The sequence below is a fragment of the Devosia elaeis genome (assembly GCF_001650025.1).
Lineage (GTDB): Bacteria > Pseudomonadota > Alphaproteobacteria > Rhizobiales > Devosiaceae > Devosia > Devosia elaeis.
Map to the genome: position 1 here is coordinate 1 of NZ_LVVY01000062.1, position 55,298 is coordinate 55,298.

General features: G+C 64.1%; 58 protein-coding genes and 1 tRNA gene (1 of these 59 running past the window's edge). 28 read left to right on the top strand and 31 right to left on the bottom strand.

Features of this window, described 5'->3' with window-relative positions; all coding sequences use genetic code 11:
- Positions 1 to 279 precede the first annotated feature (279 nt).
- The 6 genes from A3840_RS02585 to A3840_RS02610 all read right to left on the bottom strand — a co-directional run bounded on the left by A3840_RS02585 (position 280) and on the right by A3840_RS02610 (position 2,711).
- On the bottom strand, positions 280 to 702 hold the full coding sequence (locus A3840_RS02585) for an SRPBCC family protein (RefSeq protein ID WP_067451405.1): 423 nt from the start codon (positions 700 to 702) through the stop codon (positions 280 to 282).
- A complete protein-coding gene (locus A3840_RS02590; RefSeq protein WP_067451407.1) occupies positions 699 to 1,097 on the bottom strand; it encodes a DUF1801 domain-containing protein in 399 nt (132 codons plus the stop codon). The genes A3840_RS02585 and A3840_RS02590 overlap by 4 nt, the downstream gene beginning before the upstream one ends.
- Before the next feature lie 7 nt (positions 1,098 to 1,104).
- Positions 1,105 to 1,527, bottom strand: a complete 423-nt coding sequence (locus A3840_RS02595; protein WP_067451410.1) for a DUF1801 domain-containing protein — start codon at positions 1,525 to 1,527, stop codon at positions 1,105 to 1,107.
- A gap of 8 nt (positions 1,528 to 1,535) precedes the next feature.
- Positions 1,536 to 1,745 (bottom strand): hypothetical protein, encoded by a 210-nt coding sequence (locus tag A3840_RS02600; RefSeq protein ID WP_067451412.1) that lies wholly within the window; start codon positions 1,743 to 1,745, stop codon positions 1,536 to 1,538.
- On the bottom strand, positions 1,742 to 2,065 hold the full coding sequence (locus tag A3840_RS02605; RefSeq protein WP_067451415.1) for an ArsR/SmtB family transcription factor: 324 nt from the start codon (positions 2,063 to 2,065) through the stop codon (positions 1,742 to 1,744). The genes A3840_RS02600 and A3840_RS02605 overlap by 4 nt, the downstream gene beginning before the upstream one ends.
- A gap of 73 nt (positions 2,066 to 2,138) precedes the next feature.
- A complete protein-coding gene (locus A3840_RS02610; protein ID WP_067451417.1) occupies positions 2,139 to 2,711 on the bottom strand; it encodes an NUDIX domain-containing protein in 573 nt (190 codons plus the stop codon).
- 425 nt (positions 2,712 to 3,136) lie between these two features.
- Here A3840_RS02610 and sdhC point away from each other — a divergent pair, with 425 nt between their 5' ends.
- From sdhC to A3840_RS02635, 5 genes are all read left to right on the top strand, one after another.
- Entirely contained in the window at positions 3,137 to 3,523 is a 387-nt protein-coding gene (gene sdhC / locus A3840_RS02615; protein WP_067451420.1) for a succinate dehydrogenase, cytochrome b556 subunit, read from the top strand.
- A 1-nt stretch (position 3,524) separates the two neighbouring features.
- Positions 3,525 to 3,917 (top strand): succinate dehydrogenase, hydrophobic membrane anchor protein, encoded by a 393-nt coding sequence (gene sdhD, locus A3840_RS02620; protein WP_067451423.1) that lies wholly within the window; start codon positions 3,525 to 3,527, stop codon positions 3,915 to 3,917.
- Positions 3,918 to 3,921: 4 nt separating this feature from the next.
- Positions 3,922 to 5,733, top strand: coding sequence for a succinate dehydrogenase flavoprotein subunit (sdhA, locus tag A3840_RS02625; protein WP_067451426.1), 1,812 nt, complete (start codon positions 3,922 to 3,924; stop codon positions 5,731 to 5,733).
- An 80-nt stretch (positions 5,734 to 5,813) separates the two neighbouring features.
- Positions 5,814 to 6,125 (top strand): hypothetical protein, encoded by a 312-nt coding sequence (locus A3840_RS02630; RefSeq protein ID WP_131798230.1) that lies wholly within the window; start codon positions 5,814 to 5,816, stop codon positions 6,123 to 6,125.
- Between the two features lie 148 nt (positions 6,126 to 6,273).
- Entirely contained in the window at positions 6,274 to 7,059 is a 786-nt protein-coding gene (locus tag A3840_RS02635) for a succinate dehydrogenase iron-sulfur subunit (RefSeq protein ID WP_067451432.1), read from the top strand.
- A 34-nt stretch (positions 7,060 to 7,093) separates the two neighbouring features.
- Here the strand turns inward: A3840_RS02635 and A3840_RS19560 are convergent, their stop codons facing one another.
- The 5 genes from A3840_RS19560 to A3840_RS02655 all read right to left on the bottom strand — a co-directional run bounded on the left by A3840_RS19560 (position 7,094) and on the right by A3840_RS02655 (position 11,057).
- Entirely contained in the window at positions 7,094 to 7,264 is a 171-nt protein-coding gene (locus tag A3840_RS19560; RefSeq protein WP_165603106.1) for a hypothetical protein, read from the bottom strand.
- Positions 7,265 to 7,333: 69 nt separating this feature from the next.
- Entirely contained in the window at positions 7,334 to 8,650 is a 1,317-nt protein-coding gene (locus tag A3840_RS19825; RefSeq protein WP_205633329.1) for a hypothetical protein, read from the bottom strand.
- A gap of 130 nt (positions 8,651 to 8,780) precedes the next feature.
- The gene (locus A3840_RS02645; RefSeq protein ID WP_067451435.1) at positions 8,781 to 9,728 is read right to left on the bottom strand and encodes a DMT family transporter; all 948 of its coding nucleotides are present in this window, start codon (positions 9,726 to 9,728) and stop codon (positions 8,781 to 8,783) included.
- 177 nt (positions 9,729 to 9,905) lie between these two features.
- Positions 9,906 to 10,835 carry a tyrosine recombinase XerC gene (locus A3840_RS02650; protein ID WP_067451438.1) on the bottom strand — a complete coding sequence of 310 codons (930 nt, stop codon included), beginning with the start codon at positions 10,833 to 10,835 and terminating at the stop codon, positions 9,906 to 9,908.
- A gap of 33 nt (positions 10,836 to 10,868) precedes the next feature.
- Entirely contained in the window at positions 10,869 to 11,057 is a 189-nt protein-coding gene (locus A3840_RS02655) for a hypothetical protein (RefSeq protein ID WP_067451441.1), read from the bottom strand.
- Positions 11,058 to 11,183: 126 nt separating this feature from the next.
- Between A3840_RS02655 and A3840_RS02660 the strand changes: the two genes are divergently transcribed.
- The 7 genes from A3840_RS02660 to A3840_RS02690 all read left to right on the top strand — a co-directional run bounded on the left by A3840_RS02660 (position 11,184) and on the right by A3840_RS02690 (position 21,242).
- Positions 11,184 to 13,352, top strand: a complete 2,169-nt coding sequence (locus A3840_RS02660; RefSeq protein ID WP_067451445.1) for a primosomal protein N' — start codon at positions 11,184 to 11,186, stop codon at positions 13,350 to 13,352.
- A 550-nt stretch (positions 13,353 to 13,902) separates the two neighbouring features.
- Positions 13,903 to 14,463 (top strand): F0F1 ATP synthase subunit delta, encoded by a 561-nt coding sequence (locus A3840_RS02665; RefSeq protein ID WP_067451448.1) that lies wholly within the window; start codon positions 13,903 to 13,905, stop codon positions 14,461 to 14,463.
- Positions 14,464 to 15,999 (top strand): F0F1 ATP synthase subunit alpha, encoded by a 1,536-nt coding sequence (atpA, locus tag A3840_RS02670; protein ID WP_067451451.1) that lies wholly within the window; start codon positions 14,464 to 14,466, stop codon positions 15,997 to 15,999. It abuts the gene before it with no gap.
- A gap of 22 nt (positions 16,000 to 16,021) precedes the next feature.
- A complete protein-coding gene (locus A3840_RS02675) occupies positions 16,022 to 16,909 on the top strand; it encodes a F0F1 ATP synthase subunit gamma (RefSeq protein WP_067451454.1) in 888 nt (295 codons plus the stop codon).
- Positions 16,910 to 16,930: 21 nt separating this feature from the next.
- Positions 16,931 to 18,370: a F0F1 ATP synthase subunit beta gene (gene atpD, locus A3840_RS02680; protein ID WP_067451459.1), complete on the top strand. Its 1,440-nt coding sequence runs from the start codon at positions 16,931 to 16,933 to the stop codon at positions 18,368 to 18,370.
- Between the two features lie 83 nt (positions 18,371 to 18,453).
- Positions 18,454 to 18,876 (top strand): F0F1 ATP synthase subunit epsilon, encoded by a 423-nt coding sequence (locus A3840_RS02685; protein ID WP_067451462.1) that lies wholly within the window; start codon positions 18,454 to 18,456, stop codon positions 18,874 to 18,876.
- Positions 18,877 to 19,082: 206 nt separating this feature from the next.
- A complete protein-coding gene (locus A3840_RS02690) occupies positions 19,083 to 21,242 on the top strand; it encodes a methyl-accepting chemotaxis protein (protein WP_067451465.1) in 2,160 nt (719 codons plus the stop codon).
- Positions 21,243 to 21,448: 206 nt separating this feature from the next.
- On the opposite strand, the gene A3840_RS02695 is transcribed toward A3840_RS02690, so the two are convergent.
- The 17 genes from A3840_RS02695 to A3840_RS02775 all read right to left on the bottom strand — a co-directional run bounded on the left by A3840_RS02695 (position 21,449) and on the right by A3840_RS02775 (position 36,329).
- Positions 21,449 to 22,150, bottom strand: a complete 702-nt coding sequence (locus tag A3840_RS02695) for an aspartate/glutamate racemase family protein (RefSeq protein WP_281180533.1) — start codon at positions 22,148 to 22,150, stop codon at positions 21,449 to 21,451.
- Positions 22,143 to 22,679: an RNA pyrophosphohydrolase gene (locus A3840_RS02700; RefSeq protein ID WP_067451470.1), complete on the bottom strand. Its 537-nt coding sequence runs from the start codon at positions 22,677 to 22,679 to the stop codon at positions 22,143 to 22,145. Before A3840_RS02700 ends, A3840_RS02695 begins: the two co-directional genes overlap by 8 nt.
- Positions 22,680 to 22,689: 10 nt before the next feature.
- Complete coding sequence (locus A3840_RS02705; protein WP_067451473.1) at positions 22,690 to 23,814, bottom strand: divergent polysaccharide deacetylase family protein; 1,125 nt, start codon at positions 23,812 to 23,814, stop codon at positions 22,690 to 22,692.
- 85 nt (positions 23,815 to 23,899) lie between these two features.
- Positions 23,900 to 25,330 (bottom strand): S41 family peptidase, encoded by a 1,431-nt coding sequence (locus tag A3840_RS02710; RefSeq protein ID WP_245676536.1) that lies wholly within the window; start codon positions 25,328 to 25,330, stop codon positions 23,900 to 23,902.
- A gap of 7 nt (positions 25,331 to 25,337) precedes the next feature.
- A complete protein-coding gene (locus tag A3840_RS02715) occupies positions 25,338 to 26,732 on the bottom strand; it encodes a murein hydrolase activator EnvC family protein (protein ID WP_067451478.1) in 1,395 nt (464 codons plus the stop codon).
- 146 nt (positions 26,733 to 26,878) lie between these two features.
- Positions 26,879 to 27,361, bottom strand: a complete 483-nt coding sequence (gene rlmH, locus A3840_RS02720; protein WP_067451481.1) for a 23S rRNA (pseudouridine(1915)-N(3))-methyltransferase RlmH — start codon at positions 27,359 to 27,361, stop codon at positions 26,879 to 26,881.
- A 154-nt stretch (positions 27,362 to 27,515) separates the two neighbouring features.
- Positions 27,516 to 27,908 carry a ribosome silencing factor gene (gene rsfS, locus A3840_RS02725; RefSeq protein ID WP_067451488.1) on the bottom strand — a complete coding sequence of 131 codons (393 nt, stop codon included), beginning with the start codon at positions 27,906 to 27,908 and terminating at the stop codon, positions 27,516 to 27,518.
- A 183-nt stretch (positions 27,909 to 28,091) separates the two neighbouring features.
- On the bottom strand, positions 28,092 to 28,730 hold the full coding sequence (locus tag A3840_RS02730; RefSeq protein ID WP_067451491.1) for a nicotinate-nucleotide adenylyltransferase: 639 nt from the start codon (positions 28,728 to 28,730) through the stop codon (positions 28,092 to 28,094).
- A 376-nt stretch (positions 28,731 to 29,106) separates the two neighbouring features.
- Positions 29,107 to 30,387 (bottom strand): glutamate-5-semialdehyde dehydrogenase, encoded by a 1,281-nt coding sequence (locus tag A3840_RS02735; RefSeq protein WP_067451494.1) that lies wholly within the window; start codon positions 30,385 to 30,387, stop codon positions 29,107 to 29,109.
- Positions 30,384 to 31,517 carry a glutamate 5-kinase gene (proB, locus tag A3840_RS02740; RefSeq protein ID WP_067451496.1) on the bottom strand — a complete coding sequence of 378 codons (1,134 nt, stop codon included), beginning with the start codon at positions 31,515 to 31,517 and terminating at the stop codon, positions 30,384 to 30,386. Before proB ends, A3840_RS02735 begins: the two co-directional genes overlap by 4 nt.
- Positions 31,518 to 31,686: 169 nt before the next feature.
- Positions 31,687 to 32,730 carry a GTPase ObgE gene (gene obgE, locus A3840_RS02745; RefSeq protein ID WP_067451499.1) on the bottom strand — a complete coding sequence of 348 codons (1,044 nt, stop codon included), beginning with the start codon at positions 32,728 to 32,730 and terminating at the stop codon, positions 31,687 to 31,689.
- Positions 32,727 to 33,323: a GNAT family N-acetyltransferase gene (locus A3840_RS02750; RefSeq protein WP_067451502.1), complete on the bottom strand. Its 597-nt coding sequence runs from the start codon at positions 33,321 to 33,323 to the stop codon at positions 32,727 to 32,729. The genes obgE and A3840_RS02750 overlap by 4 nt, the downstream gene beginning before the upstream one ends.
- Complete coding sequence (locus A3840_RS02755) at positions 33,314 to 33,841, bottom strand: GNAT family N-acetyltransferase (protein WP_067451505.1); 528 nt, start codon at positions 33,839 to 33,841, stop codon at positions 33,314 to 33,316. Before A3840_RS02755 ends, A3840_RS02750 begins: the two co-directional genes overlap by 10 nt.
- On the bottom strand, positions 33,838 to 34,365 hold the full coding sequence (locus tag A3840_RS02760; RefSeq protein ID WP_082903599.1) for a GNAT family N-acetyltransferase: 528 nt from the start codon (positions 34,363 to 34,365) through the stop codon (positions 33,838 to 33,840). Before A3840_RS02760 ends, A3840_RS02755 begins: the two co-directional genes overlap by 4 nt.
- A 120-nt stretch (positions 34,366 to 34,485) precedes the next feature.
- On the bottom strand, positions 34,486 to 34,752 hold the full coding sequence (rpmA, locus tag A3840_RS02765; RefSeq protein WP_067451508.1) for a 50S ribosomal protein L27: 267 nt from the start codon (positions 34,750 to 34,752) through the stop codon (positions 34,486 to 34,488).
- A gap of 12 nt (positions 34,753 to 34,764) precedes the next feature.
- A complete protein-coding gene (gene rplU / locus A3840_RS02770; protein WP_067451510.1) occupies positions 34,765 to 35,304 on the bottom strand; it encodes a 50S ribosomal protein L21 in 540 nt (179 codons plus the stop codon).
- 248 nt (positions 35,305 to 35,552) lie between these two features.
- Positions 35,553 to 36,329, bottom strand: a complete 777-nt coding sequence (locus tag A3840_RS02775; RefSeq protein WP_067451513.1) for an MBL fold metallo-hydrolase — start codon at positions 36,327 to 36,329, stop codon at positions 35,553 to 35,555.
- A gap of 357 nt (positions 36,330 to 36,686) precedes the next feature.
- Between A3840_RS02775 and A3840_RS02780 the strand changes: the two genes are divergently transcribed.
- A tRNA-Ser gene (locus tag A3840_RS02780) sits at positions 36,687 to 36,776 on the top strand.
- 78 nt (positions 36,777 to 36,854) lie between these two features.
- Positions 36,855 to 38,447 (top strand): tyrosine-type recombinase/integrase, encoded by a 1,593-nt coding sequence (locus A3840_RS02785; protein WP_082903600.1) that lies wholly within the window; start codon positions 36,855 to 36,857, stop codon positions 38,445 to 38,447.
- Between the two features lie 45 nt (positions 38,448 to 38,492).
- On the opposite strand, the gene A3840_RS02790 is transcribed toward A3840_RS02785, so the two are convergent.
- Positions 38,493 to 39,236 (bottom strand): hypothetical protein, encoded by a 744-nt coding sequence (locus A3840_RS02790; protein WP_131798231.1) that lies wholly within the window; start codon positions 39,234 to 39,236, stop codon positions 38,493 to 38,495.
- Between the two features lie 356 nt (positions 39,237 to 39,592).
- Here A3840_RS02790 and A3840_RS20235 point away from each other — a divergent pair, with 356 nt between their 5' ends.
- From A3840_RS20235 to A3840_RS02845, 9 genes are all read left to right on the top strand, one after another.
- On the top strand, positions 39,593 to 39,859 hold the full coding sequence (locus A3840_RS20235) for a ribbon-helix-helix domain-containing protein (protein ID WP_067451522.1): 267 nt from the start codon (positions 39,593 to 39,595) through the stop codon (positions 39,857 to 39,859).
- A gap of 200 nt (positions 39,860 to 40,059) precedes the next feature.
- Entirely contained in the window at positions 40,060 to 41,634 is a 1,575-nt protein-coding gene (locus A3840_RS20240; protein WP_425388832.1) for a relaxase/mobilization nuclease domain-containing protein, read from the top strand.
- A gap of 95 nt (positions 41,635 to 41,729) precedes the next feature.
- Positions 41,730 to 42,398 carry a hypothetical protein gene (locus A3840_RS02815; protein WP_067451534.1) on the top strand — a complete coding sequence of 223 codons (669 nt, stop codon included), beginning with the start codon at positions 41,730 to 41,732 and terminating at the stop codon, positions 42,396 to 42,398.
- Between the two features lie 412 nt (positions 42,399 to 42,810).
- The gene (locus A3840_RS02820) at positions 42,811 to 44,553 is read left to right on the top strand and encodes a hypothetical protein (RefSeq protein ID WP_067451537.1); all 1,743 of its coding nucleotides are present in this window, start codon (positions 42,811 to 42,813) and stop codon (positions 44,551 to 44,553) included.
- 28 nt (positions 44,554 to 44,581) lie between these two features.
- Entirely contained in the window at positions 44,582 to 45,160 is a 579-nt protein-coding gene (locus tag A3840_RS02825) for a recombinase family protein (protein ID WP_067451540.1), read from the top strand.
- A 6-nt stretch (positions 45,161 to 45,166) separates the two neighbouring features.
- Positions 45,167 to 45,523, top strand: a complete 357-nt coding sequence (locus A3840_RS02830; RefSeq protein ID WP_131798233.1) for a Rap1a family protein — start codon at positions 45,167 to 45,169, stop codon at positions 45,521 to 45,523.
- Positions 45,517 to 45,972, top strand: a complete 456-nt coding sequence (locus A3840_RS02835; protein WP_067451546.1) for a hypothetical protein — start codon at positions 45,517 to 45,519, stop codon at positions 45,970 to 45,972. Before A3840_RS02830 ends, A3840_RS02835 begins: the two co-directional genes overlap by 7 nt.
- A gap of 644 nt (positions 45,973 to 46,616) precedes the next feature.
- Positions 46,617 to 47,774: a M20 aminoacylase family protein gene (locus A3840_RS02840; RefSeq protein ID WP_067451549.1), complete on the top strand. Its 1,158-nt coding sequence runs from the start codon at positions 46,617 to 46,619 to the stop codon at positions 47,772 to 47,774.
- A gap of 330 nt (positions 47,775 to 48,104) precedes the next feature.
- Positions 48,105 to 49,034, top strand: a complete 930-nt coding sequence (locus A3840_RS02845; protein WP_067451553.1) for a hypothetical protein — start codon at positions 48,105 to 48,107, stop codon at positions 49,032 to 49,034.
- A gap of 167 nt (positions 49,035 to 49,201) precedes the next feature.
- Here the strand turns inward: A3840_RS02845 and A3840_RS02850 are convergent, their stop codons facing one another.
- Together A3840_RS02850 and A3840_RS02855 are read right to left on the bottom strand one after the other, a co-directional pair.
- Positions 49,202 to 50,155: a cupin domain-containing protein gene (locus tag A3840_RS02850; protein WP_165603107.1), complete on the bottom strand. Its 954-nt coding sequence runs from the start codon at positions 50,153 to 50,155 to the stop codon at positions 49,202 to 49,204.
- Between the two features lie 439 nt (positions 50,156 to 50,594).
- A complete protein-coding gene (locus A3840_RS02855) occupies positions 50,595 to 51,419 on the bottom strand; it encodes an IclR family transcriptional regulator (RefSeq protein ID WP_082903602.1) in 825 nt (274 codons plus the stop codon).
- A 201-nt stretch (positions 51,420 to 51,620) separates the two neighbouring features.
- Between A3840_RS02855 and A3840_RS02860 the strand changes: the two genes are divergently transcribed.
- From A3840_RS02860 to araD1, 5 genes are all read left to right on the top strand, one after another.
- Complete coding sequence (locus A3840_RS02860; RefSeq protein ID WP_067451714.1) at positions 51,621 to 51,911, top strand: DUF1330 domain-containing protein; 291 nt, start codon at positions 51,621 to 51,623, stop codon at positions 51,909 to 51,911.
- A gap of 105 nt (positions 51,912 to 52,016) precedes the next feature.
- Entirely contained in the window at positions 52,017 to 52,568 is a 552-nt protein-coding gene (locus A3840_RS02865) for a TRAP transporter small permease (RefSeq protein WP_067451563.1), read from the top strand.
- Positions 52,565 to 53,842, top strand: a complete 1,278-nt coding sequence (locus A3840_RS02870; protein WP_067451566.1) for a TRAP transporter large permease — start codon at positions 52,565 to 52,567, stop codon at positions 53,840 to 53,842. Before A3840_RS02865 ends, A3840_RS02870 begins: the two co-directional genes overlap by 4 nt.
- A gap of 17 nt (positions 53,843 to 53,859) precedes the next feature.
- Positions 53,860 to 54,852, top strand: a complete 993-nt coding sequence (locus tag A3840_RS02875) for a TRAP transporter substrate-binding protein (RefSeq protein WP_067451569.1) — start codon at positions 53,860 to 53,862, stop codon at positions 54,850 to 54,852.
- 61 nt (positions 54,853 to 54,913) lie between these two features.
- A protein-coding gene (araD1, locus tag A3840_RS02880; RefSeq protein ID WP_067451572.1) for an AraD1 family protein crosses the window boundary here: on the top strand, positions 54,914 to 55,298 show its 5' portion. Its footprint extends 614 nt past the window's final position; only the first 385 of its 999 coding nucleotides appear in the window; it begins with the start codon at positions 54,914 to 54,916; its stop codon lies beyond the right edge, outside the window.

Sequence of the window (55,298 nt, forward strand, 5' to 3'; positions counted from 1 at the left end):
CGCCTAACCATCCACGGTTGCTCGACCCGAGGGTTCTTCCTTGCCGGCCTTTCCGCCCGCCGCGTTGCTCTCGGGCCTGACCCAAGGACCGGTGAACACAGGCATCATGGCATCGGCTCAAGCCCTTTGAACGCCCTCGGGTGGAGCCCGAGGGTGACGAGCGGCGAATGGGGTGACGAGGGTGACGCGCGGTGGGGTGGGGGCGGCCCGAGGATGACGAGCAGTGGTGGGTGACGAGCGGTGCGTGGGGTGCCGGAGCGCGTTGTCGGCGGCGTCGGTTCAGAGGTTGGTGAGGAGGGTGTCGAGTTTGCCCAGAAATTCCTTCCAGCCGGCATGGGCGCCGCCATAGGCCTGTTTCTGATCGGGGCGGAAGCCGGATTGCTCGACGCGCAGGCGGGTGCCGGTCGCACTGGGGGTCAGGGTGAAGGTGACGACGCTGTCGAGGGCATAGGCCGGGTCGTCATTGGCGAAGGTCCAGGTATAGGAGAGGCGGCGCTGGGGCTCGATGGCGCGCACTTCGCAATCGAGCACGCCGCCCCATTCGCCGCGCAGCTGGAACTTGTGGCCAAGGGCCGGCACGAAATCGTTCTGCATCAGCCAGTCGGCGATGAGATGGGGCTGGGTCAGGGCGCGCCAGAGCTTTTCGGGCTGGTGGGCAAAGTCGCGCTCGATGGTCATGGTGCGCAGGTCGGTGTCGGTCATTTGGCTTTCCCGGCGCTGTTGGCGGCGATGGCGGCGCGGATCAGCGCGACGAAGGCCGCCTCATCGATGTTTTCGCCCTCGCGGAAATCGATGGCGCGGCGGGCATTGCCCTCGAGGCTGGAATTGAACAGCCCGGCGGGGTCGGGCAGCGCGGCGCCCTTGGGAAAGGTGGTCTTGATGGCGGCCTTATAGGCCTCGCCGGTGCAGATGATGCCGTCGCGCGACCAGACGGGCTGGTTCCACTTGAATTCCTCGACGATGTCCGGATCGGCCGAGAGGATCAGCCGGCGGAGGCGGGCCAGCATGTCGCCGCGCCAGCCGCCCAGCTCGGCGATGCGCTGGTCGATCATGGCGGGTGCCTGGGACTGGTCGAGATGGGCTGTGGCTTTGGGCATGGGGACCTCAGAATTTCTCGGGCGGCAGGAGACTGGCCTGCTTCACCCAATCGGCGAACTGGATGGGGTCGAAGCCCTTGTCCTCGTAGACGTCGAGATAGCGGACATTGGGCTGCTTGGAGGTGCCGGGGGGCAGGGGCTCCATCAGGGCGCCGGAGGGGAAGGCGACCTTGATATATCTGGTCATGCAATGGAAGGAGACGAACCAGTCCTTGTAGGAATGGCCATAAAAGGGGCTGTTCCACTTCACCATCTTGCAGAGGCCGGGGACGGCCTCGGTGATGACGGCATCGAGGCGGCGGCCCATATCCTGTTTCCAGCCGGGCATGGCGGAAAGATAAAGCTCCACCACTTCGGGGCCATCGCCCTTGGCGATCTGGGGATTGCCGCCCGAAAGCAGGACGACGTCCTTTTGCTGCTTCTCTGCCATGAGGCGCCTCAACCTGCTGTGCGGCGGCGTGAAAAATAGGGCCGGAAGAACATATAAAGCCCGGTGAACATCAAAAGAAAGAGCGGCGGCAGGGGCAGGTAATAGAGCCATTCCACCGCAAGGCCCATGAAGATGGCCGCGAAATTGGCGATGACGGTGAGGGTGAAGACGAGCGAGAGCCAGCGGTGGCTCTGGCGCAGGAAAGCGTTCCAGTTCATTGGTCCATCCTTGTGAGCAGGTCGTCGAGCTGGTCCAGGCGCCGGTCCCAGAAGGCGCGCATGTCCTGGGTCCAGTCATCGAGCGGGGCGAGCGCCGCGAGATCGGCGCGATAATGGGTCTGGCGGCCGGCGGGGCGATCGCGCACGAGACCGGCCCGCCGCAGCACGGCCAGGTGCTTGGAGACGACGGGCTGGGAAACGCCCGAGCCGGCCGTGAGCGCGCCCACGCTGTGCTCGCCCTCCCGGCAGAGCCGTTCGAACAGGGCGCGCCGCGTGGGATCGGCCAGGGCGCGGAACAGAAGATCGGGCGCGGATTGCATTGCGAAAACCCATAGCTGTTTGGCTATGGGTTGACTTATAGCTATCGAGCTATGAATGAGTCAAGCGCAACGTTCAGCGGCGGCTGAGGGCCAGATGCTGGAGCAGGATGATGGTCTTGGCGTCGATGATGCGGCCGGTGGCGATCATGTCGAGGGCCTCGGCCAGGGGCAGTTCGACCAGCTCGATCTCTTCGCCCTCCTCGACCAGGCCGCCGCCGGCATGGCGCAGGGTGCCGGCATTGTAATGGCCGAGAAAGAGGCTGACTTTTTCGGTCAGCGAGCCGGGGCTGGCATAGCAATTGCAGACATGGGTGACGGAGACGGGCGCGTGCCCGGTTTCCTCCAGCGCCTCGCGGGCGGCGGCGATTTCGGGGGCCTCGCCATCGAGCAGGCCGGCGCAGACCTCGAGCAGGTCGGGATCGTCGCCATTGAGATGGACGGGCACGCGGAACTGGCGGACCAGCAGCACCGTCTCGCGGGCCGGATCGAAGAGCAGCATGGCCGCAGCGCTGCCATGGTCGTAAATCTCGCGCTGCAGGCGCTGCACCTGGCCGTCGCGGCGGCGGTAATCCAGGGTGAAATTGGTGAGGCTGCCCCAGTTCTTGGCCAGGGTGTCGGCGGCGATGATGGTGATACGTTCGGTCATGGCGGTGCAATAGCGAGCGGCGGGGCCGGGGGGAAGGGGGAAGGCCGGGGCGTGGCGCTTGGTCCGTGACTTTTCACGATGTCATCCCCGCGAAAGCGGGGACCTCCGTTATTCATACAGTCGCAAACAGAGGTTCCCGCTTTCGCGGGAATGACGCCGTGGGTAAGAGGCGAGAATGACGCCGTGGGTGAGCCGCGGGAACGACGCCGTGGGTGAGGAAAGCGCGCCCAAGGCGAACATTCCGCCCGCAGCAAGCCGCAATCCGAACAGGTCGTGCGCTATGCGAACAAAGTGCGGAATGCGCCGAAAGTTGCAATTCGTGGCGGTTTCGGGGCTTTGATTTCGGACGGATTGGGCGTTAGAAACCTCGAACCATTCCAAACTGAGCGCGGTCTCATGTCGCGCCCGAGGCCCCGGATCGCCCCATGTCTGTCAGAGCCCGCCCCACATCCCCGCATTTGCAGATCTACCGCTGGACCATCACCATGGCCATGTCGATCCTCCATCGCGCCACCGGCATCGCCAATTATGCCGGCATGGCGCTGTTCGCGATCTGGCTGGTCGCGGCGGCGATGGGGCAGGAGGCGCTGACCGCCGTCAATTTCATCTATGGCAGCTGGCTGGGCCAGGTGGCGCTGTTCGGCTTCACCTGGAGCCTGGTGCATCACATGCTGGGGGGCTTGCGCCACTGGGTCTGGGATTTCGCGGTGATGATGGAGCCGGGGCAGCGCGAGGCCCTGGCCTGGGCGACGCTGGCCGGCTCGGTGATCCTCACCCTCCTCATCTGGACCGTTTTCGTGTGGGCTGCCTGATATGCGTGAAACCCCGATCACCAAGACCATCATCGCCGATCCGCGCAGCCATTACGGCAATGGCCCGGCCTCGACGCGCCATTTCATCACCCAGCGGGTCACCGGGCTGGTCAATGTCGTCTTCCTGGGGCTCCTGCTGTTCCTGGTGGTGCGGCTGGCCGGGCAGGACCGGACCGATCTCGTGGCCGTCATCGGCAATATGGTCGTGGGCCTGCCGCTGATGGTGCTGATCGCCATCGTGGCGGTGCATATGCGCAATGGCATGCGCGATACGCTCGAGGATTATTTCGCCGGCCGCATGTATCGGCTGGTGATGGGCCTCAACACTTTCTTCTGTCTTGTCGTGGCGCTGGCCGGTATCGGCGCCGTCGCGAAAATCGTCTTCTGGGGTTGATCTCATGGCCGCTTACGAATTGATCGACCACGAATTCGACGTGGTGGTGGTCGGCGCCGGCGGCGCGGGTCTGCGCGCCACGCTCGGCATGGCCGAGCAGGGTTTCAATACCGCCTGCATCACCAAGGTGTTCCCGACGCGCTCGCATACGGTGGCGGCGCAGGGCGGCATCGCGGCCTCGCTGCAGAATATGGGCCCTGATAGCTGGCAATGGCACATGTACGACACCGTCAAGGGGTCGGACTGGCTGGGCGACAACGACGCCATGGAATATCTGGCGCGCGAGGCCCCGGCGGCGATCTATGAGCTGGAGCATTACGGCGTGCCCTTTTCGCGCACGACCGAGGGTAAGATCTACCAGCGGCCTTTCGGCGGGCACATGACCGAATTCGGCGACGGCCCGCCGGTGCAGCGCACCTGCGCCGCCGCCGACCGCACCGGGCACGCGATCCTCCACACGCTCTATGGGCAATCGCTGCGCAATGACGCGCAATTCTTCATCGAATATTTCGCGCTCGACCTGATCATGGGCGATGACGGCTCCTGCCAGGGCGTGATCGCCTGGAAGCTGGACGACGGCACGCTGCATCGCTTCCGCGCCAAGCTGGTCGTCTTGGCCACTGGCGGCTATGGCCGCTCCTATTTCTCGGCCACCTCGGCCCATACCTGCACCGGCGACGGCAATGGCATGGTGGCGCGGGCCGGGCTTCCCTTGCAGGATATGGAATTCGTGCAATTCCACCCGACCGGCATTTATGGCGCGGGCGTTCTGATCACCGAAGGCGCGCGGGGCGAGGGCGGATATCTCACCAATTCGGAAGGCGAGCGCTTCATGGAGCGCTATGCGCCCAATGCCAAGGACCTGGCCAGCCGCGACGTGGTCTCGCGCTGCATGACGCTCGAAATCCGTGAAGGTCGTGGCGTGGGTCCGAAGAAGGACCACATTTACCTCCATCTCGACCATCTCGATCCCAAGGTGCTGCATGAGCGGCTGCCGGGCATTACCGAGAGCGCCAAAATCTTCGCGGGTGTCGACCTGACGCGCGAGCCGATCCCGGTGCTGCCGACGGTGCATTACAATATGGGCGGCATCCCGGCCAATTATCACGGCGAAGTGCTGAACCCGACGGCGGACGATCCCAACCGCATCGTACCAGGCCTGATGGCGGTGGGCGAAGCGGCCTGTGCCTCGGTCCACGGGGCGAACCGGCTGGGCTCGAATTCGCTGACCGACCTCGTGGTGTTCGGCCGCGCGGCGGCCTTGCGCGCCGGCAAGGTGCTGGACAAGGCGGCGCCGGTGCCCGGCATCAACAAGGCGCAGGACGAAAAAATCCTCGCCCGCTTCGACCGGTTGCGCCATGCCGATGGCAGCCAGCCGACGGCCAAGCTGCGCGACGAGATGCAGCAGACCATGCAGAAGGATGCGGCGGTGTTCCGCACCGACGCCTCGCTGAAGCAGGGCGTGGCCGCGATGAGCGAAATCTACAAGCGCCTGCCGGACGTGAAGGTTTCGGACCGCTCGCTGATCTGGAATTCGGACCTGGTGGAAACGCTGGAACTCGAAAACCTGATGACCTGCGCCATCGCCACGGTGGTGTCGGCCGAGGCGCGGCACGAAAGCCGCGGCGCCCATGCGCATGAGGATTTCCCCAATCGCGACGACGTGGAATGGCGCAAGCATACGCTGGCCCATGTCGATGTCGAGAGCGGGGCGGTGACGCTGGGCTATCGGCCGGTGATCACCGAGCCGCTGACGCCAGAGGACCAGGGCGGGATCGATCTCAAGAAGATCGCCCCCAAGGCGCGGGTCTATTGATTTGTGCCATCTGTGCGAAGAGCGCAGCTATGACGATTTCCGGCCGGCGCCCTGCGCGGCGCCCGGCCAGGACAGGCAAGATGAACGGAAAGTCGGAGCCGACGATGCGGAAAATTCTCCTGGCGCTGCCCCTGCTGGCACTGAGCAGCCTGCCGGTCCTGGCGGCCCCGACCGCCGCGCAGAAGGATGAATTCTATTCGGTCTGCATGGGCATTTCGCAGGATGCGGCCCTGTGTGGCTGCAAGGCCGATGCGGCGATGAGCCTGATCGACGAGCGCTTCATGGGCGTGGTGATCGCCTCGATGAAGGGCGGATCGCCGGCGGCCGAGGATTTCCGGGCCTATAATGCCTATGTCGCCAAGTCGAACCAGGTGTGCAAGCCGAATTACTAGGCGGCGCCGACGATATTCGGAGTGATTCCTGCGAAAGGGAATCTCCGGTCAAAGAACAACAGGGGTTCCCGCCTGCGCGGGAATGACCCGGATGAAGAGACGAAATTCCTGAGCCGGCCCCGGCTTGTTGAGAAGGAAGAGCGAGAAAATGGCCGAACTGACGTTGCGCAAGGCCGATCAGCCGCAAAAGGGCAAGACCTGGCCCAAGCCGGAGGGCGCGACGCGCCTGCGCGAATTCCATATCTATCGCTACGATCCGGACAAGGCGGACAACCCGCGCATCGATACCTATTTCGTCGACCTGGACGATTGCGGCCCGATGATCCTGGACGCGCTGCTCTATATCAAGAACAGAACCGACCCGACGCTGACGCTGCGCCGTTCCTGCCGCGAGGGCATTTGCGGCTCCTGCTCGATGAATATCAACGGGCTCAATACCCTGGCCTGTACCAAGGGCATGGATGACAGCTCGGGGCCGATCAAGATCTATCCCCTGCCGCATATGCCGGTGGTCAAGGACCTGGTGCCGGACCTCTCCAATTTCTACGCCCAGCACCGCGCCATCGAGCCCTGGCTCAAGACCACCTCGCCGACGCCGGAAAAGGAATGGACGCAATCGGTGGAGAATCGCGCCAAGCTGGACGGGCTCTATGAATGCATCCTGTGCGCCTGCTGCTCGACCTCCTGCCCGTCCTATTGGTGGAATGGCGAGAAATATCTGGGCCCGGCGGCCCTGCTGCAGGCCTATCGCTGGCTGATCGACAGCCGTGACGAGACCCAGCCCGAGCGGCTCGACAATCTCGAAGACCCGTTCAAGCTCTATCGCTGCCACACGATCATGAACTGCGCCCAGGTCTGCCCCAAGGGGCTGAACCCGGCCAAGGCCATCGCGCAGATCAAGAAGATGATGGTGGATCGCAAGGTCGCGGCGTGAGTTCGCTTTTGAGCTGAAACGCCTTTAGAGCGCTTCAGTCCATTGGCTGAAACAGCGGCCGCTCACGCTCGACGTTGTCGTCATTGCCGGGCTTGTCCCGGCAATCCATCTTGCCGCGAGCATGGACCACCGGGACAAGCCCGGTGGTGACGATGGCGGGGTGGATTTTGGCATTCCCGGCCTCGTGGTTCGACAGGCTCACCATGAGGTCTTCAAGAATAGGGAAACGGCGGGGTCTGGCCCCGCCGTTCTGCATTTGGCGCTGTGGCCGGGCTCAGCTTTCGCCGTCGCGCAGGGTGATGGTGCCGGCCTCGAAGGCGGCGCGGCAATCGCTGGCATCTGCGCGGCGATCGCTTTCGAGCAGGGTCATGGCGACGCCGGGGCCTTCGAAGCGCGGATCGTCGCACTGATTGTCATTGGCATAGGTGGACGAATCGTCGCCGAAATCGATGGCCGAGCTGTCATAGGGCGCGCCCAGGACGTAATCGGGCGTATAGACCGGCCGGATCGAAATCTCGCCGGCTTCCTCGAGGGTCCGGCAATCGGTGGCGTCGGCGCGCATGTCGTCGTAATCGAGCTTCTTGGCCATGCCGGCGCCGGTGAAGCGCATGTCGTCGCATTGGCCGTCATTGGCCCAGCGCGAGGTGTCGTTGCCGTAATCGAAGCCGCCGGGACTGGTGCCGTCGGGGGCGCGCAGGGTGACGGTGCCGGCGATGAAGGCGGCGCGGCAATCGGTGGCGTCGCCCAGGCGATTGGCATCATAGGGATCGGTCACGGCGCCGGGGCCGACGAAATCGGGATCGTCGCATTCCCCGTCCTTGGGCCAGTCGCCGCTGTCGTCGCCGAAATCGATGCGATTGGCGAGCACGGCCAGCCAGGCCGTCGAGGTGCTGGAGCCGGCCGGGGCATCCGCGCTGGCCAGGGTGATGGTGCCGTCCTCATAGGCATTGCGGCAATCGGTGGCATCGCGGCGGATATCGCTGTCGCTGGGATTGGAGGCCATGCCCGGGCCGACGAAGCGCGGATCGTCGCATTCCTGGTCATTGGCCCATTCGCTGCTGTCGTCGCCGAAATCGATGGCGTCGCTATCGGCATCACCGGTGTCGGCCAGGGTGATGGTGCCGGCCTCGAAGGCGGTGCGGCAATCGGTGGCGTCGCGGCCGATATCGGCGTCTTCGAGCGTGGTGGCCATGGCCGAGCCCTGGAAGCGCGGGTCGTCGCATTCCCCGTCATTGGCCCATTCGGAGCTGTCATCGCCGAAATCGATCTCGGCTTCGCGCTGCGGCGTGGGGGCGGGAGCCGCTTCGGCTTCTGTCGCCTCGGCGGGTGCGCGCAGGGTGATCTCGCCGGCCTCGAAGGCGGTCTTGCAATCGGTGGCGTCGCGGGCAATGTCGACATCTTCGAGCTCGGCGGCCATGGCCGCGCCTTCGAAGCGCGGATCGTCGCATTCGCCGTCATTGGCCCATTCGGAACTGTCGTCGCCGAAGTCGATATCGGCGGCGCTGGCCTGGGCCAGGGCCGGCGCGGACAGGCCTGACAGCAAGGCCAGAGTCAGGACGGCGCCGGTGAGGCGCTTATTGGTGATCGGCATGAAGTGTCCCTCCTGGTTGGTGCCAGCATGCGGCCCGACAGAACGATGGTTCCGTCCCGGCGGCTCATGGCCCTCGGTCCTATTCCTGCGTTCCCTTTATAGCCGCATTGGGGCAGCCGGAAACGGCAAACTATTTTCCACGCGCCGCCGCCCGGTTTTCGATCCGCGCGAAAAGCGAGGAGCCGAACAGGACCAGGGCGGTGCCGATGGCATGAAAGAGGGTGAAATCTTCGCCGAGAATGAAGACGGCGAGCACAATTGTGACGATCGGCCCGAACGAGGCGGTGGAGGAGGTGGCGCGGGCGCCGATGCGGGCAATGCCGGCATTGAGCAGGAAGGAGGGCAGGACCGTGCCGAAAATGCCCAGCATCAGGCCGAGCATCCAGACCCGGGCGTCGAAGCCGGCATAGGTGGCCGGGCCATCGACGAGGAGGCTCTGTCCGATGGCCAGCACGGCGGCGGTGGACATGCCGATACAGGTGAAGAGGCCGGCGCCGACCACCAGCATCTGCCGGCGCGCCAGGTGCTGGTAAAAGGCGAAGGTCAGGGCCGAGCCCAGCACCAGCAGCGTGCCGATGAGCAGGCCTTCGGGCTGCACCGCCAGGTTCCAGGCGAAGATGACCATGAGGCCCGCATAGGTGATCAGCATGGCGGGCAGCAATTTCCAGTTCATGCGGTCGCCGAAGAACCAGACGCCGAAGAGCAACACGAAAAAGGGATAGGTGAACAGGACCAGCCGCTCATATTGGGCGGAGACGAAGGCCAGGCCGGCGAAATCGAGATAGCTCGACACGTAATAGCCCAGCGCGCCGACGGCCATGCAGGCGAACAGGCGCCGCGGTGTCAGCAGGGCCATGGCGGCCGGATGGCGCCGGAGCAGGCCGAGCAGGATGACGAGATAGACCGGCAGGGCCACCAGCATGCGCAAGGCCAGGGTCGCCTCGGTGGAGACGCCCTCGGCGAAAGCGAGCTTGATGAAGATGCCCTTGGTGGAGAACAGGGCGGCGCCGCCAATGGCCAGGCCATAGCCGATCATGTCGATGGCTGGCGGGGCGGGCTGGGTGGTGGGGGAGGCCATGGATCGTCTTCTTTCGCGCCCAGCAATAGAGCGTCAGGGCGCGGGTTCAAAGGCCGATATGGGCAAATCCGTCCATCCCTGTCCGCAGGCGGAAACGCTTTCCCCTCACCCCGACCCTCTCCCCGGAGGGGCGAGGGGGCGATGGTGCCGATGGCTCTGCGTGGGTGCAGCGATGCGCTAGCCGCGGGGATGGGCCTTGGCGTAGCTTTCGAGGAGCCGCTCGGTATCGACCGCGGTATAGATCTGGGTGGTGGAGAGGCTGGCATGGCCCAGCAATTCCTGGATGGAGCGCAGGTCGCCGCCCCGGCCCAGCAGATGGGTGGCGAAGGAATGGCGCAGCGCATGGGGCGTGGCCGAGGGCGGCAGGCCGAGGGCGGAGCGCAATTGCTGCATGCGCAATTGAATGAGCCTTGGCGAGAGCACGCCGCCGCGCACGCCGCGGAACAGCGGCTCCTCGGGCCAGAGCTTGAAGGGGGAGAGGCCGAGATAGGTGTCGATGGCCTGCCGCACCGGGGCGATCAGCGGCACCATGCGGACCCGTCCGCCCTTGCCGGTGACGCGCAGGGTTTCCGCCTCGAGATCGGCGCGGGTCAGCGCCAGGGCTTCGGAAATACGCAGGCCGGCGCCGTAGCAGAGCGCGATCACCGCCATGTCGCGGGCGGCGACCCAGGGCCGGTCTTCCACTTCGTCGGTGCTGGAAATGGTCTGGCGCGCCTCGATGATCGTCAGCGCCTTGGGCAGGGCGCGCGGCACTTTGGGGGTGCGGATGACGTTGAGCGCTTCGCTGGCCAGGATGCCTTCGCGTTCGAGGAAGGCGAAAAAGCTCTTGAGGGCGGAGAGGACGCGGGCCAGCGAGCGGGAGCCCAGGCTTTCCGTGCGGCGCTGGGCCATGAAGGCGCGGATATCGGCGCCGCGCAATTGCCGCAGTGATTCGAGGCCGACCGGCCCGCCCATATGGCCGGCGAGGAAATTCATGAACTGGCCGAGATCGCGGCCATAGGCTTCTAGCGTCTTGGGCGCCAGGCGCTTGACCGAGCCCAGATCGCGCAGCCAGGCGGCGATGCGCTCGCGGATGAAGTCGTCGGTGGCAAAGGCGCTGTCGGTCATGCGGGCAGCTTAGCGCGATTGGGTGAACAATCCCTAGCGCCAGTCGGGCCAGGCCTGGCGGCAGGACGGCGGGGGCAGGCCCAGATCGGTGTGCAGATGCCGGGGCAGGCTCTGGGGATGGGCCCGGCGGCGGGTGAGGCCGATCAGCCAGTCATAGAGGCTGGCCTCGCGCGCAATGGCGACCAGATCGCCCCTCTCGTTGCGGCCATATTCCAGTTTCATCGAAACCTCCTCTTCCCATGCGAGAAACAGAACATTAGATGAACAGGCTGACAGGTCCTGTCAGGATGGAAGCGGTAGGGAATCGCTTGCAATGGTCCGGCGCGGATGCGAGCAGAACGGATAATCATGCAGATCAGTCCGGACATCGTGGCAGTGATGGTGGGGGTGGCCGTGGACGGCCCCTATTCCTATCGCGTGCCCGAAGGCATGACGGTCACGCGCGGCTCGATCGTGGCGGTGCCGCTGGGACCGCGGCTGATCCTGGGCGTGGTCTGGGGCGAGCCCAAGGACAATATCGCCCATAATCGTCTGCGCGACATCGCCCATGCCTATGAGGTGCCGGCGCTGTCGGAGGAATTGCTGGCGCTGGTGGAATGGGTGGCGCGTTATACGCTGGCGGCGCCGGGGCAGGTGTTGCGCGGCGTGCTGCGTTCGCCCGAGGCGCTGGATGCGCCCAAGCCCGTCATCGCCTATCGGCGCACCGGGCACGAACCGGAAAAGCTGACGCCGGCGCGGCTGCGGGTGCTCGATACGCTGATGGACGACATGGCCTGGCCCCGGCCCGCCCTGATGGGGGCGGCGGGCGTGTCGGCTTCGGTGATCGAGGGGCTGGAACGGGCCGGGGCGCTGGAAAAGCTCGAAACCGCGCCGCCCCCCGTGGTGCTGCCGCCCGATCCGGACGGCAATCCGGCGCAACTCAATGCGGAGCAGCAGCGGGCCCTGGCGCAAATCCTGGCGCTGGACGTCAACGATTTCGGGGTGGCGCTGCTGGACGGCGTCACGGGCGGCGGCAAGACGGAAGTGTTCTTCGAGGCGGTGGCCGATACGCTGCGCGCCGGGCGGCAGGCCCTGGTGCTGCTGCCGGAAATCGCGCTGACCAATACGTTCATCGACCGGTTCACCAAAAGATTCGGCGCCCGGCCGGCCGAATGGCATTCGGACATGACGCCGGCGCAGCGGGCCAAGGTGTGGCGCGGTGTGCTGGACGGCACGGTGCGGGCCGTGGTGGGGGCGCGCTCGGCGCTGTTCCTGCCCTTCCGCGAACTGGGCCTCCTGGTGCTCGATGAGGAGCATGACGGAGCCTATAAGCAATCGGACGGCTTCACCTATCACGCGCGCGACATGGCCATCGTGCGGGCCAACCTGGCCAGGGCGCGGGTGATCCTGTCCTCGGCCACGCCCTCGGTGGAATCGCGCAACAATGCCAATGTGGGGCGCTATGGCCATGTGCGGCTGGAAAGCCGTTTCGCCGAAGCGGCCATGCCCGACGTCACCGCCATCGACATGCGGGTGGACGGGCCGGAAAAAGGCGAATGGATCGCCCCAGCTCTGGCGCGGGAAATCTTCGCGGCCCTGGACCGGGGCGAGCAGGCGCTCTTGTTCCTCAACCGGCGCGGCTATGCGCCGCTGACCTTGTGCCGCTCCTGCGGGCATCAATATCAATGTCCCGATTGCTCGGCCTGGATGGTGGAGCATCGGTTCCGCGGCGTCTTGATGTGCCATCATTGCGGGCACGAGATGCGCACGCCCAAGGTGTGCGGGGAATGCGGGGAAGCCGAGAGCCTGGTTGCCGTGGGGCCGGGCGTGGAGCGGGTGGCCGAGGAAGCGGCGGCGCGCTTTCCCGATGCGCGGCGGGTGCTGCTCTCCACCGACATGGGCAGCCATGCCCAATTGCGCGAGCGCTTCGGCGAGATCGAACGGGGCGAATACGACCTGATCATCGGCACGCAATTGGTGTCCAAGGGCCACCATTTCGAAAAGCTCTCGGTGGTGGGCGTGCTCGATGCCGATCTAGGCCTGGCGCATGGCGATCCGCGCGCGGCCGAAAAGACCTTTCAAATCCTGACCCAGGTGGCGGGGCGGGCAGGGCGCGCCAGCCGGCATGGCAAGGCGTTCCTGCAGACCTATCATCCCGACCATCCGGTGATGAAGGCCATGGTGAGCGGGGACCGCGAAGCCTTCTATGCCCAGGAATTGCTGGCACGCGAGGCCGGCGGCATGCCGCCATTCGGGCGGCTGGCGGCGCTGATCATCTCGGCCAATGAACAGCAGACGGCCATGACCTATGCGCGGCATCTCCTGTCGGCGGCGCCGATGGCGGAAGGGGTACGGCTCTATGGTCCGGCCGATGCGCCCATCGCCATGATCCGCGGCCGGCATCGGGTGCGGCTCCTGGCGCAATCGGGCAAGGATTTCGACCTGTCGGGCTATATGCGCTTCTGGCTCGCCGGCGCCGAACGGCCCAAGGGCGACCTCAAGGTGCAGATCGACATCGATCCGATGACCTTCATGTAGGGCGAGCGCGCGTTGCGGGCGCAACGCATTCTTTACCTTTAGGGCCCAATCTCCGGGTCAGCCACGGAGTGATGACCGAGGCTAGCGGCGGGCGGTGTGCTTTACCCAGCCATCCCAACCGCCCGCTGCGCCCCCTACCCGGTCAGAAGACCGGCGGCGATCAGAAGATCACCCCGACATAATGCGAGCGTAAGTCTTAAGCCTTCGTAACGACGCGGGCCGCTTTGGCATGGGCGGGGTTTGGGGTGGGGGAAGGGATTCTCTCCTGGGGCCCGTGCCATTCGAGCGTAGCTCTCATGGCCTTCTCGCCTAAATTCGCTCCACTGGAGCGAATTTGCCTGCGGCACCGCTCGAAGTGCGACACTTTCGACATGGTTGAATCACGTCGCCAAGCCTTGCATGGCTGACTTTTCATGTGTTAGAGCAGCCCCGACTTTCAGGGGGTCCGGCTCGAACCCCGTTTCCGAGCACGTCCAAGCGTTCAAAACCCGCCCGGGTTCCGGCAGACGGAGCCATTGCAAGGGCCGGTCAATAAGAGGGTGAAGCGGCATTGGCAGCGCAGAATTCAGTGCTTACCCAGATCGCGCGGCCATATGCGTCGGCGCTGTTTGATCTCGCCAAAAGCGAAAACCAGCTGGCCCAGGTGGAAACCGGGCTTTCCGACATCTCCCGGCTGATCGGGGAAAGCGAAGACTTCTCCCGCTATCTCCGGTCCCCGGTCATTCCCGCCGACGTCAAGGCCTCCGCGCTCGACGCCCTTCTGGGCAAGGCCAAGGTCAATCCGCTGGTCGGCAATTTCCTGCGCATCGTGGCCCGCAATGGACGCCTGTTCGCGCTGGACCAGATCATCGTGGCCTTCCGCGAACTGGCCGCCGCCGATCGCGGCGAAACCACCGCCGATGTGACCTCGGCCGCCCCGCTCACCGATGCGCAGGCCAAGGCTCTCAGCGAGACGCTCAAGACCAAGCTGGGCAAGACCGTCACGCTCAATCAATTCGTTGATCCCTCGCTGATCGGCGGCCTTCAGGTGAAGGTCGGCAGCCAGATGATCGACTCTTCGCTCAAGACAAAACTCGCTGCGATGAAAATCGCCATGAAAGAGGTCGGATAAATGGACATCAAAGCCGCGGAAATCTCTGCGATCCTCAAGGACCAGATCAAGAATTTCGGCCAGGAAGCCCAGGTTTCCGAAGTCGGCCAGGTGCTCTCCGTCGGTGACGGTATCGCCCGCGTCTATGGCCTCGACAATGTGCAGGCCGGCGAGCTCGTGGAATTCCCGGGCGGCATCAAGGGCATGGCGCTCAACCTCGAAACCGACAATGTCGGTGTCGTGATCTTCGGCAATGACCGTTCCATCAAGGAAGGCGACGTCGTCAAGCGCACCGGCGCCATCGTGGACACCCCGGTGGGTCCGGGCCTGCTCGGCCGCGTGGTCGACGGCCTCGGCAACCCGATCGACGGCAAGGGCCCGATCGAGCACACCGAACGCCGCCGCGTCGACGTCAAGGCCCCCGGCATCCTGCCGCGCAAGTCGGTGCACGAGCCGATGTCGACCGGCCTCAAGGCCATCGACGCGCTGATCCCGATCGGCCGCGGCCAGCGCGAGCTGGTGATCGGCGACCGCCAGACCGGCAAGACCGCCATCATTCTCGATACCTTCCTCAATCAGAAGCCGGCGCATGACGCCAATGCTTCCGATACTGAGAAGCTCTATTGCATCTATGTCGCCGTCGGCCAGAAGCGCTCGACCGTGGCCCAGTTCGTCAAGCAGCTCGAGGAATCGGGCGCGCTGCCCTATTCGATCATCATCGCCGCCACCGCTTCGGACCCGGCGCCGCTGCAATATATCGCGCCGTTCACCGGCTGCGCCATCGGCGAATGGTTCCGCGACAATGGCAAGCATGCCGTGATCGCCTATGACGATCTGACCAAGCAGGCCGTCGCCTACCGCCAGATGAGCCTGCTGCTGCGCCGTCCGCCGGGCCGCGAAGCCTATCCGGGCGACGTGTTCTACCTCCACAGCCGTCTGCTCGAACGCGCGGCCAAGATGAACGAAGACCACGGTCTTGGTTCGCTCACCGCCCTGCCGGTCATCGAGACCCAGGCCAATGACGTGTCGGCCTATATCCCGACCAACGTGATCTCGATCACCGACGGCCAGATCTTCCTCGAGACCAACCTGTTCTTCCAGGGTATCCGCCCGGCCGTGAACGTGGGTCTCAGCGTTTCCCGCGTGGGTGGTTCGGCTCAGGTCAAGGCGATGAAGCAGGTGGCCGGTTCGCTCAAGGGCGAACTCTCCCAGTACCGCGAAATGGCGGCCTTCGCCCAGTTCGGTTCGGACCTCGACGCGGCCACGCAGCGCCTGCTCAACCGCGGCGCCCGCCTCACCGAGCTGCTGAAGCAGCCGCAATTCTCCCCGCTCAAGACCGAAGAACAGGTCGCGGTGATCTTTGCCGGCGGCCAGGGCTATCTCGACAGCATTCCGGTCAACAAGGTCCAGGATTTCGAGAAGCACGTGCTGTCGAACCTGCGCTCCAAGCATGCCGATCTCCTGGCGACCATCGCCACGGAAAAGGCGCTGAGCGACGACACCCGCGCCAAGCTGAAGTCGGCTCTGGACGAGATCAAGAAGACCTACGCGGCTTAAGCCCTGAAGGAGACGACAGGCAATGCCGTCGCTAAAGGACCTCAAGAACCGGATCGACTCGGTCAAATCGACCCAGAAGATCACCAAGGCCATGCAGATGGTCGCGGCGGCCAAGCTCCGTCGCGCCCAGGAAGCCGCCGAGGCCGCCCGTCCCTATGCCGAACGCATGGGCAAGGTGCTGGCCGCGCTCGGCGCGGTCTATGACGGGCAGGAAAACGCCCCCGTGCTGCTCGGCGGCACGGGCAAGGACCAGGTGCATCTGCTGGTGGTCGCCACCGGCGAGCGCGGCCTGGCCGGCGGCTTCAATTCCTCGATCGCCCGCCTGGCGCGCGACCATGCCCAGAAGCTCATCAGCCAGGGCAAGACGGTCAAAATCCTGACGGTGGGCCGCAAGGGCCACGATATCCTGCGCCGGCAATATCCGGAGCTGATCGTGGACACCTTCAATTTCCGCGATATCAAGCAGGTCGGGTTCACCCAGGCCCAGCTGGTCGCCGACAAGGTGCTCTCGATGTTCGCCGCCGGTGAATTCGACGTGGCCACGCTCTATTTCGCCAAGTTCGGCAGCGTGATCAGCCAGGTGCCGACGGCCCAGCAGATCATCCCGGCCAAGCTGGACCGCGTCGAGGGCGAAGGCCAGGCCGCCGCTCCCGCCGTGCCCTATGAATACGAGCCGAGCGAGGAAGCGATCGTCGAGGACCTGCTGCCGCGCAATATCAGCGTGCAGATCCTGCGGGCGCTGCTCGAAAACTCCGCCTCGTTCTACGGTGCGCAGATGTCCGCCATGGACAATGCGACCCGCAATGCCGGCGAAATGATCAACAAGCTGCAGCTGAGCTTCAACCGCCAGCGCCAGGCCCAGATCACCAAAGAACTCATCGAAATCATCTCGGGCGCCGAAGCGCTCTAACCCATCAGCGAGGACGAACAAATGGCAGAAAAGAAGGCCGGTCGCGTTTCGCAGGTCATTGGCGCCGTCGTTGACGTGGTGTTCGACGATCACCTGCCCGCCATCCTGAACGCGCTTGAAACCACCAATAACGGTCAGCGCCTGGTGCTGGAAGTTGCCCAGCACCTGGGCGAGAACGCCGTGCGCACCATCGCCATGGACACGACCGAAGGTCTGGTCCGCGGCACCGAAGTGAGCGATACCGGCGCCTCGATCTCGGTGCCCGTCGGCGACGAAACCCTTGGCCGCATCATGAACGTGATCGGCGAGCCCATCGACGAAGCCGGCCCGATCCCGGCCAGCGCCCGCCGCGAAATCCACCAGGACGCGCCCGAATTCGTCGAGCAGTCCCCGGAAAGCCAGGTTCTGGTCACCGGCATCAAGGTCGTGGACCTGATCGCTCCCTATGCCCGCGGCGGCAAGATCGGCCTGTTCGGCGGCGCCGGCGTGGGCAAGACCGTGCTGATCCAGGAACTGATCAACAACGTCGCCAAGGCCCATGGTGGTTATTCGGTGTTCGCCGGCGTGGGTGAACGCACCCGCGAAGGCAACGACCTCTACCACGAAATGATCGAATCGGGCGTGAACAAGGACCCCAAGGAACATGGTGGTTCGGCCGCCGGCTCCAAGTGCGCCCTGGTGTTCGGCCAGATGAACGAGCCCCCCGGCGCCCGTGCCCGCGTGGCCCTGACCGGCCTGACCGTCGCCGAGAATTTCCGCGACCAGGGCCAGGACGTGCTGTTCTTCGTGGACAACATCTTCCGCTTCACCCAGGCCGGCGCCGAAATGTCGGCTCTGCTGGGCCGCATCCCCTCCGCGGTGGGTTACCAGCCGACGCTGTCCACCGACATGGGCGCGATGCAGGAACGCATCACCACCACGACCAAGGGCTCGATCACCTCGGTGCAGGCCGTCTACGTGCCGGCCGACGACTTGACCGACCCGGCCCCGGCCACCACCTTCGCACACCTTGACGCGACGACCGTGCTGAACCGCGCCATCTCGGAAAAGGGCATCTACCCGGCCGTGGATCCGCTGGCCTCCAACTCGCGCATTCTCGACGCCAATGTCGTGGGCGAAGAGCATTACGAGACCGCCCGCCAGGTGCAGGCGATCCTGCAGAAGTACAAGGCGCTGCAGGACATCATCGCCATCTTGGGCATGGACGAGCTCTCCGAAGAAGACAAGCTGACCGTGGCCCGCGCCCGCAAGATCGAGCGCTTCATGAGCCAGCCCTTCGACGTGGCCGAAGTGTTCACCGGCTCGCCCGGCGTGTTCGTGCAGCTCGAAGACACGATCAAGGGCTTCAAGGGCCTGGTCAACGGCGATTACGACCATCTGCCCGAAGCGGCCTTCTACATGGTCGGCACCATCGAAGACGCCGTCGCCAAGGCGCAGAAGCTGGCCGCGCAGGCAGCGTAAGTCCGGTTGCGGGCCCCGCCCGCATCCCTCTCGTCATGGGGCCCGAATGAGCATTCGGGCCTCGTTGCCAAAGGACCAAGAGAATGGCTGAAGGCCTCAAGATCGAGATCGTTTCGCCCGAGCGGCTGGTGCTGAGCGAAGTGGTGCAATCGGTGACCGTGCCCGGCACGGAAGGCTATTTCACCGTGATGGACGACCATGCGCCGTTCATGACGACGCTGCGGCCCGGCTTCATCACCGTGACCAAGGATGGCGGCGCCGACGTCTATTTCGTCAAGGGCGGCTTTGCCGACGTTTCCCCGGAAGGGCTGACCATTCTGGCCGAGCAATCCGTGCCCTTCGCCGAATTCGACCACGGCGACCTGCAGACCCAGATCAAGGCGGCCGAGGAAGAGCTCAACCGCGCGGCGACGCCGGAAGACAAGTCCTATGCGCAGGAAGTCGTGTCGGGCCTGCTCAACCTGGCCATCGAGGCCCAGCATATCGACGGCGCCCATATCCACTGATCGCCGGTACCGGCAAATAATGTCAGGCCGCTTCCCTCGGGAGGCGGCCTTTTTGCTTCCGGCGCGGGCAATATGCTCAATATTTGAGCAAACTATTGATGTTGCTGCAAAAATAGCGAAATTCAAGATCGCTTAAGACTTGCGGTTCACTCTTTGACCCCAGAGAAGCGCGTCCGGCCATGGCCGGACGAAGGGGGACTGAAAGCATGGCCGCATTTCTGGGTAATCTGCGCCTGACCTTCGCCATCGCCGCCATGGCGATCGGCGCCATTTCCATCGCCATCCTGGCCGTGCTGGGCGGGCTCTTCGTGAGCCTCAGTTTTTCGGTGGAGCGGGACGGCGAAAAGGCGCTGAATGCCGGCACGCGGATCGCCGCGCAAATCCTGCAGGTCAACCTGCCCAGCCTGGAAGTGGCGGTCGACGAGAGCGGCAATGTGACGGCGCTGCAGGCCCGCTCCATGCCGCGCTTCCGCAGCCATGACGTGATCGACACGGTGAGCAATGTCGCTGGGGCGGAGGCGGCCATCTATGTCTTCGACGCCGAGGCGGGCCCCGACTTCACCCTGGGCAGCACCAGTTTCGTCGCCGGCGAGGAGCGGCTCATGGACATGCCGATCCCGGCGGGGAGCGCCCTGTTCGAGACGCTGACGGCCAATGGAGCGGCGGAGGCGGAGATGACGATCCTGGGCGCCCGCTATGTGGTGCGCTACCAGCCGATCGCCAATGCCGACGGGCGGGTGATCGGCGCCTTGATGGTGGCCGTCGACCGCGCGCCGCTCGAGGCGGTGCTGACACAGTCGATGGGCGTGTTGCTGGCCGTGGGGCTGGTCGTGCTCGTTCTCACGATCATCGTCGCCTTGGTGCTGTCGCGGCTGCTGACAAGACCGATTCCCAAGCTGGCCGGGGTGATGAGCGCCATAGCCGATGGCGACCTGGATAGCGCCGTGCCCTATACGACGCGCGGCAACGAAATCGGCGCCATGGCGCGGGCGGTGGAAGTGTTCCGGGCCAATGGCGCGGAGAAGGCGGCGCTCGATGCCCAGGCCCGCCGGCACATGCAGGAGGCGGCCGACCACAAGGGGCAATTGCAGGCGATCTCGCGGGCGCAATTGGTGGCCGAGTTTAATCTCGACGGCACCCTGATCACGGCCAATGACAATTTTCTCACCCTGCTGGAGCGGCGGCTGGACGAGGTGGCGGGCCAGCCCAATGCGGTGCTGTTGTTCGATGCCGACCCGGCCGATCCGGCCTATCGGCAATTCTGGGCGGAGCTGGCGGCGGGTGCGTTCAAGAGCGGGGAATATCGCCGCCGCACCGGCAAGGGCGCGGAAGTGTGGATCCAGATCACCTTCACGCCGATCTGCGACGCGGACGGGGTCGCCTACAAGGTGGTGCAATTCGCCATCGACGTCACGGCGCGCCGGCAATCGGTGGCGGCGATCGGCAATGGTCTCAAGCATCTGGCCGAGGGCGACCTGACCGGCCGCATCGACAGCCCGTTCCCGCCCGAATTCGAGGATCTGCGCCTGGCGCTCAACGGCACGATGGCGCGCTTCGCCGACATGGTGGGGCAATTGCGCACGACCACGCGGGCCTTGCGCATTGCCAGCGGCGAATTGCTGTCGGGCGCCAATGACCTGTCCGAACGCACCACGCGACAGGCCGCCACGATCGAGGAAATCTCGGCGGCCATGGAGCAATTGGCGGGCACGGTGGCCAAAAATGCCGGCATGGCGGGCGACGCCGCGGACAAGACCGCAACGGTCTCCCGGGCAGCGGCGGAAAGCGGCGCGGCGATGTCGGAAGCCAATGACGCCATGGCGCGCATCACCCAATCCTCGGGCAGGATCTCCAATATTATCGGGCTGATCGACGACATCGCCTTCCAGACCAACCTCCTGGCGCTGAACGCCTCGGTGGAGGCGGCGCGGGCGGGGGATGCCGGCAAGGGCTTCGCCGTCGTGGCGGTGGAAGTGCGGCGGCTGGCGCAGAGCGCCGCCGGAGCCTCGGCCGAGGTCAAGGCCCTGGTCGACCAGAGCGGGCTCGAGGTCAAGGCCGGGGCCGGGCTGGTCGGCGCGGCGGGAGAAAAGCTCGAGGCCATGCTGGAGGCGATGCGCGAGAGTGCGGAACTGGTCAATGCCATTGCGCGGGCCAGCCGCGACCAGGCCGGCTCGATCGAGGAGGTCAATGAAGCGATGCGGCAACTGGACCAGATGACCCAGCACAATGCTGCCCTGGTGGAACAGACCAATGCGGTGATCGAACAGACCGAGGGCCAGACCCTGACCCTGGACCGGCTGGTCGATGTGTTCCGCGTCGATGGGGACATGGCCGGTGCCGGGCGCGGGGAAAGCCGGGCGGCTTAGCCCGTCCGGACGGGTCTTTGGACGTCCTGATCCGTGCTGCCCTCGGGCTCGCCCCCTGCCGCTGCAGGCTATCGGGTCGAGCCCGAGGGTGACGAGCGGTGGGTGAGGGTGGTGCAGTGATCCGCTGATGGACCCCCACCCTCATTGCTTCCCCTCAAGGGGGAGGGAGGCGATGGAGCCGCGAGTCCAGGCAAATGTGGACTGCTCTAGTTTATGGCCGCGTCGACCAGGGCGCGGGCGTGGAGATCGGTGGTGTCGTAGCAGGGCAGGGGGCTGGTGCTGTCGTCGACCAGCATGCCGATCTCGGTGCAGCCCAGGATGACCGCCTGGGCGCCGCGGGCGGCGAGGCGTTCGATGGCCTCGATATAGATAAGGCGGGACGGCTCACGAACGATGCCCTTGCACAATTCTTCATAAATGATGCCGTTGAGATTGGTGCGGTCCACCTCGGGCACGAGGACATCGAGGCCGCGCGCGGTCAGCCGGTCCTTGTAGAAGCTCATTTCCATGGTGAAGCGGGTGCCCAGAAGGCCGATTCTGTCATAGCCGTCGGCCAGGAGGGCGTCCGCGGTGGGGTCGGCGATGTGGATGAAGGGGATGGCGATGTCCTGGGTGACCTGGTCGGCCACGACATGCATGGTGTTGGTGGCAAGGCCCAGGACCTGGGCGCCGGCCTGCTGGAGGCCGCGCGCCGCGGCGTTGAGCGCCGCGCCGGCCTCGTCCCATTGGCCGGCCGATTGCATGGCCGCGATGGGGGCAAAGTCCAGCGAATGAACGATCAGCGGCGCCGAATGCAGGCCGCCACGCCGGGTCGCGGTCTCCTGGTTGAGGATGCGGTAATAATGGGCGGTGGATTCCCAGCTCATGCCGCCGATGAGGCCGATGGCCTTCATCGCCGTCTCAGCCATGGGAGAAACGCTCGGGGATATCGGCGAAGGCGGCGACGACCTTTTCATAGGCCTGGCGCTTGAAGGGGACGATCAGGGACGGGGTGCGGCTGAGCTTTTCCCAGCGCCAGGCGTCGAATTCGGCCTCGAACTTGCCACCACCCGGCGCGACCACGTCGATCTCGCCCTCTGCGCCGGTAAAGGCGAAGGCGAACCAGCGCTGGCGCTGGCCGCGATATTTGCCCTTGAGCGCGATGCCCAGGGCATCGTCGGGGAGATCGTAGTAGATCCATTCGGGCGCTTCGGCGAGCAGGCTCACCGAGGCGACATTGGTTTCCTCGTGCAATTCGCGCAGGGCGGCGCGCAGCGGGTCCTCGCCCCGGTCGATCCCGCCCTGCGGCATCTGCCAGGGCGCGCCGCGCTCTTCGGATTGTTCGGGATCGCTATCGGCCTTGCGGCGGCCGATAAAGACCTTGCCCTGGGCGTTGAACAGGGCAATGCCGACGCAGTCGCGATAGGGCATGGCTTCACGGTCGGGCCGGCTGGTCATGGCAAATTCTCTAATTCATCAGGGCGCTGGCGGGCACCAATGCGATGCCCTTGGCGTCAAGTTCGCGCGTCCAGTCGGACACGGCCTGCACCGATATGGGCAGGGCGCTGACTATACCAATGGCGCTGCCCGATTCCAGCGCCCGGGCTTCAAGGCTGGCAAGCGCGGCGAGAATGGATGCGCGTGCCGGATTGGCATCGACCATGAGGCTGGCGCGGGCGAAGGGCACCTTGTTGGCCTCGGCCAGTTGCGCGGCGACCGAGCGGTTGGAGCCGCCATCGTCGATATAGCCCAGGCCGCGGGCGCCGAACTCTTCCAGGATGGGGCCCATATCGGCGGCCGAGGCGGTGAAGCGGGCGCCCATATTGTTGATCACCCCGAAATAGCCGCCGAAACGGGCCATGAGCCAGAACAGCTTGTCGAGATTGGCGCGCGGGCTGTCGCCGGTGAGGATGGTGTGCGGGCCCGGATCGTTCTGCGGGTAGTCGAAGGGCTCCATGGGCACTTCGAGCATGACCTCGTGGCCGGCGGCGCGGGCGGCGGCGACGCCGTTGGCGAGCGAGCGGCCATAGGGGGCAAAGGCCAGGGTCACGTCCGCGGGCAGGGCATCGACGGCATCGAGCGAGCCCTGCTCGTTGATGCCGAGCCCGGTGACGATGAGGGCGATGCGCGGGGCGTTCCCGCCCAGGGGCGGCGCCGGCCGGCGATAGGCCAGATAAGGCGTCAGGCCGGTGCTGGACATGCGGGGAATGGGGCCGTTGGCGGTTTCCTCGCTGAGATCGGGCAATATGGCCGGGCGACCGGCATCGCTGGTATCGGCGAACGCCGCGGGGTCCATGCCCACTTCCGGCGTGGCGCCGGCGGGGAATTGCTGGGGATCGGCAATGATGGTGGCGGGGCGGCTGGCGACCGCATTGGCGACGCTGTTGCCGTCGCGGGTCGAGGTGATGGCGACTTCCGCGCTGGGCCGGCCGCCATCGGGATCGTCGACCAGGACGACCCGCAGCACGACGCCGCCCAGGACCAGGACGATGAGGGCAAAGAGCAGCCGGGCCAGCGGAAAGTGAAACGGTCCGCTGCGTTCCCTCGTCCGGCGCTTGCGCCCGGTCAGGGGCGTCGAGAGGTCATTGGCCATGGGCGTTCCGCGCGTGCCCTTGCGAGGCGGTTCGACAGGAGCCGGGGGCCGGTCGGTCCCCGGGCAGGATCAGCGGCCCGGCGGCTCATTCCGCGACGGGCGGAAAGGCCGGGTTGGTTTCCTCGCCATTGATCAGGCGGATGGCATATTGCAATTGCGCGTCCTCTGCCTTTTCCAGCGGGACATAGACGGAGGAGCCCACCGTGGATTCTTCCTGGCCATCGATGGTGATGTGGCCTTCCAGGCCCGCCTCGCCGATGATCTCGTCGCGGCCCTGGAATTCCTCGGGCACGACCTGCTTGATCTCGATGTCGGGGGTGATGCCCAGGGCCTGGATCGAGCGGTTGTTGGGCGTGTAATAGCGCGCCGTGGTCAACCGCATGGCGCCGTCCGGCCCCAGCGAGATGATGGACTGCACCGAGCCCTTGCCGAAGGAACGGGTGCCCACCAGGGTGGCCCGCTTGTGGTCCTGCAGGGCGCCGGCCACGATTTCGGAGGCCGAGGCCGAGCCGCCATTGATGAGGACCACCATGGGCACGTCGGCCAGCTTTTCGTCCAGCGCGTCGGGCATGGCGTCGTAGCGGGCGCTCTCGCCTTCAGTGCGGCCCCGGGTCAGCACCACGGCGCCGCGATTGAGGAAAGCGTCGGCGACATAGACGGACTGGTCCACCAGCCCGCCCGGATTGTTGCGCAGGTCGAGGATGATGCCCTTGGGCGCCACGTCGTCGCGCTCGGCATAGATGGCCTCGATGGCCCGTTCGATGCCGACAAAGGCCTGTTCGGAGAAGCGGGAAAGCCGCAGCAGGGCGACATCGCCTTCCATGGACCAGCGCACGGCGCGCAGCGAAATGATGCCGCGGGTCAGCTCGAATTCGAGCGGATCGGCCACGCCTTCGCGCACGATGGTGATGGTCACCTTGGTGCCGACCGGGCCGCGCATCTTCTCGACGGCCTCGTCCTGGGTCATGCCCTGGACCTGCTGACCATCGATCTCAACGATCAGGTCGTTGGACAGGATGCCGGCGCGGGCCGCGGGGGTGTCGTCGATGGGCGAGACCACCTTGATCAGCTGGTCTTCCATGATGATCTCGACGCCCAGGCCGCCGAACTGGCCGGAAATGTCTTCGCGCGTCTCGTCGTAATCGGTGGGCGGCAGATAGCCCGAATGGGGATCGAGCGAGGTCAGCATGCCCTGGATGGCGGCGCGGATCAGCTCCTTCTCGTCGGGCGGATCGACATATTCGGCGCGGATGCGGTCGAAAATCTCGCCGAAGAGATTGAGATCGGCATAGACCTCCATGGGGTCGCGCGGGGCGGCGGCCTTCTCGGCCTCGGTCGGCTCGGGCTGCTCGCCCATGGGATTGGGCGCAGGCGATTCCTGCTCGGACGGGGCTTCGTCCAGCGGCATTTCTTCACTGGGGGCCGGAGCGGGCGCCTGGTCCTGGGCGATCAGCACAGAGGCCGGCACCAGCAATGCCGCGCAAATGGCGGCGGCACCAAGGATTGGGAAACGCATGAAGAGATTATCCCGTCTGTTCGTTGGCGGCCCACCAACCCGCGGGGTCGAAGGGCTCGTTGTTCTGTCGAAGTTCAATATAGAGGGTTGGCTGGGCGTTACCAGCACTGGTGGTTACGGTCCGTCCAATTGTCCGTGATCCCATAAGGCCCAGCGGCTCACCCATCTGCACGAACTGGCCGATCTCGACCATGATCGAATCGAGGCCCGCCAGCAGGGCCGTATAGCCCCCGCCGGTATTGAGAATGACGATCTGGCCATAATTGAGGTAAGGGCCCTTATAGAGTACCCAGCCATCGGCCGGCGCCAGCACCTGGGCCTCCGGGCGGGTGAGGACGGACTGGCCCTGGGCGATGCCGCCCCTCCCGTCATTGGCGCCGAAAGCCATGGCCAGGGTGCCGTTGGCGGGCTGGACCAGATAGCCGCGCGCCAGCGGGAAGGGCACGGCCGGCTGGGTGCGCGCGGCATCGGCAAAGGCCAGCTGAATGGCTTCGGGCGACAGCCGGGGCAGGTCCGGATCGGTGGCGGGCCCGGCATTGGCACCGGACGCGGCGCGTTCGGACAGGGCGCCGATCAATTCGCGCAGGGTCGCGGCGCGCTCGGCCAGTTCGATGGCGGCTTGTTCCTCGGCTTCGAGCTCGGCGCCCATATGGGCAATGCCCTGCTTGCGGGCGGCGATCAGGGTGGCGATGCGAAGCTGTTCTTCTTCAAGGACTTCGTGATTGGCCTTGAGCATGGCCTCCTCGGCGAGGGCGGCGGCCTTGATCTCGTTGAGGCTCTTGAGATCGGCGGCGACGCTGTCGGCCTTGGCGCGCAATTGCGGGACGATGGCGGCGATCAGCATGGCGCCGCGGGCCGAGCCCAAGGCATCGTCCGGATCGACGATGAGGGCGGGCGGCGGATTGAGGGAAATCCGCTGCAAGGCCGCGAGAACATTGGCGATTTCGGCGTCGGCGCCATCGAGGCGGCCCCGGACTTCGAACTCGCGGACGATGAGATCGGAGAGCCGTTCCTCGATATCGGTGACCTCGATCTCGGCGAGCTTGACGCGCTGGCCGGCGGCGATGAGGGCGGCGTTCTGCTGGACATTGTCGCCTTCCATGGCGGCGATTTCGGCCTTGAGCTCGTCGATGCGCTCGCGGCTGAGCGAGAGGGAGGCCTCGACCTCGGCAAGGTCGGTGGCGCTGGCCGCCTCGGGACCGGGCTCTTCCTCGTCCCCGGTAATTTCCTCTGGATTTTCAGGGCTTTGATTGGTGTCGAGCGAAAGGCCGGGCCGCAATTGGGTCTCCAGCGTTTCGGCCGGCGCGGGCTCGGTCTGGCCAAGGGACGGCGCGCCGGCGAGCCCGCAAAGCAGCAGGCTGGCCAGCAGAATCTTGGTCACGCTTGCCGGCGGCAAGGGCATGGGCTCTCCCCGAATCAGTGGCCGCACCTTAGCAAGCCGGCGGCAAAGAGCCGGTTAACATTGCTTAACCATAGGCGGGATCGGGGTAACAGACTGTTGACGTCGAGCGCCGCGAAAATCGGATCTTTCCTGGCAAAGGACAGCGTTCAGTCACCGCGATGATAGGGATGGCCCGAGAGGATGGTGGTGGCGCGGTAAAGCTGCTCGGCGAGCATGATGCGCACGAGCTGATGCGGCCAGACCATGGGGGAGAAACTGAGCGTGAGATCGGCGGCCCGGACCAGGTCCGGATCGATGCCGTCGGCGCCGCCGATGACGAAGCCGATGGCGGCGCGCCCATCGTCGCGCCAGCGGGCGAGCTGATTGGCGAAGGCTTCCGAGGCGAGGCTCTTGCCGCGTTCGTCCAAGGCCACGACCAGGCCATCGGGCAGGGCGGCGCGGATGGCTTTGGCTTCCTCGGTCTTGCGGGCGGCAGCGGAGCCGGCGCGGGATTCGGAGAGTTCGAAGACGTCGAAGCCGGTGAGCGCCAGGGGCTTGCCGGCGCCCTGCGCGCGCTCGAGATAGCGGGCCACGAGCTCGCGCTCCGGCCCGGTCTTCATGCGGCCGATGGCGGCGATGGAAATGCGCATGGATCGGTCCTTAAGTGGCCCGGCCATTCGAGCTTAGCTCTCATGACCTTCTCGCCTCAATTCGGTCCACTGGACCGAATTGCCCTTCGGGATGGCTCGAAGCCCCTCACCCCAGCCCTCTCCCCGGAGGGGCAAGGGGGCGACCGCCGATGCTTCAGTGCTGGTCGGCGGCGAAATCGGCCTGCCACATCTTTTCGATGTTGTAGAATTCGCGCACTTCGGGGCGGAAGACGTGGAGGATGACGTCGCCGGCATCGACCAGGACCCAATCGGCATGGGTCAGACCCTCGACGCGCGGCTTGCCATAGCCGTTTTCGCGCAGGGCGGTGATGACCTGATCGGCGACAGCGGCGACATGGCGGTGCGAGCGGCCGGAGGTGACCACCATATGATCGGCCAGCGAGGATTTGCCGGTGATATCGACCGCGACCGTCTCTTCGGCCTTGGCGTCGTCGAGCGTGTCGAGGATGAGGTCGATGAGGGGCTTCTGGGTCGCGGCGGCGGGCGCCGGAGCGGCGGAAGCGGTGTTTTCGGGCAGCGCGGCCATCAGAAACGGCCTTCCGCCCATGCGCGGGCATGGGTCATGCGTAAGTCAAGCATCCTTGGTTGTTGATCGGAATATAGCGGCGTCGTGACAACGGCAAGCCGTCTGTTCCTGTTCCGGTGACAATGATCACACTTGAGCACCAATATGCGCTTTCGGGGCCGATTTCGCAAGATGAGGCCGCGATCACGCTTGCCTGGGGGGGGCGCCGTTGCGGATGGAGGAGGAGGAAAGGGTCGATTGGCGGCCCTGGAGATAAATCCAGGCGGGCGGCCGGGCATAGGCGAGCAGGGGCGCGGTCCGCTCGTCGTGCTGGGCGTGATCGAGCGTGGCGGCGGCGCGGGAGGCCAGGGCCCGGCGGCCGGCGCCGGGGCGGACATAGACGGCGATGGGCACCATGGCGGCGATATCGCGCCAGCGCTCCCAGCGATGGAAATCGGCCAGGCTGTCGGCGCCCATGATCCAGACGAAGCGCCGGTCGGGCAGGGTCCGGGTGAGAAAACGGATGGTCTGCCAGGTATAGGCGAAGCCCTTTTCCGCCTCGAAACCGGTGACGCGGACGCGCGGATGGCGAATGCGGGCCCGGGCGGCGCGCACGCGCTCGGCCAGCGGCGGCAGGCCGGAATTGTTCTTGAGCGGATTGCCGGGCGTGACCAGGACCCAGAGCGCATCGAGTTCCAGCCGGCGCATGGTTTCCTCCATGACCAGCAGATGCCCGTCATGAATGGGATTGAAGGAGCCGCCGAAAAGGCCGATGCGCATGCCGGGAGCGGAAGGCGGCAAGGTGGTGATGCCGGGTATGCGCAGGGGTGGGCGCAGGGTCATGGGCGGCCTTCCCTTGGGGAAGCGGTCGGCGCGACTCTATCGGTTCTTGTGCATCCCTCCCCCTTGAGGGGAGGGAACGAGGGAGGGGGTCCATCAGTGGAAAACAGAGGGACCCCCACCCCAGCTTTGCTAAGCCTGCGGCTAAGCTGCGCTACCCTCCCCTCAAGGGGGAGGGTGGGAAGGGGCCGATGGTGTTGGGTCTCGTCCTTCTCCCCTGGTGGGAGAAGGTGCCCCGGAGGGGCGGATGAGGGGGGCGGCGTTACACACAGGCCCCGAACGTGTGGAGAGAACCCCTCACCCTGGATTTTTGCTGAACGCAAAAATCCTGTCCCTCTCCCACAAGGGGCGAGGGGAGGAACTGAGTTTGTGGCGAACATCAAGGCCTTGTCTGCCCGTTGCCGCGGACGCGGTATTTGAAGCTGGTGAGCTGTTCGACGCCGACCGGGCCGCGGGCATGCATCTTGCCGGTGGCGATGCCGATTTCGCCGCCGAAGCCGAATTCGCCGCCATCGGCGAATTGGGTGGAGGCGTTGTGGACCAGGATGGCGCTGTCGATGCCATTGAAGAATTTTTCGACCGCCTCGGCATCCTCGGCGATGATGGCTTCGGTGTGGTGGCTCGAATAATGCTCGATATGGGCAATGGCCGCTTCGAGGCTCTCGACGATCTTCACCGAGATGATGGCGTCTTCGTATTCGGTGCGCCAATCCTGTTCGGTGGCCGCGACGGCCTCGGGCACCAGGCCCATGACGGTGGCGTCGCCGCGAATCTCGCAGCCTTTGGCCACGAGGGCCGCGATGATGGGCTGGAGATGGGTGCCGGCCACGTCCTGGTGGACGAGCAGGGTTTCGGCCGCGCCGCAAATGCCGGTGCGGCGCATCTTGGCATTGAGGGTGACGGCGACGGCCTTGTCGAGATCGGCGCTCCTGTCGATATAGACATGGACCAGGCCCTCGAGATGGGCGAAGACCGGCACGCGGGCCTCGGACTGGACCCGGGCGACCAGCGACTTGCCGCCCCGGGGCACGATGACGTCGATATTGCCGTCGAGACCCTTGAGCATTTCGCCCACCGCTTCCCGGTCGGTCGTGGGCACGAGCTGGACGCATTCCACCGGCAGGCCGGCCAGATGCAGGCCATCGAGCAGGCAATCGACAATGGCGCGGGAGGAATGGAAGCTGTCGCTGCCGCCGCGCAGGATGACGGCATTGCCCGATTTGATGCAGAGCGCGCCGGCATCGGCGGTGACATTGGGGCGGCTCTCGAAAATGACGCCGATGACGCCGAGCGGGGTGCGGACGCGCTCGATATGAAGGCCATTGGGCCGGTCCCATTCGGCAATGACGGTGCCGACGGGATCGGGCAATTCGGCAATGGTCTTCACCGCCTCGATAATGCCGTCGATCCGGGCATCGGTGAGGAGGAGCCGGTCGAGAAAGGCGCCGGATATGCCCTTTTCCCGCGCGGCGGCCATGTCGAGCGCATTGGCGGCGAGAATCTGCTTGCGGTGCGCGTTGAGGGCGCCGGCGGCGGTGAGCAAAGCGGTGCGCTTCTGTTCCGGCGTGGCGACCTTGAGGGCGTTGGCGCCGATCCGGGCATTGCGGCCGATCTCGCGCATGGTCTCGGCGATGGTTTGCTTGGCTTGAACGGCGCTCATGCGGTCGTTTCCTCCTTGGAGCCGGTGAGGACCAGATTGTCGCGGTGCACCATTTCAGCGCGATTGCCGGCGCCGAGCAATTCGACGATGGCATCGGTTTTCTTGCCCATGACCAGGCGCGCATCGTCGCTGTCGAGGCCGGACAGGCCCCGGGCGATTTCGCGGCCGTCCGGATCGAGCACGGCAATGGTGTCGCCGCGTTCGAAGGCGCCGGTGATCCGGGTGACGCCGACCGGGAGCAGGGAGCGGCCCTGCTTGAGCGCGCCGGCGGCGCCGGCATCGACCTGCACGCTGCCGGCGACGGCCAAAGTGCCCATGATCCAGCGTTTTCTGGACTGGGCGCGCGAGGTGGCGGCAAGGAAGAGGGTGTGGAGGCCGCCTGAAGCCAGCTTCCGCAGCGGATGGGCTTCGGTGCCCTTGGCGATGATCATGGCGGTGCCGGCCAGGGTGGCGATCTTGCCGGCCTCGATCTTGGTGGTCATGCCGCCGCGCGAGAGATGGCTGGCCGCGCCCCCGGCCATGGCCTCGATGGCGGGTGTGATGGTTTCGACCAGCGGAATATGGGCGGCGCCGGGATCCCTGGCGGGGGGCGCGGTATAGAGCCCGTCGATATCGGAGAGCAGGACCAAAAGGTCAGCCTCGATCATGGTGGCGACGCGGGCCGAGAGCCGGTCATTGTCGCCATAGCGGATTTCGGCGGTGGCGACGCTGTCGTTCTCGTTGATGATGGGCACGGCGCCCAGGCCCAGCAGGGTCTGGATCGTGGTGCGGGCATTGAGGAAATAACGGCGTTCCTCGGTGATATTGGGGGTGATGAGGATCTGCCCGGTGACGATGCCATGGCGGCCCAGCGCCTCGGCCCAGGCCTGGCTGAGCGCGATCTGCCCGGCGCTGGCGGCGGCCTGGCTCTGTTCGAGCGTGAGGGCGGGCGCGGCCAGGCCAAGCAGGCCCCGGCCCAGCGCAATGGCCCCGGAGGAGACGATGACGATATCGCGGCTTTCCGCCTTGAGGGCGGCGATGTCCTCGGCCAGATCGGCGAGCCAATCGGCGCGCAGCCTGCCGGCCTTGTCGACGAGCAGGGCCGAGCCGATCTTGATGGTGATGCGGCGATAGGGGGCGAGGGGGGTCATTTTGCGATCTCGAGCTGACGCATCGGCTCCGGCGCTTCCCTCCCCCTTGAGGGGAGGGATCGAGGGAGGGGGTTCGGGACTGTCAAAGCACTCCGAGGTGGGTGAGAGGCCGGAACCCCCACCCCAACCCCTCCCCTCAAGGGGGAGGGGCCAGAGAGCATCGAGAAGCTCACGGCGTCCATTTTGTTTCCGTGGCTCGCTTTTCCAGTTCCGCCGCCTCGGCTTTTTCGGCGTCGAGGAAATTGAGCACGTCCCAGAGCACCTGCTCGACGCCGGCGCCGGTGACGCCGGAGACGAGGCGCACTTCGGCCTTGGACGCCTTTTTCAGCGCCTTGACCTTGTCCTCGATCTCCTCGTCGGTCAGCGCATCGACCTTGTTGAGGACGACGATCTCGGCCTTGTCGGCCAGCACGTCGGCATAGGCGGCCAGCTCGTGGCGGACGGCCTTATAGACATGGACCACGTCTTCATTGGTGCCGTCGATCAGATGGATCAGGATATTGCAGCGCTCGATATGACCCAGGAACCGGTCGCCGATGCCCACGCCCTCGCTGGCGCCCTCGATGAGGCCGGGAATGTCGGCCAGGACGAATTCGCGCTCGCCGATGCGCACCACGCCCAGATTGGGATGGAGCGTGGTGAAGGGATAATCGGCGATCTTGGGCTTGGCGGCCGATACGGCGGCCAGGAAAGTGGACTTGCCGGCATTGGGCTGGCCGACCAGGCCGGCATCGGCGATGAGCTTGAGGCGCAGCCAGATGCCCTTTTCCACGCCCTCCTGGCCGGGATTGGCGCGGCGGGGGGCCTGGTTGGACGAGGTCTTGAAATAGGCATTGCCGAAGCCGCCATTGCCGCCCTTGAGCAGCACGACGCGCTGGCCCACTTCGGTGAAATCGGCGATCAGGGTTTCCTGGTCTTCCTCGAAGATCTGCGTGCCCTTGGGCACGCGCAGCACGATATCCTCGCCATCGGCGCCGGTGCGGTTCTTGCCCATGCCATGCACGCCCGTGCCGGCGCGGAAATGCTGCTGGTAGCGGAAATCGATCAGCGTGTTGAGCCCTTCGGCGCAGATTGCGATCACATCGCCGCCGCGGCCGCCATTGCCGCCATCGGGACCGCCGAATTCGATGAATTTCTCGCGGTGGAAGCTGACGGCGCCGCCGCCGCCGGAACCGGACTTGATATAGACCTTGGCCTGGTCGAGGAATTTCATTGTTTTCGGTCTTTCCAGGTGTCCATCGCGTCGCGTTCGCCAAGCCGGGCGCCGGAAGGGCGGCTCTGCTGGAAACGCGCGCGCGTCAATTGAGTGTCGATATGCTCCACCTCGGCCCCGCGCGCAAGGCAGAGCAGGGTGGAACGGCCGGTCTCGGTGAATCCGAGCTTGCGCTGGATGGCGAGCGAGGCGGCGTTGAAATGGAAGACGCCGGAATAAAGGATGGGCGCGGCGCTGGCGGCGAAGAACCAGCCCAGGCTCGCCGCCAGGGCCTCGCTCATGATGCCGCGGCCCCAGAAAGGCCGGCCCAGCCAATAGCCGACGATCGGGCCCTGGGCCCCGGAATGGAAGCCCACCTGGCCGATATAGGCGCCATCCATCTCGATGGCGAAATTGGTCTGTTCGGGGGGATGGACCGGGCGGCGGCTGCGCAGCCAGGCCTGGGCATCGGCCAGCCGATAGGGATGGGGCACGCGGGCGAGATTGCCGGCCACGGCGAAATCGTCGAGATAGAGCGCGATGGCTTCGGCATCGCCCCATTGCGGCGGGCGCAGCAGCAGGCGCGGCGTCAGAAGCGTGTTCTTCAGGCGCATTGGCGGCCTTCCCGCGCCAGCCATTGGCTGCGCGCCAGGCTGGTGACGACATGGGGCACATTGTGCTGCAAGGCCTGGGAAAAGCGCATTTCGCGGCCCTGTTCGCGGAAGCCCAGCTTGGCCTGGACGCGCAGGGAGGGCCTGTTGTCGTGCTGGGCGCTGCAGGTGACGGCATCGCGTCCGCATCCGGCGAAGTGCCAATCGAGCAGGGCGATGGCCGCCTCGCTGAGATAGCCGCGACCCCAATGGGGGCGAGCGATCCAGAAGCCGAGCTCGCCGATCAGCGAGATGCAGCCGATCAGCCCCTTGCCGGGCAGGTCGATGATGAACAGGCATTGCTCGGGGCAATTTTCGGGCGCCTGGCGCAGCCAGTCGCTGGCCATGGAGAGCGTATAGGGCCAGGGCAGATGGGTGAGCCAGCGGGCCACGGCGAATTCGCCGATGCCCAGGGCATAGCAGGGCGCGTCGTCGGGACGGGGCGGCCGCAGCAGCAGGCGGGGGGTGCGCAGCTCGGTCATGATTCGAAATCCAGCGCCATGAGCACCATTTCCCGCCCGGCGAGATTGCCGTCCGCCTCGATCCTGGTGCCGGTTTCGCGGAAGCCGGCCTTGCGCAGCACATTGCGGGAGCCGGCATTGTCGACCAGCGCGCGCGAGCGCAGGGCCCTTGCCCCCGCCGCCCGGGCCGCCGCCACCAGGGCCAGGGCCGCCTCGGTGGCATAGCCATGGCCCCAATAGGGCTCGCCCAGCCAATAGCCGAGCTCGGGCGCCTGGCCCTCGGCGAAATGCAGGCCAACCACGCCGATCAGTTCGCCCTCGTGCAAGAGGCCATAGCAGGCCTCTTCCGCGCTGGGCACGATCTGCTCGATGAAGAAGCGGGCATCGTCTTCCGTATAGGGGAAGGGCAGCCGCGCCATCCATTTGTGGACATTGATATTGTTGCAGAGCCGGGCGATGGCCGAAGCATGGGCCAGGGTCGGCGCGGCCAGCACGAGGCGCGCGGTGGACAGCGTGGCGGGCAGGCGATGCTTCAGGGCGATCATGGCACGAAACTCCGAAATGCGAAAAGGGGAACCGGCGGACCGGTTCCCCTTTGCTTTGCATTGTTTCTGCCAAACAGCGCCGGGGAACAGGTCTCCGGCGGGTTGGTCAGGCCTGCCGGGTTATTCGGCGGCCTCTGCCGGGATGACAGACACGTGTACTTTGGAGTTCGCGCGGGTGCGGAACGACACGGTGCCGTCCACCAGCGCATAGATGGTGTGGTCCTTGCCCAGGCCGACGCCGGTGCCCGGCGCCCACTTGGTGCCGCGCTGACGCACGAGGATGTTGCCGGCGATGACAGCTTCGCCACCGAACTTCTTCACGCCAAGACGACGGCCAGCGGTATCACGACCGTTGCGGGACGAGCCGCCTGCTTTCTTATGTGCCATGGTCCTGTCTCCTTATTCCTTGTCGGCCTTATCGGCCTTCTTGGCCGGGGCCTTCTTCGCCGGCTTTTCAGCGGCGGATTCGTCCTTGGCGGCAGCGGCCTTCTTGGTGGCCGGCTTCTTGGCCGGAGCCTCGGCCTTTTCGGCCTTGGGCGCGGCAGCCTTGGTCTCAGTCTTCTTGGCCGGAGCCTTCTCGGTCACCGCTTCGGTCTTTTTGGCCTTGGCCGCGGCCTTGATCGTCGGCTTGGCGCCGCCGGTCAGGATCTCGGTGATGCGGACCGTGGAGAGCAGCTGGCGGTGGCCGTTGCGGCGACGCGAATTGTGGCGGCGACGCTTCTTGAAGATGATGACGGTCTTCTGCTTCTTGGTCTCGACCAGTTCGGCAGCAACCAGGGCGCCTTCCACCAGCGGAGCGCCGATGGTGTCGCCAACCATGAGAACCTGGTCGAAGGTGACGATGTCACCGGCCTCGGCCTCGAGCTTCTCGATCTTGATGACGTCGTTGGCAGCAACCTTGTACTGCTTCCCGCCCGTCTTGATAACGGCGAAAGTCATATGTCAGCCGGCTGGTTTGTCCAACCGGTCCCTATCTGTCGCGCTCTGTGGCGCCGCGGCTTTCGTGCCTGTCCGCGGGCTTTTCGAAGAGATGGGGCCGAAGAATTCAGCCGGCAGCCTCGAGCAGCGTTTTCAAACAAAACCAGCGCACCGGACGGACCAGTGCGCAGGATGGATGGGCTTATCGGGGGAAAAGCCCCAAGAGTCAAGGGCGGAAGCGCAGGCATCCGCCCCCTGGCGCAGGCCTCTCAGCCGCCATTGGGATACCAATTGCGCAGCCGCACCTCGATGCCCTCGTCGACATCGGTTTCGAGCGGGGCGAGGTCGCTGTCCCCGTAATGGTAGGGATAGATTATGGCGGGCCTGAAGGTGTTGATCGCTTCCACGGCCTGGTCGGGGGTCATGGTATAGGGCAGGTTCATCGGCAGGAAGGCGACATCGATATCGATGAGGGCCAGCATGTCGTCAGTGGGCTCGGTATCGCCGGCGACATAGACCTGCACATCGCCGAAGGTGAGGACATAGCCATTGCCCACGCCCACGGGGTGATATTGCATGCGGTCTTCGGTGGTGTTGTGGGCGGCGATGGCGCGCAGCGGGATATCGGCCAGGGTGCCGTCCTCGCCATTGGCCAGAGCCGTCGCATTGGCCTTGAGCGCTTCGGGCAGCTTGTCGAAGACATCCCTATTGACGATCAGCGGCACGTCGCCGGCAATGGCCTCGAGCGTGGGCACATCGAAATGGTCGCCATGGCCGTGGGTGATGAGGATCGCCGAAGGCGCGGGCAGGGCCGCATAGAGATCGGCGCCGCCGACCGGATCGACATAGATGGCCTTGCCGTCCCATTCCAGCACGAGGCTGGCATGATCCACCGGATGGATGACGAGGTCGCCGGCCTGGGTGGGAATGGTATCGGACATGGCATCGGACATGGGGGCTTCCTGGGCGCGGATGAAGGGGCCGGCGGCCAGGCCGGCCAATGGCAGGCTCGCCATGCCGGCAACGATAGTGCGACGGGTGACCATGGTGCAATTCTCCCTCGAATGCTGCTGCTCTGCATCAATGCGCCGGACCCCGGGCGGGATCGGGCCCGCACGCGATTGTGACCATGCGCCGGGCGCGGAACGGCGGGACCAGGGGCCGGCCATAATGTTCTCCGGCACAATGGCAGGCTTGTGACGGCGGCGAAAGAGCGGCCGCGCTGTCCGCCGCCGGCCCGGCAAGGCGGTTTTGCCCCGGCGCGACCCGGGGCCGGGCATGGCGCCGCCGGAGAATTTTCCCCCGGTCGGGGCGCAGAAGGGGAGTTGCAGCCGCCCCGATGCTATGTCATAAGCCGCCCCGTATCGACCAGCCGCGTCCCCATCGGACGCTTTCGATCTCGCGGAGAGATGGCAGAGCGGTTGAATGCACCGCACTCGAAATGCGGCATAGGGGCAACTCTATCGGGGGTTCGAATCCCTCTCTCTCCGCCATTCTTAACCTACTGATTTCATTGAATATTTGACGTCTCGGGCGGGCTTTGTACCCAGCAATGTACCCGAGGCGGTCGTATGCACCTCACAGCGCGTTCCAGCGGCTGGCGATTCCAGATCAGAATTCCGCGTTCCCTTGAGCCCTGTTTCGGCACCGTGCCGGTCAGGCTCAACCTCGGACCATTACCAAAACGCCCGGCATTGCGTGTGGCGCGTTTACTGGCCGGTCATGCCGAGCGGCTATTCCGTGCCGCCGAAACGGGGAACACCATGACCGATATGAGCCGCGACGAACTGGTCGAAGAATTGCAGGAACTGCTGGTGCAGGTGCTGGCCGATGCCGAAGCCACCATCGAGAGCCTTCGTCGGCAACGCGAGATGGAGGTAAGGACCGTCACCTTGCGCTTGCAGACGGAACGATACCGCGACCAGTTGGATATGCAGGACCGGTTGAAGCTGCTGGGCGGCGCTATCGACGGCCTCGCCAAGACTGCGGAAAGCCTCCCGAAGAGCCAGCGCGACGATATTGCTGCCCAGATCGCGGCATTGTCGGCACAGGTTCAGCAGGTCTTGGCCGGTGGCCCCGACAAGCCCATGCTATTGGACCAGCTTGAGGTTTGGACCGGTCTTCGCAAGGACCACGCGCAGGACAAGAAGGTAAAGACCGACGCGAACCGCATTCGCGATTTCGTCGAATATGCCGGCGATAAGCCGGTCAACCGCTATCGGTTCTCTGATTTCCAGAGCTTCACCAACGTGCTGGCGAGATCACCGGCCAACATGACTAAGGAACGGACGTTTCGCGGCATGACGCGTGCTCAGGCTGCTGATCATAATGACACCCTGAAAGAACGCTTTCCCACGCTCACCGGCAAGGCCATCGAAACAAACTATCTCAGCCCGCTTCGCATGTTCTTCAAGACGATGGCGGCAGAACATGACTTCCGCTCCCCATTGGCAGACATGAGTCCGACCATTCCGAATACGGCCCGAGATTCCGTGGTCCGTGTGCCCTTCACCGTCGAGGAACTGAACATCTGGTTCAAGGCGGCGGCGCAGGAGAAACGGCCGGACCTCAAGTGGCTGCCTCTCTTGGCGACGCTGACGGGTGCCCGCGTGGGCGAACTGATCTATTTGCAGGGCAAGGACGTTCGCAAGATCACGGACACGCTCTGGGTGGCAGACTTGACCACAGACCTCATCATCGAGGGTGAAGAGACGGAGCGGCAGATCAAGAACGAAACCAGCCGCCGCCTGTTCGCGCTGCATGAGGTGCTGGAGCAGACCGCATTCTATGACCACTGTGCCAAGCGTAGAGCCGACGATTGGCTCTTCCCCCATGCCTTCAAGCACGGCAAGGAACTGGTGAAAGACCCCGCCGATGCCGCCTCCAAGCGTCTCAATGGCCGGTTAGAGAAGCTGGGCATCCATCGACCCTATGAAACCACCTTCCATTCGAGCCGACACACCGCCAAGGACATCATGCGGGTCGCCAAGATTGACCCCCGCACCGCTGATCGCCAGACCGGTCATGCCATGAAATCAGCAGGCGATAACTATGGCAAGAAGACCTTGCTAGTCGAGGAGGTCGAGGTGCTGGTTGCATTGAAGCTGCCGGAGGGGCTGGACCTGTCGCCCTATATCACCAAGCCGAAGCCCAGACTGACATAAGGTGCAGGAGCGGTCGTATCTTAGGACGGTGGAGTCGGCGTGGGCTCATAACCTTCCCGGCTCCGCACGCACCTCTACGGGTCGTTCCGCTACCGTGTCGTAATCGCATTCATAGATATGCCGCTGCATGGCACCGAACCCGTTCTGGAACTGAATCTGATCACCGATGTAAGTGACGATGCCGCTGTCCTGATTTCGCCAGCGGTAGTGGGTGAACTTCATACCCAGGAACCCATCGGTCCATTCGAAGTCATATCGTGCAAGACGTTCCACCTCGCTGTCGCAGGCGAATGACGCGGCCAGAAGGTGCTCCTCTGCCCAGCACGATAATTCCTCTCGACATTCTGCCTGTTCGGCCTCCTTGGCCGCTGCTTCTGCTGCGGCGACGCGTTCTGCTTCTGCGGCGGCGGCGAGACGCTGCTCCTCTTCCACCCTTGCCTTTTCTTCAGCAGCCGCAGCTTGTGCGGCAGCTTGGACTTCAGCCGCCTGTGCGGCAGCCGCTGCGCGCTCCCGTTCAACTGCGTCCTGCTCTTGGTACCAGATTGCGGCGCTGGTTACGCCCGCCTCAGCGGCTAAGCGCTTGTCGGTTGAAGAACGCCACCCCAAGGCCGCATCCTCCTGGCCCTGGAAGATGACCCCGACAATGGGCGCGACCACCACGGCGATCATTGCGAAGCCGAAATTACGAAACGCCCGCCGACGCTTGGCCTTCGAGAAGATGGCGACAGCGAGCGACCAGAGCGCAAAAACGGACGCCGCGAGAAACGCGAACATGGCAGCAGTAGACATGAATACCCCCAAACAATGCGGGCATTATGCTGTCGACGGCCTGACCGTCAATCTTAAGGGGCGACTTCCATGATCGTCGCCACATCCAGCGGGCCGCTGTCCGTCCGCTTGATGGCTGCTCCCGGCCCTCGTCCCGCCGGCAGACGATCTGCCGCAAGGCGTGCTGGCGCACAGGTCATGTCGATTTGTCCGTACAGCCCTATTGCGGTAATATAATACCACATCCAATATAGGGTCTACCCGATGGAGAGGGAGCCAGCCATGTCCGCTGCACGGACAACTGGCAGGGGGCTTAGCCCCCGTGCACCCCCCGAGAAAAGAGGCAGATCATGCGCAGGTGCGACAAACGGCTTGAGATGCGGCTTCCCGAACAGGAGAAGTATGCCGCTGAGACCATGGCCGAAAGCCGAGGTGTCACGGTTTCCGAACTCATTCGCAGAGCCTTGCGTGCCTACGGTGGCCTCCCCCAGCCCTTGAATGAGGAAAACCGCTCTTGCGTTGCCGCCTTGCGCCACCGCGTGAATGCGCTGGAGGCCCAGCTGGAGAGTGGCGACCTTATGGGTGTCGCTGCTGGTCTCCGGCAAGCCCACGAGGACGCCCAGGCATTGTTGGGGCGGCAATAAGCATGCTCATCAAGGCAACCCGCATCAGAGCAACGACAGGGGCCAAGGCTTTGGCCCTACACCTCACGCAGGGCGAGGACAATGAGAGCATTACGGTGCTGCGTGGCACCATTGCGGACCTGCACGACGCCGTTTCCGACGCGAAGCGATTCAACCGGGTATACGCTTTGCGCCATTTCGTCATCGCGCCCCAGGTGGCGATGAACCGCCAGCAATTCGAACGGGCCTCACGGGCGCTGGGCAATGAATTCGGATTCGACCCGACCATGGCACTGGTGGTGGAGCATCAGAAGGCCCGCGCCGTCGAAGGGGCGACTGACCGGCATTGGCATATCGTTGTGCCCGAGACCGACCCGGCCACCGGGCATGTCTTATCATCCCGTTTCGACCGTGCACGGCATGAGAAAATTGCCCGACTGCTCGAACTCGAGTTCGGCCATCCCATCGTCGCTGGCGCACATGACATGGCCGTTCTCGCCGCTTTGAGAGGCGAGGGCCACGACGAACTTGCGGGCCGTTTGGCAGGCGCTCTTGGGCACGGGTCGAAGCCCGTTGCGGCCTATAGCGTTGAGGCTCACCAAGCTGGGAAACGCAACGGCATCGATCTGGCTTTGGCCCGCCAACATATCCGGTTGGCATGGGCGTCCAGCGCCAATGGTGACGACTTCCGCGCCCGCCTCGCCGGTCATGGCCTTGAACTGGCGGCAGGTTACAAGGCCGGTGTCGCCATCATCCGTGACACCGCAACTGGCAGCGTTCTCGGTGCCGCCAATCGCTTGGCCGGAGTTCGTCGCGCCGAGCTCAACACTCTCCTCGAAAGGAAACATCATGACCACCAGCAGCCTGCCGACCGCACCGAATGCCGCCCAGATGATCCTGCAGGACACGGCCATCCTCAAGCGCGACCTGACCATCATTCTGGAGTTGGCGAAGGCCACGGCATTGCCAATGGAGGGAGAGCAGGCGTCGGTACTCACCTCAATGGTGAACCTGTTGCAGATGATCGTGAACGGGGTCGAGCAGAACCGGCAGGCCATCGAGGTTCTGCACCAGCGTCTGGACGAGCCGGGGATCGCCCAGACCTTGCGGCGCATGATCGACGCGGACTGATCGCTGCTGTGGCCGAGGCGGGTGCGGCGGTCTTGGCCCTGTCGAAGACCAGCATCGGCCAATCCCAGACCGAGCGAACAGTGCAGCATCTGGCAGCGTTGGAAACGCAGGCGCGGGCAAAGATCGCCGCCACCGACGCCAAGCCAGAAGCCTCAGTGTCGAACCGGCTGCATGCGGCCCGCCTCTATCGAGACGGTACGCATGCCCGCCATGCCGAAATACTCAAAGGCTACCGCATCGCACAGGAGAGGCTTGCCGCCCAGCCCGACCCGCGCCGCACCCTTACGGATCGGTTATTGGGGCGGCAGCCGGTTAGTACCGGCATGGAGGCATTGGAGCGAGATGTGGCTGCCGCCCGCGCCGACCTGATCGCTGCCGAGAAGGCAGCGGCAGGTGCTGACGGGCATCTGGCGAGGGTGGAGAGGACAGAAAAGGCCGAGCGCTCCCAGCATATGGCACAGATGGAAACGCAACGCCGGGCGGCCATGGAAATGCTTGCCGAAGTTGTCATGGCCCAGAGGATGGTGCGGGCATTTCCCGCCCTTGCCTATACCGGCCCGAGCTTCACGGCGTGGTCTGCTGGTAAGATCGAGCGGAAACGTAGGCGGGGATTGAGGGACCCGTGGGCGCGGAACATCTGGGGTTTGCCTCTAGATTTCGGCTGACAACTCAGGAACAAACTCCAAAACAAACGTTGATTCAGGAATAAATGTCATTTAGACAGGTTGTCAGTGAGGACAAACCCTTGATGGAGGACTAAATGACAAACGTTTACGCAACACCCGAGAAAATCACCATGAAGGCCTACCTGTTCAAGATTGCCGTGGAGGCCTTGGAATCGGACGGTTGGCGCGTCGAGCGCGTGCCCGGCAGTGGCAAGTCCAGCGTGCGTCGCATCACCCGTGGTCAGGAAAGCAAGGTAGTTTCGATCCGAACGACTCAGGACACGTGGATTGCGTTTCCACGTCTCGATGGTGACACCGGTTGGCGCACGCTGGATGAGGTGGACGCAGTGGTGCCTGTGTCGGTGGATGATCGGGACAATCCCCGCTTCGCCAAGGTGCATCTGGTCGATGGCGATGAAATGCGCGACCGCTTCAACCGGGCCTATGACGCCAGGAAGAAGGCAGGGCATTCCATCCCCGTGGGGCGCGGTGTTTGGGTGTCGCTCTATCTCGAAGACGCCATTGACCCACCAACCCATGTTGGGGCAGGTGCAGGCCTCAAACACAAGCCCATAGCCACAGTCGCCCTTTCGCCCGACATGCTGTCATCGGTCGATGAGCAGGACGATGACTCGCAGGCGTCAGCGCCGAGCAGTGGCAACGTTGACGGTGAGGCGCCGTTGACCATTGCTGAGGCCAAGCGCCGCCTTGCCCAGACGTTCGGCGTTTCCGAAGCCAGTATCAAGATTACCGTGGAAGCGTGATGGGCCGTGCCCAAGCGTTGGGTTGGTGTCACTTTCGATTCGTGCGAGATGCGTTTCCAGCCGGTCACCAAGCTGGAAACGCACCTTACGCACCCGGCAGATACGGATTCCGCGCCTACTGTTGCGGTACGGACACATGGGGCTGAGAGGCGGCATGACGCCCGTACAACGCATCTTTGGTTTCTGCGTCCCCCTGTACGCCCACCCCTCCAAGGGTGGCACCCAAGTTCGTCCAGATCGGCGTCACGGTCGATTACGTCGGGTGGTGTCCCTCTCGTTCTGGAAAATGTCGATACCGGATCGGACCGGCAGCCGAACCCGCTCTTAACCTCAACGCATTGAACTTGCAGGCAATTCTGCGACCCTCGTTGGCGTCGGAGGCACGTCCTCCAGTCCCCAACGAGGTTTCGCTATGGACGAACTACCACCCCTTCTGGCCTTCATCCGTGAGGCCGAATTGGCCGACAAGGAGGCTATTGAGCCGCACCAGCCTGCTCCGGTCACGGTTCCGGATTTTCCCCCTATCGACGTGCCTGCCACCCCCCTGCCTAGCCAAGAGGATCAGGGTGACCAGTCGGTTGCCGGACTGAGCCATGTCGATGGTCATGACCCTTCCACGACCGACGAGAGCAGCGACCCCGTGGATCGGGTCGATGAAGCCCTCTCTCTATCCTTGGGTTCAAAGACCGTAGATTTCCAAAAAGAAGATGCCGCCCCCGCCTCGGCTCCATCGGTCTTGCGGACGGTGCAAGCCCTTCACGAACCCGGCGACGGAACCAAGAGGCCGCCAATCTGCTACTGCGGGGCTCCTCGGTTGAAGGAGGTCGATGTTCACCTGCGTGAAGACGGCACCGGCAAAAAGAAGGCCGGGGTGTCTGGTATTTGGCGGTGCCGGAACGGGGAGACCTGCCCTCTTTGCGTTGAGGCCGCCACGGCCCGCCGCCGGAGCGCTTATGCCCGCGTTGGCGATGCCACCATCGAGAAGGGCGGCATTCTGGTGAGCGTTGTCTTGTCGGTCTCGCATGGCCTTGAAGACCGGTTGGCCGACTTGATGACTGCGGTGAAGAAAGCGTCTACCGGCGCACGGGCCGGAGGACCTTGGCATCGCAAGATCAAGGCCGCGCTGGGAGCTCTCGGCGTCCTGGTCGATCATCACGTTCGTTACGGTGAGCGGTACGGATGGCACTATCACCAGCACCTCACGATTTTCTGCCTCAACCGCGACGAGCAGGCCGTCATGGCCGCCATCGATGCGCTGGTCCAACGCTACCTGCGGCTCTTAGCCCGCCAGGGGTATCGCGCCACCGCCGACCGGCAGCATGTGAAGGTGCTGCGTGAACACCCCGAGGGGGAAGCATATACATATCCCGCCGACCACAATCCTGCCGATGGCGACGACGACATGGAGATCACGGCTGCCGATCACGGCGAAGACGAAAGCTTGTCGCCCATGCAATTGGCCGAAATGGCGGCCCAAGGCGACGAACAGGCCGCTGCCCTGTTCATGGAGTTTTCGGCGGCCATCAGGAAGACCCGTAGCGTCGTCGTCACCCCGGCCATGGCAACGGCTCTCGATATCGAGAGCCAGGGTGAAGAGCCACCAGCCTATACCGAGCAGACTCGCCTTGGCTCCATTCCCGGCAAAGTCTGGACCAAACTCCTTGACGAGAACCTTGCCACGACCTTCCTGAGCCGGGTGGAATCGGCTGGGCGTGAACATTGGCTCGCCGTCCGCTGGTGGGCCTTGGAACAGACCGGTGAGGCTCCAGAGTATTCCGTCGAACTGGCGAATGAGATTGCCCAACTCATTCGCGCCCAGAATTGCCTGGACGACCCCACCGCGAAGGAACTGGCACAGAACCAGCTGGGCATCCTCCAGTGCGACTGGACCGAGAGTCACGGGGCCGACCTCGTCGCCGCCACCATGGAATACGTTGCCGCCAACCAACGCCACATGACGGTCAACGAGAAGGACGTGGACTGGTGGACCTCGGTGCTGGAGGTCAACGCCAGCAAGATCGCTCGCCGTCGCCGCGATGCCGCGTCTCACACGACCCTGCCCGAGTGCGCCAACCCGCCTGCGGCCGCAGGCGTCCCACACGGGTCCGTTCCCGACCATGTGGGACAAAAGTCACCGATTTCTCAACATGCCTAGACCCTAGTGCGAACCAAGGACCTTACCCATGACCAAGACCGCCACCGGCCAGACCATTGGCTACGCCCGCACCTCGACCGTCGATCAGATTGCCGGTCTCGAAGCCCAGGTAACCGAACTGACTGCCGCAGGCGTTGACCGGCTCTTCACCGAACAGGTGAGCAGCGTTGCCGAGCGCGCCCAGCTTGACGCCGCCATGGCCTATGCCCGCGAAGGCGACAGCTTCGTCGTCACGAAGCTGGACAGGCTGGCGCGTTCCGTTTCCGATCTCGTCGCCATCGCTGACGTCCTGAGGGCCAAGGGCGTGGCGCTCCGTATCCTGTCCCCCGATATCGATACCTCGACGCCGATGGGGCAACTCATGCTGAACCTGTTGGCCGCAATCGCACAGTTCGAAAGGCAGATCATGTTGGAACGCCAGCGGGAAGGCATCGCGAAGGCGAAGCGTGAAGGTCGATATGCCGGGAGACAGAAAACCGCCCAACGCCATGCTGCGAAGGTCAAGGAGCTTGCCGCCGCTGGTGCCAAACCGGCCAATATCGCACAGGAACTGCGTATCAGCCGGTCCAGCGTCTACCGTCTGCTTGATCGCGGCACCGGCTCATGAGAGAGGATGAGCAGCCATTCCGAAGGGGGACAGGTCGTGAGGTTGCTGTTGATCGCAATGAGTATGGTGGCCATCACGGCCAACGAGGCACACGCGTTGTCCTACTCTACCTATGTCGCAAGCCGCGAGGATGAATTAGGCAAAGTCGTTCTGCGCTCCATAGGCAGCGGGATTGAGTGGGCGAATGTCCAGGCGGGTGTAACGCTCGGCAAGCAGCTTTACTGCCCCCCTGAGAATGTGGTCCTCAACGAGTCCAACTACGATCAGATCATGACAGATTTCGTACATGACAACACTGACTACGGCGATGGAGAGGTTGAGCTCGCGCTGCTGCACGCCCTGATGGAGACCTTCCCTTGTTAATCGAGAATACGTTCAGCAGCATTCGCTGCAAGGCGGGCGCGACAGTGGTCATTGCTGCCATGGCGTCGGCGCTCTGGCTGGCACCGGCCAACGCCGAGGGCATTCGCTGCCACTTTGGCACTATCGATGCCAAGCCACAGCGAACCATCCTGTATGAGCGGACGGAAGCAGGTCGAGAAATTTCGATCTGGACCGTTCGAGGTGAGGGAAAACAGGAATTGGACGACAGGTTTTTGATTCCCGAAGCCCAGGTTAGCCCATTCTATTCTGTTCGCGCTCTGGAGGCGGTGCCGACGAAAGAGGTGGTTTCGACCATCGAAACGTTCCGCGGCGTTCCCTACACCTATTGGGTGGACTGGAAGGACCAGACATTTACCTATGCGACTTTTGACCCCTTCGAAATGAAGGTATGGCAGAGCATGCCCGACCTTTGCGTTTCTGAGCCCTGAAGCGCGCCCAAGCTATTTTGGGTGGGGTCGCGTCCTCTTGTGCCTCTTCATGGCCGCCATCGCCTCCTTCGTTATCAATCGAGGGGCAGGAAGCTTCAGGAGATCGGCACGGATGCGGTCTGTCTCGGCCTGTTCTTCTGCCGACATTGGTGGTGGAAGCCGGTCCCTCTCAAGCTTAGGGCCCTTGCTTTTCAGCCTGATAATGGTTGATCCACCATTGTAGTCGCCACGTCTCCTGCCCAACTTCCACCTCCGTGTAGATGGTGCATCCTACGCGCTGATCCCCGAAGCGCCAACGTCAGGTCCCGTTCCGAATCGGCATGCCCCCGTCCTGTTGACTCATACGATCAGGCGGCGTACCCAGCAGTATACCCGCCTAGTCGTCTATCTTACGTGATTTCAAAGGTTTACACGGAGTTTCGGGGAGAGTCCCTCTCTCTCCGCCATTCTCGCAGATTGGCCTCTAGGGCTCGTTATTGCCGCCGATCGCCGCACGTTCACCAAGCGGCACAGCCAAGTTCTACGCTATCGCCCGATATGTCGTGAAAGCCAGAGATGGCTGGAACCGACGCCATTTCGGACGTTGCTGATCCAAGTTGCATTCCCGGAAGCGGCCGGTAGGATCATCGCTTTAGGGGGGCCTAATGCGTGCTGTCGATCCGAGATACGCTGACGTAGTTGAATGGCGGCGAGACATTCATGCGCATCCCGAACTTCAGTTCGAGGTTGATAGAACTGCTTCACTGGTGGCCTCCAAGCTTCGGGAGTTTGGCTGCGATGAGGTGGTGACTGGTATCGGTCGAACAGGTGTTGTTGACGTCATCCACGGCAATGCTAACGGCAGCGGCAAAGTTATCGGCCTACGCGCCGATATGGACGCTTTACCCATCGAAGAAGAGACTGGAATGCCTTGGGCGTCGAGGACAAAAGGCGTGATGCACGCCTGTGGTCATGATGGCCACACCGCGATGTTGCTGGGGGCGGCCCGAGAACTGGCGCAGGGACGCGCGTTCAACGGAACGGTGGCTGTTGTTTTCCAACCCGCCGAGGAGGGCGGGGGCGGCGGAAAGGCGATGGTAGATGATGGCCTGATGGATCGGTTCGGGATTAACGAAATCTACGCCATGCACACAGAGCCGGCTCTGGCGATTGGACGTTTCGCAACCACATATGGCCCGTTTGGCGCATCGGCAGACGCGTTCAGGATTAGGATCGACGGCAAGGGCGCCCATGGTGCGGAACCACAGGATGGAATTGACCCTCTTGTGGTGGGCGCAAACATTCTACTGGCGCTGCAAACAATCGTGTCGCGTAACATTCATCCTCGCCAAAGTGCCGTGGTGACCGTCGGGTGGCTGAACGCGGGGAAAGCTGGCAATGTCATCCCGCAATTTGCCGAGATGGGCGGCACGACCAGGACTTTTGATCCTGCTGTTCGAGATGTGATCGAAGAGCGCGTGCTGGCTATCGCTGAGAAGATGGCGGAAGCATATGGAGCCAAAGCGACTGTCAGTTACAAGCGCATGTTCCCGCCGTTGGTCAATCCTGCTCTGGAGACGGCCTTTGCCGTTCGAACCGCCCGATTACTGGTCGGCGAAAACAACGTCAACGATGCTGTTGAACCGGTCATGGGATCGGAGGACTTCGCATTCATGCTTGAAGCGCGGCCGGGCAACATGATGCAAATCGGCAATGGGGGCGGCGCAGGTCTTCATGAGGCCACGTTTGACTTCAACGACCAGGCTATCCCATTTGGAATCGCGTATTTTCGAAAGCTCGTTGAGGGCCGAATGCCTCTCTGATTGGAAAGTCAGATCGCACCCCTTGCCGGTCCGCGGGGACCCTTCATTGCTGCCGCCGATTACGCGCTACGGCGCGTTCACCCGGTTCTGAGCCGGTATTTGCCGGCTTGCTGGGTCTTGCTCATCCGTGAACTTTTCGGCGCATGCATTCGCGCGCGAAATCGTCGTCGTTTCGTTGAACAGGGTTCCGAAATTCCGGGCGACGATTCCTCAAATCATTTCGGGATGAATCCGGTGCGGACTGAAAAATGTATTTAAGGGCTGGGTTGACAAAATTTTTCAAATTGCCCTTCTTGTTCCGCCTCTCGACTATTGAAGGGGTTTTAATTCATGAAGCATTTCAATTACATTGGCGCAGGCCCTTATTGTTATTCAAATTCATTTTCCATGATGTTTGGCCGGGATGCTCCCGATATTGCGGTCATCGAATTCGCGACGGGCAGCCCGTTCGGCATGCAACTCGTCGGCGGCACCTTGCCCTTTTTCGATCCTTATGGGTGGACGCCCGAGGCCGGTTTCGACGGCGCACTCGAGGCCATGGGCTGGCTTTCAACCTCGGAAAGTGGGGGGACGCCGCAAGAGGCGCTGGACCGGCTCAAGGCCGCTCTTGCCACAGGTCCGGTCTGGGTCGGCCCGGTGGAGATGGGGTGGCTGAGGCACCAGCCCGGGAAGGACGGCCCCATGGCTGCGGACCATTATATCGTTGTGCTCGCGGTCGAGAATGGCCGGGTGACGATGCATGATCCCGAAGGACACCCCTTCGCGTCCCTGCCGCTCGACGATTTCATGGCCGCCTGGCAGGCGGAAACCCTGGACCATGGCCAGCCCTATACGATGCGGACCGGTTTCCGGGGTGTGCGAGAGGTCGCCGAGGAGGACATCATCAGGGCCTCATTGCCCGAGGCGGTCCGGTTGTTGTCCATGCAGTGTACGCAACACCTGCCCGATGGCACGCTCGGCAATGCCGAGGCGGCCGAGGCTCTTGCAGCCATGATTGAGGGCGGGTGCGGCGATAATCTTCGCGGCCACCTGATCCATTTCGCGATACGCGTCGGCGCCAGGCGGCTTGCCGATGCTGCAACCTGCCTGGCGCGGATCGGCCATGCCGACGCCGCGCAGATCGCTTCAAAACAGGCCCAACTCGTCGGGTCGCTGCAATATCCCCTGACTCTGGGGCTGGATGACGAGGCGGCCACCACGCTCAGGCAGCTTGGCCCTACATATGACGCCCTGCTCGCTGCGCTACGGAACGCAGGGTAGCACGTTGCGGAGGGCCATGGCTCGGACATGGTCCTCCGCTGCATCGCTCTCGGCCCGACGAGGCTAGGCCAGCCGGAAGAGCGAGATCGTCACGCCGCCGGCGCCATGGGCTGGTGTCGTACCCGAGAGGCGCAGCCCACGGGAGGGTGGGCTGCTGGGGGTAAGGATCAGTGTGGCGTGGGCCAGTGGTGCGATCCGAAGGGGTAGCCGTTGATCGCGATGCGCGTCGAGGGCGTGTCCCCATGGAAGGCGGCCCGATGGAACCGGCCGGGCGGCACATAGACCACATCGCCGGCATCGGCGACGAAGAAATCCGCGCCTTCGATCAGGTAGCTGATCTGGCCTTCCATCACGAACCAGAACTCGGCGTAGTCCACGTGGAAATGGCCGATATTGGTCGGAGAGGGGACGCCATTGGCGGTGCCGCGTATGATGTTGACGAAGCTGCGATCGTCCCTGGTGAGGGGGCCGTTCGGTCCCTTTTCGGTGTTCTCGACTTCCCAGAAGAAGTCCAGATAGGGCTTGCTGTCCTGGCGCTCATAGGTATCGGGCTTGTCCAGGCGGCTCAGATACCATTCGTGCCCCTCCGGAGCTTCCGGCAGGTCGGCCTCGGCCGCTTCGGGATAGAGCAGGGTGGCATTGGCGTTGAAGATCTCGAAATGCAATGAGGGACCGTCGCCCACATTGGCCAGGGTGAAGGGCGTGCGGAACGGTACCTGAACCATGAAGCCCTTGGTGGCGACGAAGGGGTCCTGGTCGCCAATGGTGACCTCGACTTCGCCGTCCCAGACGATGAAGCTGGTCCGGTGATCGGCGAGCAGCAGGGTGGGGGATGTTTCCCCCGCCGCCATTTGCACATAGGCGGCCCTCAAATGCTTGTCGTCAACGACCTGGTGATGCCAGCTGTCCTCGCCTTCATGGCTGGCCAGGACCTCGGAAAGCCTGGTGTGCATCTGGTGCACGCCGGTATAGGGCGCAGGCTCGACCGGCTTCGGAGTCCAGGCGAGCACGGGGGGCGGGGCGTCGGCGCTCTGGGCCATGGCAATGCCGCCCAGGCCCATATTCAACGACAGGGCGCCCAGAACGGCGATCCCAAGCCCTGCTAACCTTGATCTACTCACGGCCTCCTCCTTTTTCTTCCGCAAGAACAAAGATGTATGCGTGCGCGGCAACAGCGGAACCACAAGCCGGTCCAGCCGCTGCGAACACTGACTGTCCACGATATGGGCGAACTGTCCATAGAATGGTGAGGGATGGCGGCGCAGGTTGTCAAGCCCGCGGGGGGCCAGAAGTCGTTCCGTGCAGCAGCGCATTGGAGCGGTTCAGGTTCTGACGGAAGCGGCTCCATCGCCCCCTCCCCCTTGCGGGGAGGGACGGGGAGGGGGTGGTTTGGCTGCCAACGATGGGACCCCCACCCCCAACCCCTCCCCTCAAGGGGGAGGGAGCAAAAGGCCACGATTTCAGCCAAGAGCGAGCCGATCTAGCGGGCGCGCGCGATCACGCCCCGTCCAGGTCGAAGACCGCAATGGCGGGAAACGCGCGAGAATGGGCCGGTCTGGCCTAGATGATCACGGCGAGCTTTGCGGTGATGTCTTTTGCGGTCTTGAACACCAGGCTGGCGATCTTCGCATGACGTTCGGGATCATGGCGATAGACCGGCATGCTGACGCTGATGGCGCCAACCGGCTCCCCCGATCGATCGAAGATCGGGCTGCCGACGCAGCGGATATCGGGCTCGTTTTCCTCGTCATCGAAGGCATAGCCGCGCTCGCGTGACTTGATCAGTTCCTTCCGCAGCCTGTCGGGATCGGTATAGGTTTTCTCCGTATGCCGGCGGAGCGTGAGCTGGCCGAGCACCTCGTTCAGACGGTCGTCGGACAGGCCGGAGAGCCAGGCCTTGCCCACCGAGGTCGAGTGCAGTTCCACCTGTCCGCCGATGCTGGTCTTCATCTGGACCGTGTTCGAGCCCTCGATCTTGTCGATATAGACCATGCGATTGGAGCTCGGGACCGCCAGATGCACCACCTCGTCGGTGGCATCGCGCAGCGAGACGAGGAATTCGCGCGCAACGGTGCGCAAATCCGAGCTTTCCCAGGTCTTGGCGGCGAGTTGCAGCAAGCGGGGGCCCAGCCGATAGGTGCCGTCCTCGCGGTGATGCACGACGAGTTGCTCGGCCACCAGGGCCGCGACCAGCCGGTATACGGTGCCGCGCGGGAAGGGGACGCTCTTGGTGAGCTGTCCAATGTCCAGGCCTCGCGGCGCGTCGGCAATGGACTGCAGGACCGTCATAAACTTGGAAAAGGACGCCGCACCCTGCACCTGGTTGCCGGTCCGGGCGTTCTCGTCATCCTGCATTGCGCGGTCCTCCATATCGGAACTTGACATCCCCGATGCTCATCGGTACTCAATTATGGGCACTATGTCCACAATATAGACATCGCCTTCTCGTGTCGTCCTGGGGGGAGACAGGCCGACTACTGCATATCAGCCGCCAGGCCCGCTGGTAGCAAGCCGTAGTCGCGGAGATCCTGTGCGTAACCTGACGCGTCCAGACACTTGAACCGCGAATTGCCGGAGGAGGAAATCATGAGCAAGAAGGGCTATTGGGTCGCGATGGTCGATATCGCGGACCAGGAGGGCTACAAGGAATATATCGCACTCAACAAGGCGGCCTTCGACAAGTTCGGCGCCAAGTTCATCGTGCGGGCCGGCAAGAGCGAAATCATGGAAGGCGCTTCCGCCAATCGCTTGGCGGTCATTGAGTTCGCCGACTTCGATACGGCCCTGGCATGCTACAATTCTCCCGAATACCAGACGGCGCTGCGCGTCCGCGAGAAATATTCCAAGGCTCATTTCGCCGTCGTGGAAGGTGTGTGATGAGCCGGGAATGCGCTGACCGCCCCGCGGCAAAACACGGCCGAACGCTCTCCTCTGCGCCAAGCGCCCGCCCGGCGGGGACGGCCCTGACGTCCGGGAGCCGAAATGCCTAGGCCATTGCAAAGTCTCAACAAGATCATCGACATCCTGGTCGTGGCCGGAATGGCCGTAATGAGCGCGATGGTCTTCCTGAACGTCGTGCTCCGCTATGGCTTCAATTCCGGCATCCCCATCTCCGTCGAGCTGTCCCGGATCATCTTCGTCTGGGTCGTCATGCTCGGATCGATCGTCGCGCTGGCCAATGGCGCGCATCTGGCGGTCGATGCATTCGTGGCCAGGCTGCCGCCCAAGGGGCGATATATCTGCTTCCTCGTCGCCCACGCGCTGATGCTCTGGTGCTGCTGGCTCCTGTGGCAGGGCAGCTGGACCCAGACGATGCTGAACTGGAACAACCACGCCGCGCTTTCGGGGCTCTCGGTCGGCTACGTCTATGCGTCGGGCCTGGTGGCGGCATTGCTGATGGGCATGCTGCTGGTGATCAATCTTTATAAGTCGCTGCGCGGAGAACTGCCGCCCACCTGGTCGGGCGTCACCGAAAACAGCCCGCCTGCCGAGGCCATCGCTGCCGCGGCCGCCATCAAGGAGCAGGCCAAATGACGGTGGTCGTCTTTCTGGGCTCCCTGCTGGGCGCCATCGGCATCGGCGTGCCGATCAGCTTTGCCTTGATGGTCGCCGGCGTGGCGCTGATGCTGTTGTTCGGCAATCTCGACGCGCAAATCCTGGCGCAAAAGCTCATCGACGGCGCCGACTCCTATCCGCTGATGGCCATCCCGTTCTTCCTGATCGCCGGTGAACTGATGAACGCGGGCGGGCTTTCGCGCCGCATCGTGGCGTTCGCGCTGGCCCTGTTCGGGCACCTACGCGGCGGGCTCGGCTATGTCGTTATCGGCACCGGCCTCATCCTTGCCAGTTTGTCGGGTTCGGCCATTGCCGATACGGCGACCCTGGCCGTGATGCTGATCCCGCTCATGCGGCAGGCGGGCTATGACATTCCCCGCTCCAGCGGCCTCATGGCGGCCACGGGCATCATCGCGCCCATCATTCCGCCGTCGGTGGGGTTCGTCATCCTTGGCGTTACCGCCAATATTTCCATCGTCAGCCTGTTCCTGGCCGGCATTGTGCCCGGCCTGCTGATGGCGGCCAGCCTGACAATTACCTGGTGGCTCCTGTCGCGCAAGGATACGGCAAATGTCCTGCCGCGCCAGCCGCTGTCGGAAGTGCTCAAGAGCCTGGTTTCGGCGGTATGGGCCCTGTTCCTGCCGGTGATCATCCTGGTCGGCCTGCGCTTCGGCGTGTTCACGCCAACCGAAGCCGGCGTGATCGCGGCGGCCTATGCGCTCTTTGTCGGTCTCTTCGTTTATCGCGAACTGACGCCGGCAAAGCTCTATGAGGCCTTGCTGGCGGCGGGGCGCATGACTGCGGTGATCATGCTGCTGGTTGCGGCCTCGATGGTCACGGCCTTCATGATCGCGATCGCCAATCTGCCGGGCGCGCTCATTAGCATGCTCAGCCCGTTCATGGACTCGCCGACCATGCTGATGGCAGCGATTGCGCTGATGGTGTTCATCATCGGCATGGTGCTCGATTTCGCGCCGGCGATCGCGATCCTGGTGCCGGTATTCATGCCTGTGGTGAAGACCGCCGGAATCGACCCGATCTATTTCGGCGTCATTTTCCTGATGGTCGCCGCAATAGGCATGATCACGCCGCCCGTGGGGGCGGTGCTCAATACAGTATGCGGGATCAGCAAGATTTCCATGGCCGCAGTGGTCAAAGGGGTCTGGCCGTTCCTTTTGGCGGAAGTACTCGTCGTGGTCCTTCTGATCATTTTCCCGGACCTGGTCCTGGTCCCGATGTCCTGGTTCAGATAATTAGAGGAGGAGTAGAAATGAAGAATTTAGTGCCCCTTGCGGCGCTGGTCGGCCTGCTGGCCGTGTCAGTGCCGGCCCATGCCCAAACCGCCCGGCTCGGCTATGTGCCGACGGAAGACCATCCGGTCGGCATGGCATCCGTGTTCTTCGCCGAAAAGGTGAAGGAGAAGACGGATGGCCGGATCACTATCGAGACGTTCGGCAATGGCGTGCTCGGCAGCGAGCCGCAATTGCAATCGTCCATCCAGGGCGGTTTCCTGGACGTGATGGTGGGACCCACCTCCAACCTTGTGGGCACGGTCCCCGAATACCTGATCTTCGACCTTCCCTTCTTCTATCCGGACTTCGAGGCGGTTGACGCCGTGATGGACGGCGATGTCGGCAAGTTCCTCTTCGAACGTCTCGACACGGAGATGGGCATTGTCGGCCTGGCCTATTGGGACAATGGCTTCCGCCACATCACCAATGCGGTTCGCCCGATCAACACTATCGAGGACCTGAGCGGGCTCAAGATCCGCGTGATCCCCAATCCGCTGTTCCTTTCCACGTTCGAGACGCTCGGTACCAATCCGGTGCCGTTGCCCTATCCCGAACTCTACAATGCCCTGGAAAGCGGGGCGGTGGAGGCCCAGGAGACCCCGGTGGGCCTGATCCATTCCAGCCGCTTCTATGAAGTGCAGGACCATCTGGCGCTGACGGGCCACGTCTATACCCCGTTCGTGCTGCTCGCCAGCAAGCGCTGGTTCGACGGCCTCAGCGACGAGGACCGCGCCGCGGTGCTCGAAGCGGCACAGGAAGCCGCCGTCTACCAGCGGGATCTCTCGCGGTCCGATGCCGACCGCCTGACGGGCCTGCTCGAGGAAGAGGGCATGCAGGTTACCCGCCTTACCGAGGAAGAGATGGCCAAGCTGCGCGAACGCGTTGCCCCGGTCGTCGAGCGGTTCAGCGAGGAGATCGGCACCGACCTCGTGCAACAGGCACGCGCCGCCATGGACGCGGTTGCCGACTAAATAGACAGGTCATGCTGTAGCCGGGCGCGCCTGGCTACAGCCATTTTTTAAAGAGTTTCTCATGCGGTTGATCCAGTTTAGCGCCCCCGGCGGGTCGCGCCATGTCGGCATCGTCGACGGTGACCAAATCCATCAGGTTCGGGAGGTGGAAAGCGTCCGGGAGGTGGCCCTGATGGCCGTGGCCCGGGGGACGAAGATCGAAGACGAAATCCTGCGCCTGGGATCGGGCCAAAGCCACGATTATGCGACGCTGCTCGCGACGGGGAAGGTCTTGCCGCCGATCGACCATCCGGACGCCGCGCACACGATCATTGCCGGCACCGGCCTGACCCATATCGGCAGCGCGGCTTCCCGCTCGGCCATGCACGACACCGCCCAGAACGCGGCGGAGACGGACATGAACGACACCATGCGCATGTTCAAATGGGGCCTGGACGGCGGACGCC

Bases quoted from the DNA above. Each gene is read 5' to 3' on its own strand.
- A3840_RS02585 (WP_067451405.1), bottom strand. From the start codon at position 702: ATGACCGACACCGACCTGCGCACCATGACCATCGAGCGCGACTTTGCC.
- A3840_RS02590 (WP_067451407.1), bottom strand. From the start codon at position 1,097: ATGCCCAAAGCCACAGCCCATCTCGACCAGTCCCAGGCACCCGCCATG.
- A3840_RS02595 (WP_067451410.1), bottom strand. From the start codon at position 1,527: ATGGCAGAGAAGCAGCAAAAGGACGTCGTCCTGCTTTCGGGCGGCAAT.
- A3840_RS02600 (WP_067451412.1), bottom strand. From the start codon at position 1,745: ATGAACTGGAACGCTTTCCTGCGCCAGAGCCACCGCTGGCTCTCGCTC.
- A3840_RS02605 (WP_067451415.1), bottom strand. From the start codon at position 2,065: ATGCAATCCGCGCCCGATCTTCTGTTCCGCGCCCTGGCCGATCCCACG.
- A3840_RS02610 (WP_067451417.1), bottom strand. From the start codon at position 2,711: ATGACCGAACGTATCACCATCATCGCCGCCGACACCCTGGCCAAGAAC.
- sdhC (WP_067451420.1), top strand. From the start codon at position 3,137: ATGTCTGTCAGAGCCCGCCCCACATCCCCGCATTTGCAGATCTACCGC.
- sdhD (WP_067451423.1), top strand. From the start codon at position 3,525: ATGCGTGAAACCCCGATCACCAAGACCATCATCGCCGATCCGCGCAGC.
- sdhA (WP_067451426.1), top strand. From the start codon at position 3,922: ATGGCCGCTTACGAATTGATCGACCACGAATTCGACGTGGTGGTGGTC.
- A3840_RS02630 (WP_131798230.1), top strand. From the start codon at position 5,814: ATGAACGGAAAGTCGGAGCCGACGATGCGGAAAATTCTCCTGGCGCTG.
- A3840_RS02635 (WP_067451432.1), top strand. From the start codon at position 6,274: ATGGCCGAACTGACGTTGCGCAAGGCCGATCAGCCGCAAAAGGGCAAG.
- A3840_RS19560 (WP_165603106.1), bottom strand. From the start codon at position 7,264: ATGGTGAGCCTGTCGAACCACGAGGCCGGGAATGCCAAAATCCACCCC.
- A3840_RS19825 (WP_205633329.1), bottom strand. From the start codon at position 8,650: ATGCCGATCACCAATAAGCGCCTCACCGGCGCCGTCCTGACTCTGGCC.
- A3840_RS02645 (WP_067451435.1), bottom strand. From the start codon at position 9,728: ATGGCCTCCCCCACCACCCAGCCCGCCCCGCCAGCCATCGACATGATC.
- A3840_RS02650 (WP_067451438.1), bottom strand. From the start codon at position 10,835: ATGACCGACAGCGCCTTTGCCACCGACGACTTCATCCGCGAGCGCATC.
- A3840_RS02655 (WP_067451441.1), bottom strand. From the start codon at position 11,057: ATGAAACTGGAATATGGCCGCAACGAGAGGGGCGATCTGGTCGCCATT.
- A3840_RS02660 (WP_067451445.1), top strand. From the start codon at position 11,184: ATGCAGATCAGTCCGGACATCGTGGCAGTGATGGTGGGGGTGGCCGTG.
- atpA (WP_067451451.1), top strand. From the start codon at position 14,464: ATGGACATCAAAGCCGCGGAAATCTCTGCGATCCTCAAGGACCAGATC.
- A3840_RS02675 (WP_067451454.1), top strand. From the start codon at position 16,022: ATGCCGTCGCTAAAGGACCTCAAGAACCGGATCGACTCGGTCAAATCG.
- atpD (WP_067451459.1), top strand. From the start codon at position 16,931: ATGGCAGAAAAGAAGGCCGGTCGCGTTTCGCAGGTCATTGGCGCCGTC.
- A3840_RS02685 (WP_067451462.1), top strand. From the start codon at position 18,454: ATGGCTGAAGGCCTCAAGATCGAGATCGTTTCGCCCGAGCGGCTGGTG.
- A3840_RS02690 (WP_067451465.1), top strand. From the start codon at position 19,083: ATGGCCGCATTTCTGGGTAATCTGCGCCTGACCTTCGCCATCGCCGCC.
- A3840_RS02695 (WP_281180533.1), bottom strand. From the start codon at position 22,150: ATGGCTGAGACGGCGATGAAGGCCATCGGCCTCATCGGCGGCATGAGC.
- A3840_RS02700 (WP_067451470.1), bottom strand. From the start codon at position 22,679: ATGACCAGCCGGCCCGACCGTGAAGCCATGCCCTATCGCGACTGCGTC.
- A3840_RS02705 (WP_067451473.1), bottom strand. From the start codon at position 23,814: ATGGCCAATGACCTCTCGACGCCCCTGACCGGGCGCAAGCGCCGGACG.
- A3840_RS02710 (WP_245676536.1), bottom strand. From the start codon at position 25,330: ATGCGTTTCCCAATCCTTGGTGCCGCCGCCATTTGCGCGGCATTGCTG.
- A3840_RS02715 (WP_067451478.1), bottom strand. From the start codon at position 26,732: ATGCCCTTGCCGCCGGCAAGCGTGACCAAGATTCTGCTGGCCAGCCTG.
- rlmH (WP_067451481.1), bottom strand. From the start codon at position 27,361: ATGCGCATTTCCATCGCCGCCATCGGCCGCATGAAGACCGGGCCGGAG.
- rsfS (WP_067451488.1), bottom strand. From the start codon at position 27,908: ATGGCCGCGCTGCCCGAAAACACCGCTTCCGCCGCTCCGGCGCCCGCC.
- A3840_RS02730 (WP_067451491.1), bottom strand. From the start codon at position 28,730: ATGACCCTGCGCCCACCCCTGCGCATACCCGGCATCACCACCTTGCCG.
- A3840_RS02735 (WP_067451494.1), bottom strand. From the start codon at position 30,387: ATGAGCGCCGTTCAAGCCAAGCAAACCATCGCCGAGACCATGCGCGAG.
- proB (WP_067451496.1), bottom strand. From the start codon at position 31,517: ATGACCCCCCTCGCCCCCTATCGCCGCATCACCATCAAGATCGGCTCG.
- obgE (WP_067451499.1), bottom strand. From the start codon at position 32,730: ATGAAATTCCTCGACCAGGCCAAGGTCTATATCAAGTCCGGTTCCGGC.
- A3840_RS02750 (WP_067451502.1), bottom strand. From the start codon at position 33,323: ATGCGCCTGAAGAACACGCTTCTGACGCCGCGCCTGCTGCTGCGCCCG.
- A3840_RS02755 (WP_067451505.1), bottom strand. From the start codon at position 33,841: ATGACCGAGCTGCGCACCCCCCGCCTGCTGCTGCGGCCGCCCCGTCCC.
- A3840_RS02760 (WP_082903599.1), bottom strand. From the start codon at position 34,365: ATGATCGCCCTGAAGCATCGCCTGCCCGCCACGCTGTCCACCGCGCGC.
- rpmA (WP_067451508.1), bottom strand. From the start codon at position 34,752: ATGGCACATAAGAAAGCAGGCGGCTCGTCCCGCAACGGTCGTGATACC.
- rplU (WP_067451510.1), bottom strand. From the start codon at position 35,304: ATGACTTTCGCCGTTATCAAGACGGGCGGGAAGCAGTACAAGGTTGCT.
- A3840_RS02775 (WP_067451513.1), bottom strand. From the start codon at position 36,329: ATGGTCACCCGTCGCACTATCGTTGCCGGCATGGCGAGCCTGCCATTG.
- A3840_RS02785 (WP_082903600.1), top strand. From the start codon at position 36,855: ATGCACCTCACAGCGCGTTCCAGCGGCTGGCGATTCCAGATCAGAATT.
- A3840_RS02790 (WP_131798231.1), bottom strand. From the start codon at position 39,236: ATGTCTACTGCTGCCATGTTCGCGTTTCTCGCGGCGTCCGTTTTTGCG.
- A3840_RS20235 (WP_067451522.1), top strand. From the start codon at position 39,593: ATGCGGCTTCCCGAACAGGAGAAGTATGCCGCTGAGACCATGGCCGAA.
- A3840_RS20240 (WP_425388832.1), top strand. From the start codon at position 40,060: ATGAACCGCCAGCAATTCGAACGGGCCTCACGGGCGCTGGGCAATGAA.
- A3840_RS02815 (WP_067451534.1), top strand. From the start codon at position 41,730: ATGACAAACGTTTACGCAACACCCGAGAAAATCACCATGAAGGCCTAC.
- A3840_RS02820 (WP_067451537.1), top strand. From the start codon at position 42,811: ATGGACGAACTACCACCCCTTCTGGCCTTCATCCGTGAGGCCGAATTG.
- A3840_RS02825 (WP_067451540.1), top strand. From the start codon at position 44,582: ATGACCAAGACCGCCACCGGCCAGACCATTGGCTACGCCCGCACCTCG.
- A3840_RS02830 (WP_131798233.1), top strand. From the start codon at position 45,167: ATGAGCAGCCATTCCGAAGGGGGACAGGTCGTGAGGTTGCTGTTGATC.
- A3840_RS02840 (WP_067451549.1), top strand. From the start codon at position 46,617: ATGCGTGCTGTCGATCCGAGATACGCTGACGTAGTTGAATGGCGGCGA.
- A3840_RS02845 (WP_067451553.1), top strand. From the start codon at position 48,105: ATGAAGCATTTCAATTACATTGGCGCAGGCCCTTATTGTTATTCAAAT.
- A3840_RS02855 (WP_082903602.1), bottom strand. From the start codon at position 51,419: ATGTCAAGTTCCGATATGGAGGACCGCGCAATGCAGGATGACGAGAAC.
- A3840_RS02860 (WP_067451714.1), top strand. From the start codon at position 51,621: ATGAGCAAGAAGGGCTATTGGGTCGCGATGGTCGATATCGCGGACCAG.
- A3840_RS02865 (WP_067451563.1), top strand. From the start codon at position 52,017: ATGCCTAGGCCATTGCAAAGTCTCAACAAGATCATCGACATCCTGGTC.
- A3840_RS02870 (WP_067451566.1), top strand. From the start codon at position 52,565: ATGACGGTGGTCGTCTTTCTGGGCTCCCTGCTGGGCGCCATCGGCATC.
- A3840_RS02875 (WP_067451569.1), top strand. From the start codon at position 53,860: ATGAAGAATTTAGTGCCCCTTGCGGCGCTGGTCGGCCTGCTGGCCGTG.